This window comes from Alteromonas macleodii ATCC 27126 (assembly GCF_000172635.2).
GTDB classification, from domain to species: domain Bacteria; phylum Pseudomonadota; class Gammaproteobacteria; order Enterobacterales; family Alteromonadaceae; genus Alteromonas; species Alteromonas macleodii.
Genome location: NC_018632.1, coordinates 3,402,619 through 3,460,289, shown reverse-complemented (window position 1 = coordinate 3,460,289; position 57,671 = coordinate 3,402,619). Strand labels below are relative to the sequence as shown.

The 57,671-nt window shown below is 44.9% G+C and carries 52 protein-coding genes (2 of these 52 only partly in view); 17 read left to right on the top strand and 35 right to left on the bottom strand.

What is annotated here, in order from left to right:
* The 12 genes from MASE_RS14825 to gltB all read right to left on the bottom strand — a co-directional run.
* Positions 1–88, bottom strand: partial view of an FAD-dependent oxidoreductase gene (locus MASE_RS14825; protein ID WP_014950554.1) — the 5' portion only. It extends 1,271 nt beyond the left edge of the window; the window shows 88 of its 1,359 coding nt (coding positions 1–88); its start codon is at positions 86–88; its stop codon lies beyond the left edge, outside the window.
* A 30-nt stretch (positions 89–118) separates the two neighbouring features.
* Entirely contained in the window at positions 119–724 is a 606-nt protein-coding gene (locus MASE_RS14820; protein WP_014950553.1) for a GNAT family N-acetyltransferase, read from the bottom strand.
* On the bottom strand, positions 721–1,122 hold the full coding sequence (locus MASE_RS14815; RefSeq protein ID WP_014950552.1) for a DUF2721 domain-containing protein: 402 nt from the start codon (positions 1,120–1,122) through the stop codon (positions 721–723). Before MASE_RS14815 ends, MASE_RS14820 begins: the two co-directional genes overlap by 4 nt.
* 136 nt (positions 1,123–1,258) lie before the next feature.
* Positions 1,259–1,663, bottom strand: coding sequence for a rhodanese-like domain-containing protein (locus tag MASE_RS14810; protein ID WP_014950551.1), 405 nt, complete (start codon positions 1,661–1,663; stop codon positions 1,259–1,261).
* 133 nt (positions 1,664–1,796) lie between these two features.
* Positions 1,797–2,702: a cobalamin-binding protein gene (locus MASE_RS14805; RefSeq protein WP_014950550.1), complete on the bottom strand. Its 906-nt coding sequence runs from the start codon at positions 2,700–2,702 to the stop codon at positions 1,797–1,799.
* Between the two features lie 14 nt (positions 2,703–2,716).
* Entirely contained in the window at positions 2,717–3,664 is a 948-nt protein-coding gene (locus MASE_RS14800; RefSeq protein WP_014950549.1) for a cobalamin biosynthesis protein CobD/CbiB, read from the bottom strand.
* Position 3,665: 1 nt separating this feature from the next.
* Entirely contained in the window at positions 3,666–4,367 is a 702-nt protein-coding gene (locus MASE_RS14795; protein WP_014950548.1) for a 5'-methylthioadenosine/adenosylhomocysteine nucleosidase, read from the bottom strand.
* Between the two features lie 164 nt (positions 4,368–4,531).
* Positions 4,532–5,119: a DUF2726 domain-containing protein gene (locus MASE_RS14790; RefSeq protein ID WP_014950547.1), complete on the bottom strand. Its 588-nt coding sequence runs from the start codon at positions 5,117–5,119 to the stop codon at positions 4,532–4,534.
* 209 nt (positions 5,120–5,328) lie between these two features.
* A complete protein-coding gene (locus tag MASE_RS14785; protein ID WP_014950546.1) occupies positions 5,329–5,778 on the bottom strand; it encodes a hypothetical protein in 450 nt (149 codons plus the stop codon).
* Positions 5,779–5,937: 159 nt separating this feature from the next.
* Entirely contained in the window at positions 5,938–7,455 is a 1,518-nt protein-coding gene (locus MASE_RS14780) for a M20/M25/M40 family metallo-hydrolase (RefSeq protein ID WP_014950545.1), read from the bottom strand.
* Between the two features lie 128 nt (positions 7,456–7,583).
* A complete protein-coding gene (locus MASE_RS14775) occupies positions 7,584–8,999 on the bottom strand; it encodes an FAD-dependent oxidoreductase (protein ID WP_014950544.1) in 1,416 nt (471 codons plus the stop codon).
* Between the two features lie 13 nt (positions 9,000–9,012).
* The gene (gene gltB / locus MASE_RS14770; RefSeq protein WP_014950543.1) at positions 9,013–13,479 is read right to left on the bottom strand and encodes a glutamate synthase large subunit; all 4,467 of its coding nucleotides are present in this window, start codon (positions 13,477–13,479) and stop codon (positions 9,013–9,015) included.
* A 662-nt stretch (positions 13,480–14,141) separates the two neighbouring features.
* On the opposite strand from gltB, the gene MASE_RS14765 reads away from it, so the two are divergent.
* The 5 genes from MASE_RS14765 (at position 14,142) to MASE_RS14745 (ending at position 21,701) form a co-directional block, all read left to right on the top strand.
* Complete coding sequence (locus MASE_RS14765; RefSeq protein WP_014950542.1) at positions 14,142–15,077, top strand: N-acetylmuramoyl-L-alanine amidase; 936 nt, start codon at positions 14,142–14,144, stop codon at positions 15,075–15,077.
* A 99-nt stretch (positions 15,078–15,176) separates the two neighbouring features.
* Positions 15,177–17,531, top strand: a complete 2,355-nt coding sequence (gene arcB, locus MASE_RS14760) for an aerobic respiration two-component sensor histidine kinase ArcB (RefSeq protein ID WP_014950541.1) — start codon at positions 15,177–15,179, stop codon at positions 17,529–17,531.
* 230 nt (positions 17,532–17,761) lie between these two features.
* The gene (locus MASE_RS14755; RefSeq protein ID WP_014950540.1) at positions 17,762–18,316 is read left to right on the top strand and encodes a PH domain-containing protein; all 555 of its coding nucleotides are present in this window, start codon (positions 17,762–17,764) and stop codon (positions 18,314–18,316) included.
* On the top strand, positions 18,316–20,022 hold the full coding sequence (locus tag MASE_RS14750; RefSeq protein WP_014950539.1) for a PH domain-containing protein: 1,707 nt from the start codon (positions 18,316–18,318) through the stop codon (positions 20,020–20,022). The genes MASE_RS14755 and MASE_RS14750 overlap by 1 nt, the downstream gene beginning before the upstream one ends.
* Before the next feature lie 101 nt (positions 20,023–20,123).
* On the top strand, positions 20,124–21,701 hold the full coding sequence (locus MASE_RS14745; RefSeq protein WP_014950538.1) for a sodium:solute symporter family transporter: 1,578 nt from the start codon (positions 20,124–20,126) through the stop codon (positions 21,699–21,701).
* Positions 21,702–21,711: 10 nt separating this feature from the next.
* On the opposite strand, the gene MASE_RS14740 is transcribed toward MASE_RS14745, so the two are convergent.
* The 6 genes from MASE_RS14740 to MASE_RS14715 form a co-directional block, all read right to left on the bottom strand.
* On the bottom strand, positions 21,712–22,968 hold the full coding sequence (locus MASE_RS14740; RefSeq protein ID WP_014950537.1) for a response regulator: 1,257 nt from the start codon (positions 22,966–22,968) through the stop codon (positions 21,712–21,714).
* 121 nt (positions 22,969–23,089) lie between these two features.
* Positions 23,090–24,271: a 2-methylaconitate cis-trans isomerase PrpF gene (gene prpF, locus MASE_RS14735; protein WP_014950536.1), complete on the bottom strand. Its 1,182-nt coding sequence runs from the start codon at positions 24,269–24,271 to the stop codon at positions 23,090–23,092.
* Positions 24,272–24,678: 407 nt separating this feature from the next.
* Positions 24,679–27,270, bottom strand: a complete 2,592-nt coding sequence (acnD, locus tag MASE_RS14730) for a Fe/S-dependent 2-methylisocitrate dehydratase AcnD (RefSeq protein ID WP_014950535.1) — start codon at positions 27,268–27,270, stop codon at positions 24,679–24,681.
* A gap of 18 nt (positions 27,271–27,288) precedes the next feature.
* On the bottom strand, positions 27,289–28,413 hold the full coding sequence (prpC, locus tag MASE_RS14725; RefSeq protein WP_014950534.1) for a bifunctional 2-methylcitrate synthase/citrate synthase: 1,125 nt from the start codon (positions 28,411–28,413) through the stop codon (positions 27,289–27,291).
* Between the two features lie 259 nt (positions 28,414–28,672).
* Positions 28,673–29,548 carry a methylisocitrate lyase gene (gene prpB, locus MASE_RS14720; RefSeq protein WP_014950533.1) on the bottom strand — a complete coding sequence of 292 codons (876 nt, stop codon included), beginning with the start codon at positions 29,546–29,548 and terminating at the stop codon, positions 28,673–28,675.
* 65 nt (positions 29,549–29,613) lie between these two features.
* Positions 29,614–30,276: a GntR family transcriptional regulator gene (locus MASE_RS14715; protein WP_014950532.1), complete on the bottom strand. Its 663-nt coding sequence runs from the start codon at positions 30,274–30,276 to the stop codon at positions 29,614–29,616.
* 797 nt (positions 30,277–31,073) lie between these two features.
* Here MASE_RS14715 and MASE_RS14710 point away from each other — a divergent pair.
* The 3 genes from MASE_RS14710 to MASE_RS14700 all read left to right on the top strand — a co-directional run bounded on the left by MASE_RS14710 (position 31,074) and on the right by MASE_RS14700 (position 34,121).
* Positions 31,074–33,338, top strand: coding sequence for a TonB-dependent receptor (locus tag MASE_RS14710; protein WP_014950531.1), 2,265 nt, complete (start codon positions 31,074–31,076; stop codon positions 33,336–33,338).
* Between the two features lie 126 nt (positions 33,339–33,464).
* A complete protein-coding gene (locus tag MASE_RS14705; protein WP_014950530.1) occupies positions 33,465–33,737 on the top strand; it encodes a hypothetical protein in 273 nt (90 codons plus the stop codon).
* 51 nt (positions 33,738–33,788) lie between these two features.
* Entirely contained in the window at positions 33,789–34,121 is a 333-nt protein-coding gene (locus MASE_RS14700) for a hypothetical protein (RefSeq protein WP_014950529.1), read from the top strand.
* Positions 34,122–34,128: 7 nt separating this feature from the next.
* On the opposite strand, the gene MASE_RS14695 is transcribed toward MASE_RS14700, so the two are convergent.
* The 10 genes from MASE_RS14695 to MASE_RS14650 all read right to left on the bottom strand — a co-directional run bounded on the left by MASE_RS14695 (position 34,129) and on the right by MASE_RS14650 (position 43,415).
* On the bottom strand, positions 34,129–34,749 hold the full coding sequence (locus MASE_RS14695) for a response regulator transcription factor (protein ID WP_014950528.1): 621 nt from the start codon (positions 34,747–34,749) through the stop codon (positions 34,129–34,131).
* Positions 34,746–35,936: a sensor histidine kinase gene (locus MASE_RS14690; protein WP_014950527.1), complete on the bottom strand. Its 1,191-nt coding sequence runs from the start codon at positions 35,934–35,936 to the stop codon at positions 34,746–34,748. Before MASE_RS14690 ends, MASE_RS14695 begins: the two co-directional genes overlap by 4 nt.
* Before the next feature lie 16 nt (positions 35,937–35,952).
* Positions 35,953–36,282 carry a DMT family transporter gene (locus MASE_RS14685; RefSeq protein WP_014950526.1) on the bottom strand — a complete coding sequence of 110 codons (330 nt, stop codon included), beginning with the start codon at positions 36,280–36,282 and terminating at the stop codon, positions 35,953–35,955.
* Between the two features lie 28 nt (positions 36,283–36,310).
* The gene (locus MASE_RS14680; protein ID WP_014950525.1) at positions 36,311–36,907 is read right to left on the bottom strand and encodes a DUF7010 family protein; all 597 of its coding nucleotides are present in this window, start codon (positions 36,905–36,907) and stop codon (positions 36,311–36,313) included.
* A 125-nt stretch (positions 36,908–37,032) separates the two neighbouring features.
* Complete coding sequence (locus MASE_RS14675; protein WP_331284381.1) at positions 37,033–38,415, bottom strand: MFS transporter; 1,383 nt, start codon at positions 38,413–38,415, stop codon at positions 37,033–37,035.
* A gap of 19 nt (positions 38,416–38,434) precedes the next feature.
* A complete protein-coding gene (locus MASE_RS14670) occupies positions 38,435–39,010 on the bottom strand; it encodes a BON domain-containing protein (RefSeq protein ID WP_014950523.1) in 576 nt (191 codons plus the stop codon).
* A gap of 14 nt (positions 39,011–39,024) precedes the next feature.
* On the bottom strand, positions 39,025–39,621 hold the full coding sequence (locus MASE_RS14665) for a phosphoheptose isomerase (RefSeq protein ID WP_014950522.1): 597 nt from the start codon (positions 39,619–39,621) through the stop codon (positions 39,025–39,027).
* Positions 39,622–39,798: 177 nt separating this feature from the next.
* Complete coding sequence (locus MASE_RS14660; RefSeq protein WP_014950521.1) at positions 39,799–40,887, bottom strand: glycosyltransferase family 4 protein; 1,089 nt, start codon at positions 40,885–40,887, stop codon at positions 39,799–39,801.
* A 181-nt stretch (positions 40,888–41,068) separates the two neighbouring features.
* Positions 41,069–41,410, bottom strand: a complete 342-nt coding sequence (locus MASE_RS14655; protein WP_014950520.1) for a YraN family protein — start codon at positions 41,408–41,410, stop codon at positions 41,069–41,071.
* A 4-nt stretch (positions 41,411–41,414) separates the two neighbouring features.
* Positions 41,415–43,415 (bottom strand): penicillin-binding protein activator, encoded by a 2,001-nt coding sequence (locus tag MASE_RS14650; RefSeq protein WP_014950519.1) that lies wholly within the window; start codon positions 43,413–43,415, stop codon positions 41,415–41,417.
* Between the two features lie 141 nt (positions 43,416–43,556).
* Between MASE_RS14650 and rsmI the strand changes: the two genes are divergently transcribed.
* The 3 genes from rsmI to MASE_RS14635 all read left to right on the top strand — a co-directional run bounded on the left by rsmI (position 43,557) and on the right by MASE_RS14635 (position 45,862).
* Complete coding sequence (gene rsmI / locus MASE_RS14645) at positions 43,557–44,393, top strand: 16S rRNA (cytidine(1402)-2'-O)-methyltransferase (protein WP_014950518.1); 837 nt, start codon at positions 43,557–43,559, stop codon at positions 44,391–44,393.
* A 98-nt stretch (positions 44,394–44,491) separates the two neighbouring features.
* Positions 44,492–44,755 carry a hypothetical protein gene (locus tag MASE_RS14640; RefSeq protein WP_014950517.1) on the top strand — a complete coding sequence of 88 codons (264 nt, stop codon included), beginning with the start codon at positions 44,492–44,494 and terminating at the stop codon, positions 44,753–44,755.
* Between the two features lie 270 nt (positions 44,756–45,025).
* Positions 45,026–45,862, top strand: a complete 837-nt coding sequence (locus tag MASE_RS14635) for a glycosyltransferase (protein ID WP_014950516.1) — start codon at positions 45,026–45,028, stop codon at positions 45,860–45,862.
* A 228-nt stretch (positions 45,863–46,090) separates the two neighbouring features.
* On the opposite strand, the gene nspC is transcribed toward MASE_RS14635, so the two are convergent.
* The 4 genes from nspC to MASE_RS14615 form a co-directional block, all read right to left on the bottom strand.
* The gene (gene nspC, locus MASE_RS14630; protein ID WP_041693832.1) at positions 46,091–47,221 is read right to left on the bottom strand and encodes a carboxynorspermidine decarboxylase; all 1,131 of its coding nucleotides are present in this window, start codon (positions 47,219–47,221) and stop codon (positions 46,091–46,093) included.
* A 176-nt stretch (positions 47,222–47,397) separates the two neighbouring features.
* On the bottom strand, positions 47,398–48,600 hold the full coding sequence (locus tag MASE_RS14625; RefSeq protein ID WP_014950514.1) for a saccharopine dehydrogenase family protein: 1,203 nt from the start codon (positions 48,598–48,600) through the stop codon (positions 47,398–47,400).
* A 300-nt stretch (positions 48,601–48,900) separates the two neighbouring features.
* Positions 48,901–49,311 carry a hypothetical protein gene (locus tag MASE_RS14620; RefSeq protein WP_014950513.1) on the bottom strand — a complete coding sequence of 137 codons (411 nt, stop codon included), beginning with the start codon at positions 49,309–49,311 and terminating at the stop codon, positions 48,901–48,903.
* A gap of 293 nt (positions 49,312–49,604) precedes the next feature.
* Positions 49,605–50,639, bottom strand: coding sequence for an AraC family transcriptional regulator (locus MASE_RS14615; RefSeq protein WP_207198691.1), 1,035 nt, complete (start codon positions 50,637–50,639; stop codon positions 49,605–49,607).
* A gap of 99 nt (positions 50,640–50,738) precedes the next feature.
* Between MASE_RS14615 and MASE_RS14610 the strand changes: the two genes are divergently transcribed.
* The 3 genes from MASE_RS14610 to add all read left to right on the top strand — a co-directional run bounded on the left by MASE_RS14610 (position 50,739) and on the right by add (position 53,288).
* Complete coding sequence (locus tag MASE_RS14610; RefSeq protein ID WP_014950511.1) at positions 50,739–51,167, top strand: SRPBCC family protein; 429 nt, start codon at positions 50,739–50,741, stop codon at positions 51,165–51,167.
* Complete coding sequence (locus MASE_RS14605; protein WP_014950510.1) at positions 51,154–51,966, top strand: sterol desaturase family protein; 813 nt, start codon at positions 51,154–51,156, stop codon at positions 51,964–51,966. The genes MASE_RS14610 and MASE_RS14605 overlap by 14 nt, the downstream gene beginning before the upstream one ends.
* A 308-nt stretch (positions 51,967–52,274) precedes the next feature.
* The gene (gene add / locus MASE_RS14600) at positions 52,275–53,288 is read left to right on the top strand and encodes an adenosine deaminase (protein WP_014950509.1); all 1,014 of its coding nucleotides are present in this window, start codon (positions 52,275–52,277) and stop codon (positions 53,286–53,288) included.
* Between the two features lie 68 nt (positions 53,289–53,356).
* Here the strand turns inward: add and MASE_RS14595 are convergent, their stop codons facing one another.
* Together MASE_RS14595 and MASE_RS14590 are read right to left on the bottom strand one after the other, a co-directional pair.
* Positions 53,357–53,602, bottom strand: coding sequence for a DUF4282 domain-containing protein (locus MASE_RS14595; RefSeq protein WP_014950508.1), 246 nt, complete (start codon positions 53,600–53,602; stop codon positions 53,357–53,359).
* 172 nt (positions 53,603–53,774) lie between these two features.
* A complete protein-coding gene (locus MASE_RS14590) occupies positions 53,775–54,704 on the bottom strand; it encodes a 1-aminocyclopropane-1-carboxylate deaminase/D-cysteine desulfhydrase (protein ID WP_014950507.1) in 930 nt (309 codons plus the stop codon).
* 107 nt (positions 54,705–54,811) lie between these two features.
* On the opposite strand from MASE_RS14590, the gene MASE_RS14585 reads away from it, so the two are divergent.
* The 3 genes from MASE_RS14585 to MASE_RS14575 all read left to right on the top strand — a co-directional run bounded on the left by MASE_RS14585 (position 54,812) and on the right by MASE_RS14575 (position 56,941).
* Positions 54,812–55,468 (top strand): chalcone isomerase family protein, encoded by a 657-nt coding sequence (locus tag MASE_RS14585; protein WP_014950506.1) that lies wholly within the window; start codon positions 54,812–54,814, stop codon positions 55,466–55,468.
* A 60-nt stretch (positions 55,469–55,528) separates the two neighbouring features.
* On the top strand, positions 55,529–56,089 hold the full coding sequence (locus MASE_RS14580) for a DUF3833 domain-containing protein (RefSeq protein WP_014950505.1): 561 nt from the start codon (positions 55,529–55,531) through the stop codon (positions 56,087–56,089).
* Positions 56,090–56,302: 213 nt separating this feature from the next.
* The gene (locus tag MASE_RS14575) at positions 56,303–56,941 is read left to right on the top strand and encodes an RpiB/LacA/LacB family sugar-phosphate isomerase (protein ID WP_014950504.1); all 639 of its coding nucleotides are present in this window, start codon (positions 56,303–56,305) and stop codon (positions 56,939–56,941) included.
* A gap of 109 nt (positions 56,942–57,050) precedes the next feature.
* Here MASE_RS14575 and MASE_RS14570 read toward each other — a convergent pair whose 3' ends face one another.
* A protein-coding gene (locus tag MASE_RS14570) for a HAMP domain-containing sensor histidine kinase (RefSeq protein WP_014950503.1) crosses the window boundary here: on the bottom strand, positions 57,051–57,671 show its 3' portion. The gene runs 780 nt beyond the window's last position; 621 of the gene's 1,401 nt are visible here — the last part of the coding sequence; its start codon lies off the right edge, out of view; the stop codon is at positions 57,051–57,053.

Here is a 57,671-nt window from a genome sequence, read left to right as displayed (position 1 = left end):
TTGGTGGTTTGTGTGTGGCATGCCAGTAGCTGTTTGCCGCGGGTAACATTGATGAAACGCCGCGTGAAATAAGAGGATCGTAGGTCATAGAATGAAAACGTTATTAACTGTGTCGTACTTATGGGGCTTGAAATTGAAGTAGCATTTCCGCACCTTCACACTCGCAATAACCCTCGCATACAGGGCAATCGTAGCCTTCATGAATAGATGCGTAGCGCCACTTATTAGGGTGCTTCTTTATAAGCTGCCCCCCATTTTTAGTGAAGTACTTAAATGCGCTGTTGCCCGGACTTGCCAACCAAATATGTGCTAAACCCGCTTCTGCGCCTTGAGTTTGCGCACATTCAATCGATTTACTTAATAGTCTGCTGCCAATTCCACAGCCCTGCATTGCGGGGTCTACCGTATTACATTTGAAATAGCATACGGTATTTGGATCTACTGGCCAAAGGGAAGGGCTGCACCACTCATCTGCTTCCCATTGCGTATGCGCAAAGGTGAGCCTGAAACCAACAACTTTTTGTTTGTATAGGGCTACCCAGCTAGCATTAGTATTGCCAACAAAGCTCTTTGCATAGTAATCAGCAAGTAGCTCGTTGGTTAGGTAGTTATCTCCGTGCACGTGATTACCAAGAGCAATCACCCCTGCAAAAAACTCAGGCGCTAGAGACTCGTAGCTGATATCACTTTGAATTATGTGGCTCAAATGATTTGTGGGCTTCATACTTTTTCTTTACGCGGGGCGTTTTTCATCCCGTCAAGGTGCACATCCAAGGCTTCAACTGATATCAATATTTCTCTTACCGACATCCATAGTGAATACAGAAGTGATACTAAACTTGCAGCAAACACCCAGTTTCCTACCTGTTGATAGGTGAGGTATATCGCTAGCATGGATACTACACAAAGAAAAAAACTACCCACACCTGCTATTTGCATTCGCTTAATAAGTTGAATACGTAATCGAAGGTTTTTTATTTGTGCTTGAGTATTCTCATCTCTCTCTTCTTTTGAAAAGTTTCGGATAATAGTTGCAAGCGTTAAAAAGCGATTGGTATAGGCTAGAAGCAATAAAGAAATCGCCGGAAATAACATGGCCGGAGTAGCAATATCTATTTTCATGGGTGTTTCATACAATCGTCGAGTAAAAAGAGTGTATCACAGGGGCTCAGTTACACACAGTAATCAGCCAAGAGGTTGAACTTACAACATCTTTAGTGCCAAAGACTAATACGAAGGAGAAGGCGGAATATTGAGTCTACATTCGGTCAACTGTCATGCCAGCGGCACTCCAGCCTAACATATCGCCTTCTAAATGCATGACTTCAGAAAAATCGAGTTCTTCCAATACTTTCATTGCCAGTTTGGCTCTTCTGCCTGAACGACAATAAATGATAATAGGCTTGTTTTTGTGGCCTTCTAATTCGCTAAGGTAGTCATTGATATTTTCATGGGGCATATTTACTGCGCCAGGAATGTGACCATCGGCGAATTCTTGCGGAGAGCGAACATCAATAAGGAGCCAGTCGTTGTTCGCAACTCGCTCGATAAGATATGGTGATGCGGCAACAGAGGCTTGCGCGGTCGCTTTCGCTGTGCACTGAAGCGACACAAACAATGCAACACTGATAACAACTAGAAAACCCGCAACAACAATCCGCATGAATAAAAACTCTTACCTTTTTATAGAAGATTAGAACCTGCTCTTATTCTGTTACACAAAGGCGCTTAAATTGAGCCAAGTCGGTGTGTATCAATTGAAAACAGCCCAGCAGGTCTAGACTTAAGTATAACGCTTATGCGCTTTCTTTAATACCTTTACAGAGTACTTTTAGTTCATTTATTAATCGCAATGAAAACCGACTGGTGACGTCTGGATCCACAACAATTAAGGGGGCTTTGAGGAAAGAGCGATGATCACGCCAGAATACCTCAAGTTCTGAATGCGTACTTTTAGATGCCGCAATGAGTGCATGAGGTTGGCGAGTAAGTACATCTTTTAATGCGACTTGAGGATAGTCTACAGGGCTGTCTGCAAATAATGTTTGAGCACCACACACATTCAGCAGTTGGTTACCCCACGCGTTGGGACCGATGGTCATAAGTGGAGCAGTCCACGAATAATAAAATACTGGTATAAGCGAGGATTTGTCGTATTTACTTCGAAGTTCGGCTAGTTCGTTGAGAAAATCATTGGAGAGCTGGGTCGCCTGCTTTTGCGTATTTGTAAGTGCCCCAAGCCTTTTAATTTCGCTGGCTATATCAGTGATATTTTCGACCTTACTGCTAAATACGTTTAGACCCATCGAGGAAAGCTTATGGATATCTTGCGGCTTATTGCCTCCATCCCATGCAAGAATTAAATTAGGTTCTAACGCCACAATGGTAGCGATATCGGCACCTTGAAAATCCGCCACCCGCTTAATATTTTTCGCGGCGTCAGGATAGTCGCTATAGTCGCTTACACCTACAAGGTTAGGGCCTAAGCCCAAACTAAATGCCCATTCGGTAAGGTGGGGCGCAAGGCTGACTATCTTTAGCTCGACGGAATTTGATAAGGCGCTTGATTCCGAGCTTGGTGCAACATCGGCAGAAGCAAATTGATCTGAATGAGCTAGGTGTATTGTCTCGGCATCTGATTCTGAGTTAGCAAATGTGAGAAGAGGTAAATAGCTTAAAATTACAAAAAAAATGGTTTTCATCATATCTGCTGTTTTTATTGTGCCACGGCCATTGCCAGCATAGCTAACGATGCGAAGGCGCTAACCGCAATCATGGCATGAGTAACGGTATTTTTGGCTGTCAACATGTGAGAGTACTTTACCTCGTTAGCGCCTCCCACGCGGGTGTATCGAATCTTCTTGTTGGCATAAATTGCTGGGCCGCCGAGTTTAATATCAAGCACACCGCCCATAAGCGCAAGCAGTAGCGACGTTTTATCTTTCACTGGGGAGCGCTTTATGGCGCGAAACCCTTTAATAGGATGGCTGACCAGTAGTGTTGCTAGACCACCAATGACCGCGGGCGGCACATTAAGTAAGTAAACGAGTTTGCGTACGGGTTTGGCAAAGAAAGTCATTGCAGGGGTTCGGTAATGCCACTGCCAAGATGTGAGCAAAAGCAATCGATAAATGAGTGCGCCTATGGGGCCTGCCACTACAAAGTAGAAAATGACGCCGCAATAAAGATAAAGAAACTTCAGCCATAGCGATTCTATCGCGGCTTTGGCAATTCCTATATCGGAAAGTGAATCGCATTGACGTGCAGTAATGGTTTGCGCCATTTCACGTGCGAGGGATTTTTTATTTCTTCCCACACTCGCCAGCACTTTTTTGTACTGTTGACGCTGGTAACCGTAATCGAGCAGTGCGACAAGAATAATCGCCTCAAAGAATACGGGGTATTGGGCCATGTACACCAAGATGGCAACACATACTACCAATGGCGCAAGAAGAACTAGGGCGGCTAATGAGCCTGAAATATAGTGCTGAGACCTACCGTATTCGCGAGAGGGCACCACTTTGCGCCCCATTTGCTGAACGAGGTAGCGCATGAGCGTTAATGGATGAGTACTTTGGGGCCAGCGCCATAATGCGTCAACGGCGATAGCCAGCCAAAGTACGAATAGCGACTGGTATTGCGGGTCGCTAATTACCTCTGTCATCTTATTTTGCGAGAGCCTTAATCATTGCCATAACTAATTGTGCTGAGTGTTTAGCGGCAGTGTCTAGATACTCTTTAAAGCTCACTGACGACGTTTTTCCTGCAATATCCGACAATGAACGAATGACAAGGAAAGGCGTGTCGAGCATATGGCAAGTTTGACCTATAGCTGCACCTTCCATCTCAACCGCTTTCATGTCTGGGAAGTTTTCACGCAGTTCTGCTACAGCTTCGTCGCTACCGATAAACGCATCGCCCGTACAGATTAAACCTGTTGTCGACTGAAGCGACGTAATGCCTGTGGCAGCACTACGAGCGGCTTCCATTAACCTTGTATCGCAACGGAAATCTTCAGGCATACCTGCGCATTGACCGAGCTTGTAGCCAAAATGGGTTAAATCGGCATCATGGTGAATAACGTGACTGGCGATCACTAAATCACCGATGTTTAGATTCTTGTCGAAACCTCCGGCAGAACCGGTATTGACAACAGCATCAGGGGCGTACTGTTCGATAAGTACAGTAGTAGCAATTGCTGCAGCCACTTTACCAATACCGCATTTTACTAGCACCACTTCTATGTCGTTAAGTGTACCTTCGTAAAACGTCAGGTGCTTCCACTGGGTTTCTTTTACATTCCAAAGTGACGCTTTAAGTAGCGCAACTTCTTCGTCCATTGCACCTAAAATACCAATTTTTTTCATAACTTTACCGACGGTGTTGAGGGAATTTAACGCGTGAATACGCTGCTGAAAGCGTTAATTGTATAAGGAAAACGGGTAAACTGACAGAAAAATGCCTCTGTTACCGCTATTTGAGAGTAAGAAAATAGCAAAGCAACAAAGGCCAGGGGAAGTGGGGTTATGTCTTAAGCTGCAGCTGGTCTGCTTGAACGCACTGGGCGAGTCGGGCGCTTTGGTGGCTCTGGATTATGCGTTGGCAGCTGTGCCATTTTTTGCTGTAAACGGCGATAAGGAATGAGTTTGTTTTCCAAACACTCGCGAATATCGTCAACGGTATAACCAGACTTCACTTTAATTCTTGCGTGAGGAAGGCCGGCAGCATCAAGTGCTCCGGTTACAAACCAGTCTTTTTGTGATTTATAACCATCTTTGCCTTGGCTATGAACTAAGTCGATAGCAAGAACAGGACTCATGTCGTGTTTATCTACTAATACAAAGTCGAGCTGTCTGCTAGAAGCTCTGCTGATGGCTTGGCTTGCCGTCTTTTTATTTGCAGACTGGCGAACCGCCACTAAATCGTTAAGACGCACACGGCACACTATGCGAAACTCTCTTCCCATAGCCTGTTCGATAAGGTTCAAAAAAGAGTGTTCAACGGGGGTGAACAATTGCGGCTTTCGCCTAAATGGAAATGCGACACCGCCGTCTGACAACTTTATGGCACCCAGTGCAACGACAATAAGTAACATCATTAGAATAATTGCCAATTCCATCGTAACCCTCGCAAATTTCAATAGTTAAAGCCCACGGAATGCATAATAAAGAAGCCCGCTAAAGTGTTTATATCGAAAAAAGCTTGGGCTCCGTTTGCAGTTTGAGCGTCATAAAAATGACACTCACTGTTGCCGTGGAGTAGTTATTGATGATTTTGCAAAGCAGATGCCAACATGAGTAGATTTTTTAGTTGTCTTGCTAAAAGGGCTCATTTCGTTGTGGATGTAACAAGAATATCCACTTGAGAGCCAGTATTATCTGGGCTGATTATTACTCTGACCCCTTTATCTTCTGAGGATAACAACGTGCGGCCGCTAACTGGTGTGTGAGTTTTTAAAGCGGGGTGCGCCGTTTGGTAAACATCCAGTAATTCACTCGGGGAGCGAGGAGAGTGGTAAACCATTACTGCTGTCTTGCTTTCGTCAAATGCTTGGCATTGTCTTGCATCATCAGAAATCTTAATTTGCTGAAAATCAGAAGGGCAAGAGATGATGCTTGGCTTACTAGGTGAAGAGTTGACGCTTTGTTTCTTAGTTTGATCGTTAACTTGCGCATTTAATGAAGCGTCGACAGCAATGGTATCAGCTAAGCTGGCATTGCTCGCTGCTATCGCTAATGTTAGACACAATGTAAGTTTCTTAATGTTTAAATGCTGCATAGATAGATTCTTCACCCGATGTGCGATGTCTTTAATTGCTTAAACGATAGTAGAGTCGTAACACTCGCGCTTCAACTAAACCTTGGTCTATTAACGTATATTAGTGAGGTTTTCCGTATAGGTTTTGGTTTAAAGCATCACTTCATCACTACAACTCTATTACTGGTCATAAGGCGTGGTCAGTAATTGATACAGCGCATTTGTTCCACTGTAAAAGTTCCCTATACGTAAGTTTTCATTAGGGGCGTGTTGATTGTTATCAGCATTGACTAATGGAATAAGAATTACCGGCTTCTCTATACTGTTTACTAGCGGTGCGGTTGGAACAGTACCCCCCATCATTGGAATAACTACAACCTTCTCATCGCTTACAGATTCTAGTGCCTTTTGCGCCCATAGACCAACTGGCTCATCGAGGGACGTTTGTAGTGCTGCAGTGCCGGGGCTAACTTCTATAAGAATGAGTTTTTCATGTTTTAGACGGGTTTCTTTTGATGGCAATTCGTCCACAATGTGATATCCCTTAGCTGTTATATAGTCTTTTAACAGCTTAACTTGTCTGGACGAGTGAGCCTCTTTTGTAGTTCTAATATCGATGGACGCTGTAGCGCTAGCCGGAATGATTGTCCTTACTGCTGTTGTGCTTGCAGCGCTCAATCCATTGATATTTAGAGACGGAAGACTAATGGATTCATAGTAGTTGCCACCTACAGACTCTGACTTTGCTACCCCAAGGCGTGCCAATAGTGCAGTTTCATCAATAGGAATGTCTCGAAGCACCTGTTTTGTTTCTTCTGACAGAGGAGCGTCTCCGTAATAATTAGGAATAGTCACCTTGCCATTTTCATTTTTCATCCCTGCTAAGAGTGTTGAGAGCATAAAAGCGGGGTTTTGAATGTAGTTGCCAAAGTGCGTACTATGGCTATCAGAGTTTGGTCCGAAAACAGTGAGCTTAACCAGTGTCGCACCGCGATGACCGAAAACTACGGTAGAAGCGTTGGATGGATGCATGGGACCGTCTAACATTACTACGGCATCTGCAGAAAGCTGCGCTTTGTTTTTTTCTATCACTTTTGCGAGGGTAGGAGAGCCACCTTCCTCGTTTGAATCAAGGAGCACTTTGATATTAACTGATGGCGTCACCTTATTCGTCGAAAGTGAGTTTATGGCTGCTAGTAACATCATAATTGGGGCTTTGTCGTGAGATGCCGAGCGCGCAAAAATACGCCAATTAGGGTCATAGTCTTTATCGAGTAAAGAGAGTGGTTTTTCAACCCAGCTGTCATTTTCTTCGATTTTTAGAACGGGCTGCCAAGGGCTGTCTTGTTCCCACAACTCAGCGTTAACCGGTTGACCATCCATATGTACATAAAAAAGCAGGGTAGGGGCATTTTTCCCAGCTAGCATGTAATCAGCATACAGCATCGGCATGCCGTTGTTTTCCAGCAGCTGAGTATTAAAACCATACTCGCTGTATTTCGTTGCCGTCCAACGCGCAACCTTTTCTATATCAGTTGCTGATTGCGTTGCAACGTTGGGTAGCGTGAGATATTCCAAGTAGTCTGCGAACACTGCTTTAGCCGAGCGAGTGGTAAGTGCGTTACTTTCCTCTGCCTGGGCGCAATATGAAACGGAAACTAAAAATAACCCGTAAAGTAGCCCTGTCCGCAATCTCATGATGTCATCTCTTTATTCAATTATTCTATCTAATGTAAATCGTATCTCTTTAGTTTTAAATAAAAAAAGCTCGATAGCAGAACTATCGAGCTTTTCGTGAATGGACAATAGGCCTTAGTTAGCGAAGGTTAAACGCCAATATAGTCCATAATCCCTTCTGCGGCTTTACGGCCTTCGTCGATAGCAGTAACAACCAAGTCACTACCACGTACCATATCGCCACCGGCAAAGACTTGCGGGTGAGAGGTCTGGTAAGCAAATTTGCCAGCAGATGGCGCGCGTACGCGACCTTTTTCATCAAGCATAATGCCGAAGTCAGCAAACCATGGCGCAGGGCTGGGCTGGAAGCCGAAGGCGATAATTACCGCGTCTGCTTCTAGTACGTGCTCTGAACCTTCCACTTCAACAGGGCGGCGGCGACCATTGGCATCCGGTGGCCCCATTTCGGTTTTAACCAGCTTAACACCACATGCCTTACCGTTTTCATCTACTGCAATGTCTAGCGGCTGAAGATTGAATTTAAACTCAACCCCTTCTTCTTTCGCATTAACAACTTCGCGGCGAGAGCCTGGCATGCTTTCTTCGTCACGGCGGTATGCACAGGTAACTTGGGCAGCGCCTTGGCGAATTGACGTACGAACACAGTCCATGGTGGTATCACCACCACCTAATACAACGACGCGCTTGCCTTTCATATCAATGTAATCAGCAGGATCTTTTTCAAGGCCCATTACGCGATTGGTGTTGGCGATAAGGAAAGGTAAGGCTTCGTGAACGCCTTCAACTTCTTCGTTATCGAAACCACCTTGCATCGACTTGTACGTACCCATGCCTAAGAAAACAGCATCGTATTTATCAAGCAAATCCTGGAACTGTATGTCTTTACCAATTTCAGTGTTAAGTACGAACTCAACACCCATCTCGGTAAAGATTTGGCGGCGTAGCTTGATCACGTCTTTCTCTAATTTAAAAGACGGGATACCAAATGTAAGTAGGCCACCAATTTCTTCGTATTTGTCGTAAACAACAGGTTTAACGCCGTTACGAACCAGAATATCAGCACATGCAAGACCAGCTGGGCCTGCACCTACAATCGCCACTTTCTTGTCGGTCCATACCACGTCAGACATATCTGGGCGCCAGCCCATTTTGAATGCTGTATCGGTAATGTATTTTTCAATACTACCAATGGTAACAGCGCCAAAATCATCATTCAGCGTACATGCACCTTCGCACAGTCTGTCCTGTGGACATACGCGACCGCATACTTCCGGCAAACTGTTGGTTTTATGAGAGAGTTCCGCAGCTTCCAAAATACGGCCTTCGTTCGCCAGGCTTAACCATTGTGGAATATAGTTGTGTACAGGACACTTCCATTCACAGTATGGGTTACCGCAGTCCAAGCAGCGATCTGCTTGGCCTTCGGTTTGAGATTGGCTCAGCGGTTGATAAATTTCCGCGAACTCTTGTTTACGTACCATGATCGGCTTTTTCGGCGGATCGATACGTTCAACATCGACAAATTGATATACGTTCTTTGCCATAAACTAAATCCTCCTACTGAGCCTGAATGCGTAATTCAGCACTTGAACGACTGATGTGACCAAGCAAGTTTTTCACATCACTGGTTTTTGGCTTAATAAGCTTGAAGCGTTTCAGCGTTGCGGCGAAATCAGTAAGCAACGACAACGAGTGCTCGCTTCCTGTTTCTTCGTAATGCTGATTAATTAAGCCACGTAAGTGCTCAGCAAGAATCGCTTTATCTTCAATTGGCATTACATCGACCAGTTCGGCATTTACACGGTTATCAAGGTCGTCGCCATCATCCATAAGATAAGCAAAACCACCAGTCATACCTGCACCGAAGTTAACACCAACCGGACCAAGTACAGCCACGATACCGCCTGTCATATATTCACAGCCGTTATCGCCAATGCCTTCAACTACCGCAATAGCACCAGAGTTACGTACGCCAAAGCGCTCGCCAGCACGGCCAGCAGCAAACAGCTTACCGCCTGTTGCACCGTAAAGGCAGGTGTTACCCATAATGGCGCTGTCGTGGGCGTCGTAAGAGATATTGCGTGGTGGGTGAATAACAAGCTTACCGCCGGTCATCCCTTTACCTACATAATCGTTGGCATCACCTTCAAGGTGCATATGCAGGCCGCCAGCGTTCCACACACCGAAGCTCTGACCCGCTGTACCGGTAAGTTCAACTTTGATAGGTGTATCTTCAAAGTCGTGGTTACCGTGGTGTTTAGCGATTTCACCTGATAGCAATGCGCCGACAGAGCGATCCGTATTGCGGATTGGGTATTTAAGGGTAATAGATTTACCGTCAACAACCGCTTGCTGGCCGTCTTTAAGCATCTGCGCGTTCAATTCACCTTTATCGATAGGTGCGTTGGTCGTTTGTGAGCAGAATAAGCGCGTATGGTCGCCTGCTTTAGGCTGCGCTAGCAACGGAGACAAATCTAAACGGTTTTGCTTAGCGGTAATGCCATCTAAAACTTTAAGTAGCTCTGTGCGACCAACAAGGTCGTCGAACTTAGCAATACCCATAGACGCCATGATTTCACGCACTTCTTGAGCAATAAACTTGAAGTAGTTCATTACCATATCAGGTAAGCCAATGAAGTGGTCGTCACGCAGTTTTTGATCCTGCGTCGCAACACCGGTCGCACAGTTGTTCAAGTGGCAAATACGCAAATATTTACAGCCTAACGCAACCATTGGACCTGTACCAAAACCAAAGCTCTCAGCACCTAAAATACCGGCTTTTACTACGTCTAAGCCTGTTTTCAACCCGCCGTCGGTTTGAACGCGTACTTTATGACGTAAGCCGTTTTCAATAAGTGCTTGCTGAGTTTCAGATAAGCCAAGCTCGAACGGACTACCCGCATATTTAACTGATGTTAGCGGGCTTGCACCTGTACCGCCGTCGTAACCTGAAACGGTGATAAGGTCGGCATAGGCTTTCGCTACACCTGTTGCAATGGTGCCAACACCCGGCTCAGATACTAGCTTAACGGATATAAGTGCCGTTGGATTAACCTGTTTCAAATCGAAAATTAGCTGTGCCAAATCTTCAATTGAGTAAATATCGTGGTGTGGTGGTGGTGAAATAAGGGTTACACCCGGCACAGAGAAACGTAGCTGTGCGATGTATTTATTTACCTTATCGCCAGGAAGCTGACCGCCTTCACCCGGTTTTGCACCCTGCGCCACTTTAATTTGAATAACGTTTGCGTTAACCAAATAGTGAGGCGTTACACCAAAGCGACCTGAAGCCACCTGCTTAATTTTAGAGTTCTTTTCAGTTCCAAAGCGAGAAGGGTGTTCGCCACCTTCCCCAGAGTTAGACTGACCGCCCAGGCGGTTCATGGCAATCGCTAGCGCTTCATGCGCTTCAGGGCTTAGTGCACCAATTGACATTGCCGCAGTATCAAAGCGTGGGAATAAGTTTTCCGGTGCTTCTACTTCACTAATATCAATAGGGTCGCAATCAGGGTTTATAGCTAGCAAGTCGCGAATGTGCGCAGGCGCACGCTCGTTAACAAGCTTTGCATATTGCTGGTAGTCGTCGTAGTTACCAGACACCACAGCCTTTTGAAGCGTACTGACTACGTCTGGGTTATAGGCGTGATATTCGCCACCGTGCACGTATTTAAGCAAGCCGCCGTGATCGACAGATTTACGCTTAAGCCAAGCAATACGGTTTAGGTTGATAAGATCTTGCTGGAAATCATCGAAGCCCGCACCTTGAATGCGTGAGGTCACACCTTTAAAGCATAACTTCATCACTTCGTTGTTAATACCCACTGCTTCAAACAGTTTAGAGCTACGGTAGCTAGCAACAGTGCTAATACCCATTTTCGACATGATTTTGTACAAGCCTTTGTTGATACCCTTACGGTAGTTCAACGTGGCCTGCATAGGAGAAATATCTAGCTCGCCTTTTTCACAAAGCTGCTCAATAGTTTCATATGCTAGGAATGGGTAAACCGCAGTGGCACCTAAGCCAATCAACACCGCGAAATGGTGTGGATCGCGGGCACTTGCTGTCTCAACAACAACGTTAGCATCGCAGCGTAATGACTTTTCAACTAAGCGACGTTGTACCGCACCAACTGCCATTGCTGCAGGGATAACCAAGCGATTTTGTTTAATGTTTCTGTCAGACAGAATAACGAACGCAGCACGCTTGTTTTTAACCAGCATCTCGACTTCGTTACACACGCGCTCGATGGCTTTCTTCAAACCTTCTTGCGGCGCATACTGAAGCTCCACGACTTCTGAGTAGTAGTTGTCTGGGTTAAATTCGCGCAGTTGCTTAAGGTCGGTATACATTAGCACTGGCGAGTCAAACAATACGCGGTCAGCGTAACCTGAGGTTTCGCTAAATACGTTTTGCTCGCGGCCAATACAGGTTGCCAACGACATAACGTGGTTTTCACGTAGCGGGTCGATAGGCGGGTTAGTAACCTGTGCGAATTGCTGACGGAAATAGTCGTAAACCGTACGTTGACGCGAGGACATAACCGCCATTGGCGTGTCATCACCCATTGAACCAACGGCTTCTTGACCGTCTTTCGCGAGTACTTTTACAACTTGTTGAATTTCTTCATAGCTGTAGGCGTGTAGCTTGTGGTACACCGCCATGGCATCGTCGTCAAACACGCGTTTACCAATTAATGACGCATCAAGCTTTTCAATTGGTGTAAGTCGACGAATATGCTTATCTAGCCACTCTTTATAAGGGTGACGTGCTTTTAAGTCTTCATCAATTTCAGTAGAGCGCCAGATTTTGCCTGTGTAAGTGTCTACAGCAAGCATTTCACCTGGGCCTACACGGCCTTTTTCAATTACGTCAGCTTGCTCGTAATCCCAGATACCTACTTCTGAGGCTAGGGTAATGAAACCGTTCTTAGTAATAACGTAACGTGCAGGACGTAGACCATTTCTATCAAGGTTACAGGCAACGTGGCGACCGTTAGTTAAAACGATACCCGCTGGGCCATCCCATGGTTCCATGTGCATAGAGTTGAACTCGTAAAATGCACGAAGATCATCGTCCATGGTCTTGTTGTTTTGATAGGCGGGTGGAACAAGTAACCGCATAGCACGGAATAAATCCATACCGCCGGCTAAGAATAGCTCCAGCATGTTATCCAGCGAGGATGAGTCCGATCCTTCAGTATTAACGAAAGGGGCTGCATCTTTAAGATCTGGAATAAGTGGCGTTGCGAATTTAGCAGCACGTGCCATGGCCCAGTCGCGGTTTCCTTTAATGGTGTTAATTTCACCGTTGTGCGCAAGGAAGCGGAAAGGCTGAGCAAGCGGCCAGCGTGGTAGTGTATTTGTTGAAAAGCGTTGGTGGAAAACGCAAATTGCGCTTTGCATACGCTCATCGGCAAGATCGTGATAAAAGGCGGGTAAATCTTTTGGCATTACCAAGCCTTTGTAGATCGTTACCAAGCCCGACAAACAAGCTACGTAAAAATCGGGATCTTTCTCAAGACGTTTTTCAGCGCGGCGGCGGATCATATACAAACGACGCTCAAGGTCGCGTTTTCTCCAACCTGCTGGCGCGTTCACAAATACCTGTTCAATTTGTGGAACACCCGTTAGCGCTAATTCACCCAGTACTGAGTGGTCGACAGGCACTTCGCGCCAACCCACTACTGAAAGTGTTTCTTTTTCTAGTTCTTCATTAAGTACTTCACGCGCGGCTTGCGCAAGTACCGGGTCCTGACTTAAGAAAATCATGCCCACGCCGTATTTTTTGCTGAGTTTCCAGCCATTTTCTTCGGCGATTGCATGGAAGAACGCATCCGGTTTCTGTAGTAATAAACCACAGCCGTCACCGGTTTTCCCGTCGGCGGCGATACCGCCACGATGCTGCATACGGTCAAGACCGTGTATTGCAGTAGTTACCAATTCATGACTGGCTTCCCCATGAGTGTGAGCGATTAAGCCAAACCCACAGTTGTCCCGGGAATCATTGGGATTATATAAACTCATCTCTTAACTCCTTCAACCTTTTGACTGGGCAAGGTATGCGTTGCGTGTAGATGCGCCTAGGTTTGCGTATCACAACATTATTAGACGTCTTTTATGCCTGCGAGCGGTATTGCTCGCGGCGTGCGCCTTTCTTGTCGTTATTTTATTATTAGAGGATTCCAGTCGTTTCCGCATTTTTATGCATTATTGCGATGCGGGCCGTACAAAATACCCACATTAAAAACTAAAATCAAACGCTAAAAGTATAAGCTTTATAGTGAATTAGTATAAATATAATTAAATATATATTAATCAGTTACTTACGTGTCGTCATTTATGTTTGTAACAAAAATGTTATCAGTATTGCAAAGTGAATAACTCACCCCTTATAAATGATATTACTTCTCATTTGTGTTTTGTTAATGAATAAATATGCTTTGAAATTGATGTTTTATGTTGTCAATAGCGGTTTGCGGTGTATTTTTATTAATTTGTAAAGCTATGGTTCCACTAATATAAGTAGTTTGCTATATTGGTTGAAAATTAACCACAGGTAAGGCTCGTGGTGCGCTGAAGGATGTTGATAGAGAGCCCTGTGTGTGAATTGAGTGTACGCTTATGTGGAAGGCGAAGAATAAAAATTCACTGTGGTGGCGTGCTGTTAAGACAATAAGGATTATTGTATGAATACACTACATGCTTCACCACTGCCTTTATTTAGTATAGATGATCATATTCTAACTGGCGACAATATCACCTTCAGGCTTTCTCCTAACACATCTGGGCGTTTTCAATCTGGCTCTCCCGATACTATTGTTATTCATTTTACCGCCGGTAGTAGCCTTTCATCTTCGGTGAATGTCTTGACCAATGCCGATAGCGGTGTGTCAGCTCACTTTGCCGTTGGACGCAATGGTGACATTGTTCAAATGCTTCCGACTAATAAAATAGCGTGGCACGCAGGAGAAAGTTATTACGAGGGGCGTAGTGGCTTGAATCAGTACTCTATCGGCATTGAATTAGACAATGCCGGCCAGCTTAAGGCTAGAGGAGACGGCACCTTTGAAAGTTGGTTTGGCGAAATTTTTGGCGAGAATGAAGTATTAGCTGCCCAGCACATTAACCAACAGTCTATGGGCTATTGGCACAAGTACACCGACGTACAAATTGTTAGGACGCTATCGCTGTGTAAAGCGTTGTGTAGCCACTACAACATCTCTACTATCGTCGGGCACGAAGAAATAGCGCCGTCACGAAAGGTCGATCCTGGCCCCGCTTTTCCCCTTCAAAGACTCAAAGCCGCTGTTTTGCAAAGTGATAGTGAAACGTGGGCAACTGAGTCAAGTGATTCGAATTCACAGCGAGAGGCGCATGATCAAATTCAGCGGGATCTCGCTAGCCCTGTAAAGCGGGTGGCCAATGTAAGTGCCAATTCGCTGAATGTGAGAAAAGGGCCAGATGTTTCGTACCCAACTGTCGAGAACGGTTTGAATAAGGGCGAAGTGCTAAAAATACTGGAAAAGCGAGGGGAGTGGGCGAAAGTGTCTTACACGAAGGTGGGATGGGTGAATACCAAATACATTAATGAAATTACTGAAAAGTCGCCTTTCAAATCCTAATTCTGAGCAGGGCCACAGAGTTATGCTTTGACAAACCGCATTCCCGAAAAGAGGAAAGCCTGATAGGATAACCGCAAAATAAGCTTAAATTAGACGTACATGCATTCAGATTCACCAAACGATTCTTGGGCAATTCGCTTTGCCCAATTTGTTCAGCGTTTTGGCACTCTAAAGCTCAGCATATTGTTTGTTGTTCTTTCGCTTGTGTTTACGCTAGGGGGCTCATACGTAATTCGCGTGAGCATGGGAAGCCAGGTTCAGCCCGATGACTTCATCAGTGCTGTAGTACTGACCATGTTATCTGCGCCTTGGGTACTTTATTTCTTTAGTGAGTTAATCAAGCAATTAGAAAACTCACGTACCAACTTAAAGGAAGTGGTAAGCCAGTTGGAAAGTTTGCGTGAAGAAGATGTCTTTCTTAACCGCGAACTTCAAAGCAACATCAGACAGCTTAATCACGAGATAGAGCAGCGCAAGCAAGCACAAGAAGAGCGTGAGGCGCTGTTTAAAGACTTAGAAAAAGAAATTCAGGATAAATCAGAACAAGAAGCACAAGCACGCCGCTTATCAACCTTGTTACGTTCAATCATCGATGCTTCACCAGACTTAATATATTACCGAAATGAAGAAGGCAGGTTTGCTGGTTGTAACCGTATAGCGGAGCTTATGACGGGCAAAACCGAGCAAGAGCTGCTTGGCTTAACGCCAAAAGACGTATATGAGGAAGAGCTTGCCCGCCAAATTGTAGCGAGTGATCACGAAGTTCTAGAAACCAACGCCAGTATTACCGAAGAGCTGTGGCTTCGCTTTGCTGATGGACGTCGTCGTTACTTCGAAATGAAGCGTGTACCTTTCTTCGATAAAGACGGTAATCGCCTTGGCTTGTTGTCGTTCGGTCGAGACATGACTGAGCGTAAGCAAGCTGAAAATGCTGCTGCAAAAGCAAGTACCGACAAAACTCGCTTTATCGCAACCATAAGTCATGAGCTACGCACACCGCTAAACGGTATTGTGGGCTTAAGCCGTATGCTGCGTGATACCGAGTTGAGTGAAGAACAATTTAACTGGGTAAGTACGATATACGCCAGCGCTATAACATTAGGTAATATTTTTAACGATATTATCGACCTTGATAAGTTAGACAGAGATAAGCTTGAGCTGAGTCTAAAAACCATATCGTTGAAAGACTTTACCGAAGAACTTAGCAGCATTATTCGTCTACTTGCAGCCGACAAACAGCTAGAGCTTAAAACGACAATTAACGAGCCGCTTCCCCGTCTTGTTGAAATAGATGGTACGCGCCTTCGTCAGATATTATGGAACATCCTGTTTAACGCAGTGAAGTTCACACAAAAAGGTCACGTAAGTTTAACGGTTTCATCGACGAAACCTGATGGTGATAAGGCGTATGTGACATTTGTGATTGAAGACACGGGCGTAGGTATTCCTGAAAGCGAAATTGATAAGATTTTTGCCATGTACTATCAGGTTGATCACCCTGACCACCAATCGGCCACAGGTACCGGTATTGGATTGGCAATTTGTAAGCAAATGGTCGACTTGATGAAAGGTGAAATTCACGTTTCAAGTAAAGTGGGTAAAGGCACCCGTTTTGAAATTGTGTTGCCAGTTCAAATTTCTAATAGCCCAATGAAAGTCGCGCAGCTTCAAGTGACAGGGCTCAATATCTTGTTAGTAGAAGATATTGAATTGAACGTCATGGTCGCTAAAGCCTTGCTCGAGAAGCTTGGCCAGAAAGTCGATGTAGCAATGACCGGTCAAGAAGCCATAGACAAAGTCAGGGAAAACCAATACGACCTTATCTTGCTTGATATTCAATTGCCTGACATGACAGGATTCGATGTGGCAAGTACGATTATTGAAGAAGATCTGGTTATGCAAACGCCTATCGTGGCGCTAACGGCAAACGTCATTAAAAAGCGTGATGAATACTTAGAAAACGGTATGGATGACGTTATTGCGAAGCCGATTAAAAAATCTCGCGTTATCGAGGTGTTTAACGAGCTGTTCCATGCACCACCTGCACCGCTTGAAATTGATGGCGAAGTAGAGCGCCCTGAACCTAACAAAACATTAAGTAACATTTTAGATATGGACTTGTTACAGATGTTAGTTGATACCATAGGGGATGAAATGGTGCGCGCTAGCGTTAAAGTATTCCAAGAAAAAATGCCTGAATACATGGAAATACTGCAGCTAAGCTTAAGTGCGGACGAAAAGTCAGAAGTGTGCTCACAGGCTCACAAAATTAAAGGCGCCGCTGGCTCTGTTGGTTTGGCTCGTGTACAGCGTATTGCTAATCAAATTCAACAGGGCGACCACCCTACATGGTGGGAGAACGTGCATGATTGGGTGGAAGAGCTACAAATGGCGGTTCAGCACGACATGAAGGCACTACACGATTGGCTGAATGAACAGCAGGTTGATGACTAGTTAGCATAACGCGCTCTTTAATAGGAAACGTAAAAAAGAGGGCTTGCCCTCTTTTTTGTTATAAAAACTGCGCTAGAGAAAGCGTTCAGAGCAGCGTTGCTAAGTAGCAAAGTAGCAAAGTAGCAAAGTAGCTAAGTAGTTAAGTAGCTAAGTAGTTAAGTAGCTAAGCCTCTCCTTAAAAAAAGCGGCAGGCTGAACTTATTTATACAGTGGTAAAAGGAATTAATGCGATGACAATTAGCGCACAACAAGAAACCGTGTTTTCAAATAATCAGCTCAGTGTTGAGGAAATTCCCTCACTTCAAACGCTCGCATTACTTCCTATATCCAAAAAGTACCGGACACTAAATATCCTCTCCATTGGATTGATAGCCTTAGTGCTAATCGGTGTTGCTTCTGCGTTACGATTCCAAAGCTTTTGGTCATTGCCAGAAGGACTGCTGCAAGCCTACCCGTATGTTGTTGCTGGTATCGTCGCTGTAGGCTCTCTATGGGCGCTGTACCACTTTTTTGCTGATGTACGCATATTTTATGCGATTCGAGAGCAAGACATCAGTAAGCAGTCAGGGCTAATTTTTAGAAAACTCTCGTGCCAACCTATTTTGCGTGTTCAGCATGTAGAGGTTAATCGCGGTCCATTGGACAGGTGGGCGGGTCTTGCCTCACTTCAGGTGTTTTCGGCTGGTGGTGAAATGCACACGTTTGAAATACCTGGGTTAAGCATTGAAAGGGCAGAGCAGTTGCGTGAGTTCATTCTTGCTCATAAAGACATAGGTGCACGCTAATGACGGTATCAGAAACGCCCTCACACCAAGCGCCTACACTTAATCAGTCAAAAGAGCTGAAAGAAGATGCTGTGCTCAAATCCCATGGGCAAGATGCTAATATGGAAGAACCGAAACTTAAAGTAGAGACGGGTGATGAGTGGCAGCGCCTCTCTCTAATTTCTATTTTGTATTTTACTATTCGCAATTTTACCAACTCGGCTCAAGTGCTTATTTATACCATTCCCGCCTTAGCCATATCGTTCAATATTTGGGATAACCTGCTGTCGCCTGAAGTACTAATCGGTGCTGGAATCCTCTTTCTATCTACCAGTGTCAGCGGCGTAATAAGCTTTTTAATGTACAAGTTTCGCGTGCACAACCAGCACGTTGAGATTCATCATGGCGTGTTTCAACGCCGCTATACCAACTTGCCCTTGTGGCGTATTCAAAACGTTAAGATAGAACGCCCTTTTTATTACCGACCTTTTGGGTACGCGCTAGTGGTGCTTGATACCGCAGGAAGTGGGAAAGAAGAAGCTAAAATTGTAGCGGTTCCTGAAGATTATGCTGAAGCGCTCAAAAAGCAGGTGTTGTATGAAAAAGCGCTGCACGATGAGGGTGACCTGGATTGTTTGCCAAATGAAGATTTATCCGACGAGCAGAGTTCGTCTTTTCCCACGCCACGAACGCGCACTAAAGCGATAGATTCTTCCCATTCAAATGAAGAAGTATTAAATCGACGGTCCGTGAAAGACATCATTATTCACGGTATCACCAACAATCGCGTGTGGATCATACTGGGTGCTGCGGCACCTTTCTATGACGATGTGTTCGGTCTAGTTTCAGAGTGGTTAGCCGATAAAGGCTTGCAGCTTAATCAGCTGGTTGGTGAACAAACGGTTGCGTGGTGGCAATTTGGATTGTATGCCTTTGTCATTCTCACGATGCTTATGGCGTTAGTGGCACTGCTGAGTGTTGGTGGCGCGCTTTTCACTTTTTACGGCTACACACTTTCACGAACAGGTGATCGCTATATCCGTCGCAGCGGCTTGCTTAATAAACTGGAAGTCAGCATGCGAGCTTCACGCATCCAAATGATTACGGCGAAGCAAGACTGGCTGGATAAAATACTAAAGCGGGTGAATTTGTATTTTGAGCAGAACTCAACGGCTGGGCAGCAAATGCAAGAACTGATGTCGCCAAATAAGCTTATTGTGCCATCGGTAACCGAAGATGAAGCCTTCGCGCTTAGTCAAGAAGTGATGCCTGGATGTGACCTGCGAGGTCAAGATTATCAAACCATTAGTAAGCGATTTATTACTTTTTGGTTGCTTGCGGGCTGGACGTTGCCTTTTATTACCTTTTTCACTATTGGCGCTGTGTCATCCCATCTAGATATTATGCTAGGTTCACTCGTTGTCTTTAGTGCGGTATCGCTGTTACTCACGCTTAGGTGGTGGCGATGGGGTATAGCCTACGACAGTAAGTACGTTTATATAAGGCGAGGTAGAATAGGCATCGACTATCAATGCTTTGAGCCCTATAAAGCGCAGCAAGTTATCGTTAAGCAAAGCGTGTTTATGAAGCGAAGAAAACAGGCCACCGTTAAGTTTGTACTGGCTTCGGGGGCAGTGACTGTGCCGTTTCTACCAGAAGACTACGTTAATAAACTAGCTGATAGTGTGCTATTCGAGGTGGAGTCAACCAGAAGGTCTTGGATGTAACGTACACTGTTTCTTTGAGCGCTGCTTTTTTATACGTTTTTTATGCAAATAGACCGAGTTTATGTAATGGTAGGTATTTAGTTGCTTAACCTTGCGTTTATATGGATATTCTTGATTACAGTGTCATCGCGATTTACCTCATCACTTTACTCGTCATCGGCTTTAGCTTGCGTGGACAGCAGTCAAAGAAAGATTATTTTCTCGCTGGAAGAAGCTTAAGTTGGAAACCGCTGTTACTTTCAGTGATGGCGACGCAACTCTCGGCGGTCAGTTTCATTTCCGCTCCTGCATTTGTCGGCTTCCGTGAGGGTGGAGGGCTGATTTGGCTCTCTTATGAACTGGCAGTTCCGTTAGCCATGCTTTTACTCATTACCACCGTGTTGCCTACATTATACCGAAGCGGTGTGGTGAGTATTTATGACTATCTTGAGCGACGTTTCTCTACCTCTACCCGTATTTGTATCAGTGTTGTATTTCAATTTAGCAGAGCCTTCGCTACCGGCATAATGGTTTACGCGCTATCCATTATATTGCAAGGAACCATGCAGGTTTCATCCACGCAGGCAATATTACTCATTGGTGTGATTACCGTTTTGTACTCCTTACAAGGAGGCATGAAAGCAGTTGTATATGGTGACGCGGTACAAATGGTTGTCATCGTTTTGGGCACAGCTATCTGCATTGCTTTTGGTCTTAACGCATTAGGCGGTTGGGAGCATTTTTTACAGTTACTTCCAAGCGAGCGGGTCTCTACCCTTAATTTTTCATCTCTGGGTTTTGATGGTGACGGCTTCGGCTTTTTTCCTATGGTGCTAGGTGGCGTGATCCTTTACGCCTCATACTACGGTTGTGATCAATCAGAAGCACAGAGGGCATTGTCAGCGAAATCGGAAAGCGATCTTAAAAAGATGATGTTAGCCAATGGCATTTTTAGGTTCCCTATAACACTTCTATATTGTTTAGCAGGCTTGGTGGTCGGCACACTAGCGTTTAACGACGCCAACTTGCTATCGCAAATTCCTAAAGATAATCCGGACTGGCTTATGCCGGTCTTTATTCTTAATTATTTACCTCATGGGCTTATCGGCTTGCTTGTGGTCGCTATTCTTGCTGCAGCCATGTCATCACTGAGCTCAGCAATAAACTCTCTTGCCGCTGTTTCGCTTGAAGATTATTTCAAACTCACTCGGAAACGCGCAAAACCTGAAGGCTACCTGAATCATGCTAAGTTTGCGGGCTTGCTTTGGGGAGGGATTATTTTGCTGCTTTCGCTCAATGCTGGCGATATAGCGCCTACCGTAATAGAAGCGGTGAACAAAGTGGGCTCTGTTTTTTTTGGTCCTGTCTTGGCTGTGTTTCTACTTGGCATGCTAACGAAGAAGATAAATGCCACACAGGTCAATACCGGCCTGATGTGTGGCGTGCTGACTAATTTGTCGTTCGCATTTTTTGTCGAGGACGTGTTTTGGTTTTGGTGGAATGTAACGGGGTTCGCGAGCACAGTGATACCCGCTATTATCTTGTCTGTTTTGTCAGCTAATGATGAAAACGATACAGCGACGATCACCACCTCTGGTCAACGACGCTTACTGATTGATAAGCCGATTGCCACCCTATTGCTTGGCTATTTTTGCTTATTGGTCGTTGTTTGCTACTTAATACCGCGTTGGCTGCAGTAGACTCAGTGATTTACGCCTCTACTGTTTTGGCGACTGAGTCTCTCAGAATGATCTGATCTTTGCCCGCGTGCTTAGCTTCGTATAAGCGCGCATCAGCCACTTCTAACTGCGACTCCAAGCACTTGTGTTCCTCGGTACATACGCCGATACTGCACGTGATATTGAACTTGTGATTGGTAAAAATAGTAGAGCGCACTGCATCCATAAACGCTGAAAGCGCAGATAGATACACTTTAGGTGGCCTTACCGATACCACTGTAAATTCTTCACCCCCATAGCGCACAATAAGATCGTCGGGGAAGTAATCTTTTAACAATGCTGCAAATTCCTGCAATAACATGTCACCCGTTTTATGGCCGTAGGTATCGTTTACACTTTTGAAGTTGTCAGCATCGATCATAGACACAATGACATCCTTTCTCGACGCTTTATTGGCAAATAACTCCTCTGCTTTTTCGTAGAGAAAACGGCGATTGTATACCTTGGTTAGCGGGTCTAAGTTTGCTGAATTTCTAATGGTTTGAATCATTTCTTGTGATTCAAGGTTTTGCATAATTCTGCAGTAGAATTCTTCGTGATAAAACGGTTTGGACAGGAAGTCATTGGCGCCGCTTTTAATGAATTTCGAGGTCAACACGCTGTCGCCGTTTGCCGATAAACCGATAAATACCAAGTCTTGCATGCGTTTTTCGTGGCGTATTGCTTTAACCAGTTCATAACCGTCCATATTGGGCATACGGTGATCAGCAATAACCATTTTAATATCGCGGTGATTATCAAGCTCTTCCAACGCTTCTAAGCCATCGTTCGCTTCATGTACCTGAAATTGGAATTTGCGAAGTAATGAGCAAATGTGATTTCGGCTCGTTCTAGAATCTTCCACCACCAACACTTTGGTAGTGAGATTCTTTCTTAAACGGTCTACAAGTTTAGACACTTGAAGGTATGAATAGCGAGACTCTTTTGTAATGTAATCCAGTACGCCCTGATCGAGTAACTGAGCACGGGTAAATTCGTCGAAATTCCCAGTAAGTACGATGGTTGGAACGTTGTAGGAAAGTGCAAGCTCAACGCTCTCGCCGTTGGGCGCGTCGGGAAGGTTTAAGTCGACGATGGCTGCCAAGTATTCGGTGTCACTCTCGAGGGCACTTTTAGCTTCCGCAAGATCTTCGCACAGATCACACGTAAAGTGAGGATTATCCTCAATAAGTTTGTTTACAATCTTTCGGACAGTGAGACTGTCTTCTACTACAAGAACTTTATACATGTGATCTACTCTCGGCACTTAGGCTTCGATAATAACCAATTATAGACAAAAAAGCCCTCAAAGAGAGGGCGTTTTATACTTATGTCTAAATAATTTTATTCTTATATAACATTGCGTTGTACTAACTTTGTTCAGCGGGAACACGCACGGAGCCTTCCATCAAAATACGTGCGCTTCTGCTCATTACAGCTTGCTTAATTTGCCACTTGTCGTCTTCAAACGTAGCTCTTGCTCCTACTCTAAGCGTTCCAGATGGATGCCCAAAAGTAACCGAGTCTCTTTCGTCGCCGCCAGCTGCGATATTTACAAGAGTGCCGGGTATCGCCGCAGCCGCTGCGATCGCGACTGCTGCCGTGCCCATCATAGCATGATGAAGTTTCCCCATAGACAGTGCGCGAACCAATACATCAATGTCTGAACCCAAAATATCTTTGCCACTGGAAGCTTGGTAACCTCTTGGAGGTGCAACGAACGCGACTTTTGGTGTGTGCTGCCTGTTTGCAGCTTCACCCACATCATTGATGAGCCCCATCTGAACCGCGCCGTGTGCACGAATTGCTTCGAACTTGGACAGCGCCTCGGAGTCGCTGTTTATATCATCCTGCAGTTCAGTGCCTGTGTAGCCAATATCTTCTGCGTTGATGAAAATAGTCGGAATACCCGCGTTTATCATGGTCGCCTGAAGTGAGCCTACGCCTGGAACTTCAAGTGTGTCGACTAATCGTCCTGTCGGGAAGATTGCCCCTTCACCGTCAGCTGGGTCAACAAAGGCTACTTCTACTTCTGCGGCAGGGAAGGTGACACCGTCTAGTTCAAAGTCGCCCGTTTCCTGTACTTCCCCGTTAGTCATTGGCACCTTAGCGATAATGGCTTTGTTGATATTGGCTTGCCAAATATTGACGGTGGCAATGCCGTTTTCTGGTAATTTACTTCTATTCACTAGCCCATTGGTTATCGCAAATGCGCCTACGGCTGCCGTTAGGTTTCCGCAGTTTCCACTCCAGTCTACGAATGGCTTGTCTATGGCTACTTGACCAAATAGATAGTCCACATCGTAACCTTCACGTTCACTTTTGCTTAAGATAACGGTTTTGCTGGTACTTGATGTAGCACCGCCCATACCGTCGGTTTGTTTACCGTACGGATCGGGGCTGCCAATTACGCGCAGAAGCAGGGCATCGCGCGCCGGACCTGGCTTTTGCGCGGCTTCTGGCAAATCGGTTAAATTGAAAAACACACCCTTACTGGTACCGCCACGCATGTAGGTAGCCGGTACTCGAAGTTGTGGCGCATACTTTGTCATGTTTTTTCCTTTCGTCGGTATGAGTGCGTTGAGGCACAGTTGAAACACGCCGTAAATACATCCTTGTAGGCTCTCGGGGCGCGTCCATGCGCCCCGAAGGTTTCAACCGTGCCTCAACGCACTCTTAAACTAAAAACTATTTTATCTGGAGAGAAGTAAGGTTGTTCGTGATTTGAAACACGCTGTGAACACATCCATGTGCGCTCCCCAGCCGCATCCTTGCGGCTGGAGGGTTTCAAATCACAAACAGCTTCCAACCAAACTAGCTGATACTAGCTACGGAGGAGGTGGATTAGTTTCAGGGCCCTCAACTCGCAAGGATGCGAGTTGGGAGCCTATAGGGACGTATTTAGGGCGTGCCCTATGACTGATTCACCTCCTCCCACTGAAAGGTCTTCCTATCACAATCAGCTAGCTTCAGCTTCTAAGAAGTCCTTGGCGAAGCGCTGTAATACACCGCCTGCGCTGTAAATAGAGACTTCTTCTGCTGTATCTAAGCGACAGGTTACCGGCACGTCTAGTTGCTCGCCGTTTTGACGGTTCACTACCAGTGTTAGCGTTGCACCTGGTGACGGTTCGCCGCTTACGTCGTAAGTTTCTGTGCCATCTAGCTCTAGTGTTTTACGCGTAGTTCCCGGTTTAAACTCAAGGGGTAATACGCCCATACCGATAAGGTTAGTACGGTGAATACGTTCGAAACCTTCAGCCACAATGACTTCAACACCCGCAAGGCGCACGCCTTTGGCTGCCCAGTCTCGTGACGAGCCCTGACCGTAGTCAGCGCCAGCAACAATAATCAGCGGCTGTCTGCGGTTCATGTAGGTCTCAATAGCTTCCCACATGCGCATAACTTGTCCTTCTGGCTCAACGCGCGCCAGTGAACCTTGCTTCACTTCACCGTTTTCCAGCACCATCTCGTTGAACACTTTCGGGTTCGCAAGGGTAGCGCGCTGTGCGGTTAAGTGGTCACCACGGTGTGTGGCATACGAGTTAAAGTCTTCTTCCGGTAAGCCCATTTTGTGGAGGTATTCACCTGCCGCGCTGCTGGCTAAAATAGCGTTTGAAGGCGACAAGTGATCGGTGGTGATGTTATCTCCCAAAATAGCCAGTGGACGCATACCTTTCATGGTGCGCTCAGCATCCATTGCGCCTTCCCAATAGGGCGGGCGACGAATGTAGGTGCTCATTTCACGCCAGTCATAAAGCGGGTTAATGTCTTTTCCGTAGTCAACGCTAAGGTCGAACATTGGCTCGTACACTTTTCTGAAGTGCTCTGGCTTTACCGATTTCGCTACAATAGCGTCAATTTCTTCGTCGCTTGGCCAAATGTCTTTAAGCGTTACTGGGTTGCCTTCTTTGTCGGTGCCCAATACGTCCTTTTCAATATCAAAGCGAATGGTACCGGCGATGGCGTAAGCTACAACCAGTGGTGGCGATGCTAAGAATGCTTGCTTTGCGTAAGGGTGAATACGGCCGTCGAAGTTACGGTTACCCGACAATACTGCTGTTGAGTAAAGATCGCGGTCGATGATCTCTTGCTGAATTTTGGGGTCAAGCGCGCCGCTCATACCGTTACAGGTAGTACACGCAAAGGCAACGACGCCAAAGCCTAAATCTTCCAGCTCGCTCATCAGGTTAGCTTCTTCAAGATACAGCTTAACGGCCTTAGAGCCTGGTGCTAGTGAGCTCTTAACCCACGGCTTACGGGTTAAACCGCGCGCGTTGGCATTTCGAGCAAGTAAACCTGCAGCAATTACATTGCGTGGGTTAGATGTATTGGTACAGCTGGTGATAGCCGCGATAATAACCGCGCCATCAGGCATTTTGCCTTCCTCCTCGGTCCACTTCGCTGCTATACCGCGACTTTCTAAATCGCTGGTAGGTAAACGTGCGTGTGGGTTAGAAGGGCCAGCCATGTTACGGCCAACAGCAGAAAGGTCGAACGTAAGCACCCGCTCATACTCGGCAGTTTCTAAATCATCAGCCCATAAACCTGTGTGCTTAGCATATTGCTCAACTAGCGCAATTTGCTTTTCCTCACGCCCTGTTAGGCGTAAGTAATCGATGGTTTGCTGGTCAATGTAAAACATGGCTGCAGTGGCGCCGTATTCCGGTGTCATGTTCGATATGGTAGCACGGTCGCCCAGCGTCAGGTGCGATGCACCTTCACCATAGAATTCAAGATAAGCAGAGACTACGCGCTCTTTACGCAAAAATTCAGTTAACGCTAATACAATGTCGGTAGCCGTAATGCTTGGCTGTGGTTTGCCCGTTAGCTCAACACCTACAATATCAGGCAAGCGCATATATGACGCACGGCCCAGCATAACGCTTTCCGCTTCAAGACCACCCACACCCACAGCAAGAACACCAAGTGCATCAACATGCGGCGTGTGGCTGTCGGTACCTACTAGCGTGTCAGGGAAGGCTACGCCGTCGCGAGCTTGAATAACCGGCGACATACGCTCCAAGTTGATTTGGTGCATAATGCCGTTACCTGGAGGGATAACATCCACGTTTTTAAACGCGGTTTTCGTCCAGTTGATAAAGTGGAAACGGTCGTCGTTACGTCTGTCTTCAATTGCACGGTTTTTCTCAAACGCGTCTTTTTCAAAACCAGCGTGTTCAACGGCTAACGAGTGGTCAACAATCAGCTGCGTAGGAACAACGGGATTAACCTTCGCCGGATCGCCGCCTTTTGCTGCAATAGCATCGCGAAGGCCCGCTAAGTCTACCAGTGCCGTTTGCCCTAAGATATCATGACACACCACGCGAGCAGGAAACCACGGAAAGTCCAAGTCGCGCTTGCGATAAATCAGCTGTTTAAGTGAGTCGGTAAGCATTTCAGGGGCGCATTTACGCACCAAGTTCTCAGCCAGTACACGTGAGGTGTAAGGCAGCTTGGCGTAGGCGCCAGGCTCAATAGCATCTACCGCTTCACGGGTATCGAAAAAATCGATACCCGCGTTAGGAAGCGGTTTACGGTAATCAATATTCATAAAACCCCAACCTTAATCTTAAGCGCGTTCGCTGATAGCAGGCACTGGGCGTAGTTCTTCGCCTGTGTATTCTGCTGACGGACGAATAATACGGTTGTCAGCGCGCTGTTCCATAACGTGTGCTGCCCAACCAGTTAGACGAGACATTACGAAGATTGGTGTAAACAATGGCGTAGGGATACCCATAAAGTTATACGCAGAGGCATGGAAGAAATCGGCGTTACAGAAAAGCTTCTTCTCGCGCCACATCACTTCTTCACAGCGAACAGACACAGGGTAAAGTACGTCGTCACCCACATCAGCAGCGAGTTTTTCAGACCATTGCTTGATAATTTCATTACGCGGGTCAGAGTCTGAGTAAATAGCGTGGCCAAAGCCCATGATCTTCTCTTTGCGCTCAAGCATGCCCATCATCTTCTCTTCAGCATCATCAGGAGAAGTGAAGCCCTCGATCATTTCCATGGCGGCTTCGTTAGCACCACCGTGAAGTGGACCACGCAGAGAACCGATAGCACCGGTTACACAAGAATGCATATCAGATAAGGTTGAAGCACAAACACGTGCAGTGAAGGTAGACGCGTTAAATTCATGCTCTGCATAAAGAATGAGTGATACATGCATGACTTGTTCATGAAGTTCACGTGGCTTTTCACCGTGAAGCATGTGAAGGAAGTGACCTCCAATTGAATCGTCATCGGTTTCAACATCTACGCGCACGCCGTCGTGCGAGAAGCGGTACCAGTAGCAGATAATACTTGGGAAGCATGCCAACATACGGTCTGTCACGTCTTGCTGCTGGTCAAAGCTCGTTTCCATTTCAAGGTTACCCAGCATTGAACAACCCGTGCGAAGTACATCCATTGGGTGAGCATTTTTAGGAATGCGTTCTAGCACTTCTTTAAGCGCTGAAGGAAGACCGCGCATACCGCGAAGTTTTGCTTTATAAGCGTCTAGCTCAGACTGGTTAGGTAGCTTGCCCTTAAGAATAAGATACGCCACTTCTTCAAATTGACAGTTTTGCGCTAAGTCTTTTACGTCGTAACCACGATAGGTTAAACCAGAACCTGATTTACCTACGGTTGATAATGCTGTTTTACCTGCAACTTGGCCGCGTAAACCCGCGCCACTTAACTGTTTAGCCATCTTGTTGTCTCCGGTCTTGTAAAATTTGTAAGGTACTTTTTTAAAAATTTAGAAATAAAAACTATATTGAACTCATCAGGCGAGTGGGGTGCGAGGCACCGAGAGAGTGGGGGCGGTGCACGGGGCGTTACCCCTTTGAGGCATGGATGCCGAAACGGAGCCCCCATGGATGGGTTCACGGCGTGGTAACGCCCTGAGTACCGTTTCAACTTCAATGGTGCCTCGCACCTCACTCGCTTCCTGCTGTTTCGTATTCGTGTTAGTTCTTACCTTCTGCGAATAGAGCATCTAGTTTTTGCTCGTACTCGTGGTAGCCAAGATAATCGTACAGTTCCATGCGTGTCTGCATGCTGTCGACAACGGCTTTTTGGTCGCCGTTTTCAAGTATAGATTTGTAAACCATTTCTGCTGCTTTATTCATCGCACGGAATGCACTTAGTGGGTAAAGCACCATGTCGGCACCCCATTCACCAAGCTCTTCTTTATTCCATAGTTCGGTTTTGCCAAACTCAGTGATATTGGCAAGGATCGGAACGTCTAGCGCTTCAGCAAATGCACGGTAATGTTCTTCGGTTTGCACTGCTTCGGCAAAAATACCGTCAGCACCTGCTGCAACATAGGCTTTTGCACGTTCAATGGCTTTGTCTAAACCTTCTTGTGCGAACGCGTCGGTGCGCGCCATAATGAAAAAGTCTGGGTCAGTTCTGGCGTCAACTGCAGCTTTTATGCGGTCTACCATTTCTTCTGTGCTAACAATTTCTTTGTTAGGACGGTGACCACAGCGCTTTTGCGCAACCTGGTCTTCCATATGAACTGCCGCCGCGCCTGCTTTTTCCATGTCGCGAATAGTTTTGGCAATGTTAAATGCGCCGCCCCAACCGGTGTCGATGTCTACCATTAGCGGAAGATCGCACGCGCTGGTAATGCGCTGAACGTCTGCAATCACATCATTAAGTGACGTCATGCCTAAATCCGGTAGGCCGTAAGACGCATTCGCTACGCCTCCACCTGAAAGATAAATCGCTTGGTGCCCAATAGCCTTTGCCATCATGGCAGTATAGGCGTTAATGGTGCCGACAATTTGTAGCGGTTTGTTGTTCTCTAATGCGGTTCTGAATTTCTTTCCTGCACTCATGATAATCACTCGCTTATTTGAAAGTAGGGTAGAGGTGAATTAGGTATGAAGAAGACTGAGTGGTGTTAACCATGATTAAGCTTCTTCTCAATATTATTTTTTGAATAAAGAATATGGCGACGCATTAGCATTTCAGCCAGTTCCTCGTCGCGATTGGCAATAGCGTTAACGATGTGTCTGTGTTCATCAAACGCAGTACTTACGCGAGGGCCAGCCATACCGAGCTGTACGCGATACATACGAACAAGATGGTAAAGCCCGTCTACAAGTACGCTGATGAGATGATCGTTTTTACTGCCGGTTACAATTCTGTAGTGAAAGTCTACATCGCCGGCTTCTTGATAATAGCTTTGACCGTCTTTTACTTTATCGAAGTGGCTATCAAGCAACGCCTGCATGTCGGCAATTTCTTCATCGCTCATGTAGCGTGCAGCCAAGCGGGCGGCCATACCCTCTAATGCTTCGCGCACTTGGTATAGCTGAATAAGGCCTTCGGGGGACAGTGCAACCACACGAGCACCCACGTTAGCTTTACGTTCCACCAAGTGACAGGTAGCGAGACGATTGATGGCTTCTCGAATAACGGCGCGACTGACTTCATACTTTGTCGACAATTCCATTTCACTCAGCTTACTGCCTGCTGGAATGATACCCTCAACTATATCCTTCCTTAACTGAAAGAAAGTACGGTCGGCATTGGTGATGGCTTGTTCGCTTTTTGCTAACACTGTATAGAATCTTTTAATGACTAATGTCGACAATATATGCCCATTTTGGCGTTTTTTCAACCTTAAAAGGTTAGGATTGTCGACAACGAGAGTAAGATATTAGTCTGATAGTCTTGTTTAGAGGCCTGTGTTGACAGTTGTGCAATGGTTTAATGCGATACGCAAACAGAGCCATGTGTCAGCTTACGTCTATTAGGCGAACCTTGCGCAACCATATTGATAGCTACTGCCCGGACGGAGGAGGGAGTTTGGTAACGAAAGTTACATACAGAGGTTCTGAGCTAAAGAATGATTCAAGCCAATGGTGATTTGTTTAAAGTTTGTCCATCTGGTCTAGGTCTTCTTTACTTTATTCGCTTAGGTGTTGTGAAGAGATAGAGTAAATTATCTTTATTATATCTGATTGTTTTTATGGAATTTATACATACTTTTTGTTTGATGCTTAACCTAACCAATTAGTCTAATTTTGAAGTCTTATTTTAGTAAAAGTGTAATATTTTACTTTGCAAGATCGTAATCTAACGGTAACATATCGTTCCAGTCTTCAAGCCTAAATTCTTCGTACTGAATTTTAGAGGGCTGGAAAAGTAAGTTCTACTTTTAAAGCAGAGTTTCATTGAAAGTAAGTTTGTAATGTTTTATTGCGACTTACTTTTTTATTGCCTGTAATCCAGTATAAGCACAAGGTTATGTGCGCCTCTTAAATTAGTGAGTTTAGTCTTTCAAAGTTCCAAAGAAGAACTTGAAGCGGCCTAAAAATATTATTACACCTAACACTCACGCAAAGGGGTTATACCATGAAAACCAATACTGACGTGTCTAAGGCACTCGCCAGTAAGCTTTCACCTGTCGCACTAGCAGTAGCGATGACCGTTCCAGCAATTTCAAATATTGCCGTTGCCCAAGAAGCAGAAGCAACTGAAGAGCAACAATTTGAAGCCATTACCGTTACCGCAACAAAACGCCCTCAAGTTATCTATGAAGTTCCAATTGCTATTAGCGCCTTCGATGGCGACAAGTTAGCTGACCAAGGTATTACTGACCTGACTGACGTTGGTAAATTCGTTCCAAACCTAAATGTTACTGGTTTCTCTGCCGGCCACACATCGTCTGTAAACCCATTTATTCGTGGTATTGGTCTTCAAGATCACCTAATCACAACCGATCCGGGTGTGAGTGTTTATGTAGACGGTGTTTATCTGGGCCGTCAGGTTGGTCAAAACTGGAGCCTAAATAATATTGAGCGTATTGAGGTACTTCGTGGCCCTCAAGGTACGCTATATGGTCGTAACTCGATTGGTGGTGCAATTAACATCATCACAAAAGAGCCAGACCAAGGTGATGTAACCAAAATCAACACTGAATTTGGTACACGTGGTCGCGTTAAAGCTGATCTTTTTGTTAACCACGGTCTTTCAGAAACCGTAGCGTTTAACATGAACCTGTCATTTAACAAGCGCGATGGTCTTGGTGAGTTCATCAACGTGCCTAACGCCGAGTACGATGTTGGTGAGACTGAAGATGTTTCTGGCCGCGTTTCTCTTAAGTGGGAGCCATCAAATGACTTCCGCATGGTATTAACTGCAGATGCTAACAATGGTGACGGCGGTCTGCGTCCTTACACTGTGCTAATTGATGAAGTGGGTTCAGATCGCTACTTCGGTGGTCAGAATGGTGTTGGCGTACCGTTACGAAACACAGATGTGACACCTGAAGGCGCTGATATCTACGACAATGCAACAGGTACTGAAGCAGTAACTGGCGTGTCGAACGAAGCGCGTGGTCTTTCACTCACTACGGAGTGGGACATTAACGAAGACTACACTGCAAAGGTTGTTGCAAGCCAGCGTACATCTAAGTACAAAGCAGGTCTTGATGATGACGGTACAATTTACTCGTTGGATCAGTTCCCTGAGCGTGGCGAAGCCGATCAAACATCAATCGAACTTCAGCTTAACGGCTATATCAACGAATACACTGACTTTGTTGCTGGTGTTTACTACTTCAATGAAGAAGGTAGCAACCGTCAAGGTGATGACTCTAGTTTTGACGGTGGGGCTAACCTGCTAGAGCTCGATCAAGAAACCACTTCAAAAGCGGTTTACGTTAACGTTCGCCGTGACTTAACTGATGAGCTTAGCCTTTCTGGTGGCCTTCGTTACACGAAAGATGAAAAAGAAGCATCAGCGAACGTATTTTCAGCACTTGGTACTATCTATGATTCAAATGATTGGGACGAAGTGACGTGGGAACTCGCCACTAACTACACATTTGAAAATGGCATGACAGGCTATGCGACAATTCAGTCTGGCTACCAGTCGGGTCAATTCCCAGCACGTCCTTACTGCCTAATTGGTGAGTTCTTCGGTGCAGGTGGCTTTGATGATATCGAAGGCGCTCAAGCGGCGGTTCGCGCAAATAACTGTTTTACGGCGTCTGACAATATTACTGCTACTAACTATGAAGTAGGTATTAAAGGTCGTGTGAATGATTACTTCGACATTAGCGTTGCAGTATTTAACACTGAGTTTGAAGATCTTCCTTACCAAGTAAGTCGCGTGAGCGAAGGTGGCTTCGACACCGCAAACCTTGTGGTAGAGCAAACATCTCGTGGTGTTGAAGCTGATGCTACGTTTACCTATGGCAACTTCAGCATGATGACCAGCGTTGGTTATATGGATGTTGATGTTGAAGAGCAAGATGGATTCAATCCTGTAGCGCCACTTACTCCAGACCTAACCCTTGCAATTGGTCCGCAGTATACCTTTGAGCTTGATGGTGGTGATTCAATTCGCGTACGTGCAGATTACTCATATCGTGCAGAAATGTATGGTGAGCCTACTTCAGCACCTGAGCGTATGACTAAACTTGATAGCCGTGAGCTTGTTAACTTCGACATCGCTTATACGCCAGCGAATGATGCGTATACTGTTGCACTTTACGGTCGCAATATTTTTGATGAGCGTTACGACAATGCACGCTTGAATACAGGTGACTACATCCTGCAAATTCTAAGCAACGACGCAAGCGAGTTTGGTGTTAGATTCTCAACTGAATTCTAATAGCTACAACGAGTTACAATTATAAAGCCAGTCTAAAGACTGGCTTTTTTTTGCTTATTTTTTCTTGTTTTATCTTCATTATTAGCATAGTTTTAAAACTGTTCTAAAAATGCCCAGCAACTATTTATGAAAGTGAAAGCACTTTACGGTATTGGTTTTCTTGTTGTTAATATGCTTTTGTCAGGGTGTACCTACACGGTGTATTTACCCGACGATGAAGATATAAACGCGAAGAAAAACGGCAAGGTTGTAGTTGCTAAACCTGAATTTGGTAACCAATGTCGTTATAGCGGAAACGGTGAGTATGGCGCGTGCCCAACGTCAAATAGTGAAATGGTTGGAACATCGTGTTCTTGTCCAACACCTTCAGGGCAGATTATGGGAACGGTGTCGAAATAGAAGACGTGCTTTTGTAGTAAGTAGGGCCTTTCAATCATACGGAGATGGAGCGTGGGATTGTTTACCAGTTTTAAAAAATCGCGGTTAGAAAAAAAGTTTAAGAAAAACGAATGGGTAATCATTCAACCTATTCCGTTCGCTCAATTTGAACAACTTATCGTAGACCATGTAGACGGAGGTTGGGAAATAGAAGATGACTACGAACGGCTCGCTGAAACGACCGCTAAGTGGCAGTGTGAATTACGCAAAGGTACGAGTATTTTAACCTGCGTATGGACCGCTAAACAGCAAGGTATCGTATACGGTCCCGAACGCGTGCTTACCGGTTTGTCTGAAAAGCTAAATATACCGACGTCTACAGCAATTGCTACGACGTGGTTTTAAGCCTTTATTATAGCCAACCTTTTTGTTTAGCTATGCGAGCAGCATCTACGCGGTTGGTCGCATCGAGCTTTGAAATAGCCTCAGAGAGGTAGTTTCTTACCGTACCTTCAGATAAAAACAGTGATTGAGCAATGCCTTGGGTTTTAAGCCCTTCTGAAGCAAGTTTTAGTGCGGACATTTCTTTTTGCGACAGTGGATTGTTGTCGTCAAGAGCCATGATGGCGAGCTCAGTCGAAATTACCTTTTCTCCCGCAGAGACTTTGTGAATGGCATCTATCAGGTAGTCGCTGTCAGACTCTTTCAATATAAAACCCTTAACCCCTAAACTTAATGCACGCTTGATGTAGCCTGGTTTAGAAAAGGTAGTCATTAATACCACCTTGGTATTGAGATTTTGCTTTGCAATGTGGGCGGCTAGATCTAGCCCTGAAACCAGCGGCATTTCAATATCGCTCAAAATAATGTGTGGTGCAGGGTTATCATTTAAATAATCAATGGCTTCCTTTCCATTACTGCACTTTTCAACAATGGTTAAGTCGTCTTCTAATGACAGAAGCATGGCAATGGCATCGCGAACCAGCGACTGATCTTCAACAATCAAAATGGTAGTTGGCGCTTTTGAGTTCATAGGGAAGCCTTATGTGACAAAGATTGCTCGGCAGTAAGCTGAACCCTGACAATAGGGTGGGGAAGGAAAGAAATGTCCACATCCGCATGAATAGACGCCGCGCGTTCTCTAATTCCCATTAATCCGTTTCCTTCTTTAATTGATGCGGTGTTCTCAACTACGCCATGATCTTTATAGGTCATTTTCACGGTTTGCTCATTAACTTCAAGATCAAGGGATACCGCGTTACCGTTTGAATAGCGTAAGGTATTGGTTGTCAGCTCTTTGATAATAAGCGCAAGCTGGCTTTCTTGTTTAGCGCTTAAACGTGCTTCAGCGCCGCCTTCAATATCGGTTGTAACATTAAAGCCGTTTTCTTCTAACAGTGATTTGTCTTTTGCTATTTCATCGCTAAGAGAAAGCTGCTTGATATCTGACACTGCTTGACGAATATCACTCAGTAGCGCTTGAGAAAGCTGTGCCAGCGCTTTCACCTCGCGATGCGCGTCTTCAATCTTATCTTTGCTTATGAGTTTATCGGCCAGTTGTGCCTTTAACGAAATAGAGCTGAGTGCGTGACCCGCAACATCATGTAAGTCTCTGCCTATTCGCTCACGTTCAGCGATCGCAGACAATACTCGTAGTGCTTCGGCTTGCTGGCTCTCTTTCAGACTATGGAGCGTTTCTTTGCGCTCCATAACACCAAACCCGAATAGCACTAAGCTGTTGAGCAACGAAGCACTTAAAAGAAAATGTGCGTTATTAAATACGGTAATGTGCAGTGACACGAGTACCAGCATCATCACGCCTATGCTCATTATGCCTGTCTTGAGCGAATTGTAATAACCTACGATAAAAGCAATAAAGCCGATAATGGTTGCGCCACCAGGGTTTTGAAAGCTGCATGCTACCGAAAGTAGAAACATGAGTAGCAAATAAGTGGGCAGTGTTTTAACAGGCTGGTTTATGGCTTTAATGTAAAGAATGACAAAGCTAAGGTATCCCAGGGTTTGAAGTACCCATGTTTCGATGGGAAGAGGACGGGAAATAATGAGTGGAACAAAGAAGAACAGTGAAAAAAACAAGCTTCCGTGAGACCAGCGCTTTTTCCGTCCACTTGCCAAAAGGGGCATGTCAGGCGCGGTGCTCTCGTTTTTGACGGCAGGCACCGCGCTGTAACTATCTTGTATGCTTTTATTGCTGAGCATTGTGAGTACTTCGTCCCTACTGAAATACAACGGCAGACTTGCTAGTAATTAGCAGCGTACCAGAGATAATCAACATAATACCCAGCACGGCATAAATGTCGAAAGTTTGTTTCCAAAATACCACCGAAGCAGCAGTGATAAGTGCGATTCCCATACCCGACCAAATGGCGTAGGCGACCCCAATTCCCATATTCTTTAAGACCATGGCAAACAGCATCCCAGATATCGCGTAGAAAAAGATAGCGCCGTACCCAAAAGCCCACTTCTCCCATCCGTTCGACATTTTAAGCAGCATGGTAGCGGTAACTTCGGTGATAACTGCAACTGCTAAAAGTAAATAAGTCATAATGCATTCCTTCTTAGTTAAAGTGAAATTAGTTAGATTTGATTGATTGAAAACGGCGTTCAAGGGTGATTAATGACACAATGTAGACAGCGACAATCACAGCCGATATTGCCTCTACCCGTGCATCGGGAAACAAGTACCAGGCGGCGACAATGCCGAAGGTTCTGGTTAGCGTGTGAAAGTAGCCTATCCAGTGTTCGATAGCCCATGATAAAGGCATCCACATCAGGCCTGCGAGAATGCCAATACTCAATGGAACGGTGGTGTGGTCGATGGCTGCAACGGGAAGCGCAATGGCAAATACCATTAGGCTCATGATCATGCCAACGAAGAAAAGACGATCAAAACTGTTCTTTGCTGCCTTCTTGGCAAAAAATCGCTCGCCGGTGAGGTAGGAGAGACCTGCACCGAGGTAGAAGATGGCACCTGTGCCGATATACAGCAACCAGGTTATGGTTAATTCAGATACAAAAGGAGCGCTGATACCAAGCAGAGCCCAAACAACAGTGCCTGCCAGCGGCATGGCAATGAATCGGTTCTTTTTAAAATCTTCGCGCTGCTGTTCCAACGGGATGGAAGCATTCTGAGCGGGAGTTATTGACGAAGCGTGAGATACTTGTTCCATGAGCTTTACCTGATGTTGTAATGTCTATAGGTAAAGTATGCCGAGGTACCTCAGATTGCGTTAGTCACAAACGTCACCAATCGCGTATGACAATTGTCATCAGTTCACTTAATGAAGCCTATGAACTAAGTCTGTCGTGCTTTTTTCGCTTTTCGTTTGTTTAACACTGAATCACCATCTTCCTTAGACAGCATTAAGCTATCGTAAATGCTGACAAGTGCTACTGCGGCCATAAACATCATAGATAGCGTAAACGTTTGTAGGTTTGGCATATTGGCGCTTTGTCCAAGAATGAATGCTGCAGCAGCGATAGCAAGCGCAGAAAGGGTAATGCCAAGACCGCGGTTCATTTGCATTAAAATGGCGCCTAGCGTGTTTGCGTCTCGCATTTTATTGGGTGGTACGTCGGCAAAAGCAATGGTGTTTATTAACGTTAAGTGCATTGAGCGAGTAATACCGTTAACAAATAAAATAACGGCAATAGTAAATGACGATGTGGAGTGATTTATCATCGCGAGCGCCACAAAACCAAGGGCGATGAGCACGCCGTTTACTACAAGCACGCGTTTGAAGCCGAAGGTATTCATGATCCACGTTGTCGCTGGCTTTATCGCTAAGTTTCCAGCAAACAGCCACAGCAACAGTGAGCCGGCTTCTACAGGTGAGTAACCTAATCCAAGCTGGAGCATGAGTGGCACAAGAAACGGTGCACTGCCAAGTGCGACACGCATAACAGAGCCGCCAAACACAGTAAGCCGGAAGGTTTTGTGTTGCATCGCATCGAAAGAAAATAGTGGGTTCTTGGCCGTTTTTACGTGTTTGACTGCCAATACCATGAGTACTAAGCCAATAGCGATGATGCCAAGTGGTCGAATAAGCTTGTCGCTGGTACTCGCTAAAAACTCGATCCCCGCCATAAATAGCGCAAAGCCGATACCGGTGAGCAAAAAGCCTTTAATATCGAATTTACCTACATTGCCTTTAATGTTTTTAAGGAGATACAGTGACGCGATGATAGCGATTATGCCCAGTGGAATATTCATATAAAAAATCCACTGCCAGCTGAAATGAGTGGCGATGTAACCGCCTAGCACAGGGCCTAGTAGCGGTGCGCTTAACGCAGGCCAGGTTATAATGGCCACGGTTTTTACCAGCTTTTCCTTTGGCAAGTCCCGCAGAACTACTAATCTTCCCACGGGAACCATCATTGCCCCGCCTAAACCTTGAAGAATTCGAGATAAGGTAAATTCGAATAAGCTGGTACTCAGACCACAAAGCACCGAGGCAAAAGTAAATACGGCAATCGCTGCTACAAATATAGTGCGAGCGCCAAATTTATCGGCGGCGTAACCACTTAATGGAATAAAAAGTGTTACGGCTACTAAGTATGCCGATACTCCAATAGATAGGTGGGCTGCCGGCACATTGAAGTCGGCAGCAATGACAGGTAACGCCGTGGTGATAACCGTGGCGTCTAAAATTTCCATAAAGAGTGCCCCTGCAACCAAAAGGGCAGTGGCGAACTCTCTATTGAACAATTTCAAAGGCTCTAACTACGCGCGCGACACCCGTAATATTGCGAGCAATATCTACAGCGGCTGTGGCTTCTAAATTGGTTAACCGACCCATCAGGAATACTTCTGAATCTTGAACCACTACCTTAACTTGTAGAGCAGGCACTCGTTCGTCTGCCACAATTTTAGTACGCACTTTTGACGCTAACCACAGGTCGTTGGCTTGTGTGCCTGCACCTATCGCCTCGCCAATTCTAATTTGGTTGTGAATTTTTTTGATATAGCTTACTTCTTGGGCGCGGCGCACAGCTTCGTCAACTAAGCCTTGGTTTGGCGCTTGCCCGGTTAGCAACGCTACACCGTTATAAACATCCACTTGCAGGTTAGCCTGCTCTTTAAGCGCATCGCTTTTCGACCATTGATACGACACCGCAGCATCGGCATTTTGGTCATCAAGCTGCGTGCCCACAGTACGTCTGTCATTAGCCACTTTCGCAGCCATAGCGCCTGCAGCTCCAACGGCCACTACACACCCTTGTAATGTAAGAATTAGGGCTAATAAAGAACCCAGTAGTCCCAAATTTTTCACTTGTGTCCTCTTTACTACTCGTCGCCGTGATCGGCAGGGAATAAGCTGTCGTCAATGCATTCACATAAATTGTGAATTACCAGTAAATGAACTTCTTGAATACGCGAAGTGCGGTTTGACGGTACGCGAATTTCAACATCATGTTCACTTAAAAAGCCCGCCATTTCACCGCCGTCTTTGCCAGTAAGCGCGACAATGGTCATATCGCGAGATAATGCCGCTTCCATCGCTGCTATGACGTTACGAGAGTTACCACTGGTTGAAATAGCCAACAGTATATCTCCGGGTTGGCCGAGCGCTCGTACTTGCTTCGCAAATATTTCTTCGAAGTTATAGTCATTCGCAATAGACGTCAGGGTTGAGGTGTCTGTGCTTAATGCGATTGCCGGTAAGCTGGGACGGTCGCGCTCGTAGCGATTGAGCATGTTGGAAGCAAAATGTTGCGCATCACCTGCAGACCCGCCATTACCACAGCTCAGTACTTTATTACCTCTAATTAAGGCTTCAACGATCATGTACGCCGCTTTCTCAATATGCTCTGGCAATATTTCCGATGCCGCTATTTTGGTTTGTATGCTCTCGGTAAAATTCGCTTTTATCTGTTCAATCATGTGTCATCTCTTTGTTTTCACCAAATGGCAGACCATTTAGTGAAATTTTTTGCGCTGCATTACAGCGCCTTGATTTTTGTAATGGCCAGTATCTGAAAGTCAGAGGTTTAAACTGTGGCCTCAGCGCGAGAGAAAAAGGCCTAACGTTTATCGCTCGCGATAATCAACCCGCATTTTCTATTGAAGCGTGCGAAAAAACTCAACCAAGTTTCTTGCTTCATCTTCAACTTTAAAATTTTTCACAACGTGTTCGCGCCCGGCTTTGCCCATTTCTGCAAGTTTGTCCATATCCGAAAGCAGCAAATCCATCTTTTCTGTAACAGCTTGCTGATCTTTGGTAGGTACAATATACCCATCAACGCCTGGCCTAATGATGTCTTCCCATGCGCCCGCCTGAGTAGCTAATACCGCAGCTCCAGCACTCATGGCTTCAGGTACAGTTAATCCAAACCCTTCGTTATAGCTAAGTGCACTTACTAATGACAGTGCACTGAAGATTCTAGGAATTTGCTCAAACGGCAATTCACCGGTGAAAACAATTCGGTCAGTTAACCCGGCTCTAGAAACTTTTTCTTTAAGCTCGTTTACAAATTCTTGGTTACTCGAGGATATGGCACCTACAACTACTGCGTTCACGTCAGGGTATTTGGGCAATACTTTGATGCACGCTTCAACAAATAGATGAACGCCTTTTTGCTCTCTAACTCTGCCCAGAATACCAATGCCGTACTTGCCGCCGTAGCCTAATGCTTGCCATGCTTCTTGCTTGTTTTCTGCTGGCGTGTAGTTGTCTATTTGCACACCGTGTAGATTTATCTTGGCGGGGGGCTTATTTAGATATTTTGCAGAGCGATTACCCATTGCAATAACCGCATCCATTTTATTGCTTAACCACACCGTAGAAGCCGAACGCTTTCGCTGAGCGGCAGAGCTAAATACAAGCTTTATCTTGGCGCGAAACACGTATTTGAGGATCACACCCTGAATCATCTCGTCAACGCGACGCGCATGAAAAATTCGCCACTTACCATTACTAAGCGGGCGTCGACACATTTTTGCGACCTCCCAAAAAGTAATAGTCATTGATGGGTCTGGAACAAAATGCTTGCCCATTATCCGCAAATTAATCATATGCTTCTGTAGCGATGTTACTTGCAGCATCGTAGACGTTACGCCAGAAAAATTAGAGCTGGAGTTGCCGACTATTAGCTCTATTTCTTGGTTATCAACGCTGCTGGACGAAACCTTGTTGTTGGGATGACTCATTATTTGTGGGAACCTAAGAAACTTTCATCAAACCGATGAAGGGTTGCAAATCATAAGATAAAACAAACGGAATACTTCTGACATAAAGACATTTTCATCAATATCGGCCACGCCCATCGTTGGCGTACGCTTCTAGCCCTCTTTGGGGGACATCAGTTTAAAAGCTGGATATTGTCAGTCTTTAGCCCACGTTCTTCAACCACTGAAGGTTGTCTCCGTCTATGGCAACAACGTCTATTCGCAGAGAAGTAGACGCTGGATTTAAGCCATTATCTAACAAATAGAAATCAAACGCAGCCTGAATTCGCTGGAGCTTTTTGGCAGTCACAAACTCTAGAGCACTGCCAAACTGATTTCGTCTTCGGTATTTAACTTCAACGCACACTATGGTGCTGCCGTCTTGCATTACAATGTCGAGCTCGCCACGCCGAGTGCGGTAATTTCGACATCGAAGGGTAAGGCCTTGTTCCATAAGATATTTACAGGCCTTGTCTTCTGCTGCACTCCCTTGCAGTGTTGACATAATTTTACTCCGAAAGCATTTGAACTTTTTCGTTACGAATAATTGCCTGAGGCTGTTTGCGTATTACTTCACCTTGTTGATTAAGGGAAAGTGTACCCGTTAACCCTTCGTGTGAAAGATACTTCAGCGTGTTAAGCATGCCTAGCTGAGGCAACAACTGATAGGCATCAAAACCGAACGCAAATAAACGTTTTTGCATAGTATTTTGATTTTGCCAAGCCTGTTCAACCTCCTGCTGAAGAGGTTGCCAACTATGTGAAGGCATTAACCAAGGCATGTCGATAAAGTGCACATTCTGCAGGTCACGCCATTGGTTTTTCCCGCTGTCGTAATCCATTGAACGAGAGGTGGCATACACGGGGACTTGTTTGCCATCGTAAGGGTTTAAGCTCGCTTCGATAATGGGGTTAAGCAGTTCTGTGTCTTGAGGTGAGGCAAATGCAACAATGGCATCAATATCACGCCTACTGCGAGGCATGTTGTACACTTCATCATTTGTCATGTACTCAATTTGATTGATACGCTCGTTGCTTTGCGCCACATCTAGCGCCTGTGTAATTCCCTCTCGAAGTGAATTACTGTCGTTAAACGATACCGACGTTATGTTGGCGCGCTGCTTGTTTTCCTGATTGTTGAGTATTCGCCAGTGCTTTTTAAAGGTGTCGTCCATTCGCTGGTACAGACTGCTTTGTGCGGCAATAACGATAGGCGCACGATATCCTTTATTAAAGATAAATTCAGCAAGCTGCTTTGCTTCATCTTCTGGTGCTAGCCCGTAATAATTCAGCGAGGTAGGCAAGCCTAATGAGTGGAGTTCATTTTGTGTGTCATCACCTGCGAGACCTGTACCAGAGGCAAGAGCATCATCGGCTATCGCCGGATTTGACGATCCTGTTGCCAACCCTTTAGCAGACGCATTGTCTGGCAATTCGTCAGGCCTATTTAATGCAAGTACGTTCACACCAAGCGGCAAACTGGGAATTAAACGTTCAACAGTGTCTTTTAAAAGAGGGCCAATGATGAACTTGGTATCGCCAATTTCGCTGAGTAAATGCTGTGTATCTACTTCGTTGGTGTCGATAAAACGAAGACGAGGTAGAAGGTGTTCATCTTGGCGCTTTTCAACATCGGTGTAATAAGCCGCCATGATGCCATTTTTAACTACTTGTCCTGTGCGAGCTAACCTGCCAGAAAGTGGTAGTAAAACCGCAATATCGTTGGCGCCAGCATCGGTAAGCTGGGTTGCTTCAATTACGTTTTCAGGCAAAGCGTTTTCTAATACATGACCGCGATAAACCTGCTTAAATTGCTGCAGGCTTTTGGCTAATTTTTCCGGTGACGACGCGTTTTCTTCGGTTAGTTCGCGAAGAGTAATGAAAGGAGAAAGGTCGGGATAAGCACTGCCTACTGAATCTAGTGACGATGCAGGAATGGAGGTAATCCACTGCCAAACTTGTTGCACTTTTTCATCGTCAGTAAGATTGGTCTTTAATACGCTATTCGCTGCCGCAGCCAGGTTGCCTTGCTGCGTGAAGAGCTGGGTTTGAAGCTCCGCTTTTTGGAATGCGGTTTCGCCTGTACCGGTTACGCCATCCAACATAGCCAGCAATTCTTCTGCCGAGGCATCAGGCATTCCCGCATAGGCTTTGGTTACCAGAAGGGCGTAATAAGATTGATTTACACCTGAAATACCGTCTTCTTTTACCTCATATAGCACTTGCTGAGCCAAAACGGGCTGTTGATTTTGAAGGTACAGGTCAGCCGCTTGCAGCAACAGCGTATCGCGCTGTTCTTTGTTGCGGGTGCGCTCCCATACTTTTTTTGCTTCAAGGAGTTTGTGCTCAGGCGTGACGTTATCTTCAACCTGTGTGGTTTCAATTGGGGTAGGTTCCACTACCACAGGCTTTGACTGGGTTTTAGGTGTACTTCCACAGCCCGTTAGCACCAATACAGAAGCGACGGCTGATAGCGTAAAGATTTTTCCAGCTTGTCCAATATGACGCACAGTTTCATTCCTTTTACATCGTTATAGGCCAAGTTTATCTTAACCAGTGTGAAAATCTACGCTTGCCAGCATAATCTGGACTAATGGCGTGATACACTTATCGCATATTCTTCAAAATTAACGTAAGACTTAATCACTGTTATGACAGACACCGCCACCTTATATATTGTTCCAACACCTATCGGTAATTTAGACGACATAAGTGCCAGAGCAATACGCGTATTAAGTGAAGTAAGCTGGATCGCTGCCGAGGACACCCGTCACAGCGCTCGACTCTTACAGCACTTTAGCATTGGAACGAAAACTCTTTCTCTGCACGAGCATAACGAAGATAAGCGCACAGCAATGCTTTGTGAGCGTTTAAAGGGCGGCGAGTCGGTAGCATTAATAAGTGATGCTGGAACGCCGTTAATCAGCGACCCGGGCTTTGTTTTGGTACGCAAGTGCCGTGAGCAAGGTATTCCGGTTAGCGCTCTGCCGGGCCCATGTGCTGCAATAACAGCATTAAGCGCGTCGGGACTGCCGACAGACAAGTTTATTTTTGAAGGATTCCTACCGGTTAAAGTGCAGGCACGTGAAAGCGTGTTGTCAGCGCTAATAGATCGAACGTTCACCACAGTTTACTATGAAGCCCCACGACGAATTTTAGACACCGTTACTGATATACAGCGCGTTTTAGGCGAACGCCAGATTGTTGTAGCGAAAGAGCTATCCAAAACCTTCGAAACCTACGTGAGTGGCAGCGCGCAAGATGTAATTGATTATCTCAATGCGGATGTTGCGCACCAGAAAGGCGAATTCGTCGTCATGATTGGTCCCGCGAAGGTAAGTGACCAGGCGATACCCAGTGAGGCAATGTCGTTGCTAAGTGTTTTGTGTGAGCACATGCCGCTTAAAAAGGCCGCGGCGGTGGTCGCCACTCACTATGACTTGAAAAAGAATGCGCTTTATCAAGCTGGGCTAGACGCAAAAGCGTAAACACGTTGTTGATCTTAAGGGCCTTGGAATAAATACAAAAGAGTGTAATCCACGTCAACTGCTCAGTTCAAAAAGGACTGAGGTTTATGGAGGCTCATATGACAAAAACACTCAAAATCACCATGTCAGAAGGAAAATGGTTAGTTGATATATTTTCTCAAGCTAACGACTCAGGTGTTTACGACTTAATCCACCCTAATACCTTTGCGGAAGTTTCTCTTAATGAAGGCGAAATGTACGGCTTTCGTTATAGCCTGCATGGAAAAGCAGGAACGTCATTTAAAATTGAGTTAGATGACGAAGTGTTGGCTGAAGGTGAGATAGACAAATCTGAGGCGGCGTCGGGAAGTGGAGTTGTATAGCCACTAACCCCATCGCGCCGCCATAAAAATCAATGCGCGATGAATTCCTACGTTGTTTACTTGAATGCTAAGGCCTCGCTCTGACCTGAAATCAATTCAGTTTTTCCTTTTTCAGGAAATAATGTGAGCGAATCAACGTTTTGTGGGTCTTAGTTAACAAAGAAAAAGAAAAAATTTCGTAAAAGAATAGTTTTTATTGGTATTATTTCAATATTCCTTTTGCATTCTTTTTCTTTGTAAATTCATTTTCTTATATTCAACGGCATTATCATGTTTCAGCATTTCATATTAACGCGCTTTAATCTTCGAAAAAAAGGTTGGGATGAGACCAAATCTCAATCCAAAGTTTTAACTGATAGCTGGATGGAAAACAGATTGAAGCTGTTTGAGCAGTACTGTTATTCGTCTATAAAATCTCAAACGGTAAAAAACTTTGAATGGCTAGTATTTTTCGATACGAATACACCAGAAATTTATCGCGAAAAAATAAACGAGCTAGCTTCAAAATTCTCCAATTTTATCCCTATTTACGCAGACGGAATGGAAAACTTTTACCCGTCTATAAAAAAAGAAATAGCGTCCAGATTAACAGCCCCCTTTCTTATTACGACGAGGCTTGATAACGATGATAGCCTTCACCAAGACTTCGTTAAAGAAGTACAGAATCAATTTTCAGAGCAATCTTTTATGGCAATTGACTTTGTTGACGGATATACGCTGCAGGTAGCGCCTCGTGTAAGGCTAGGCCTGCACTCACATGTGCATAATCCGTTTATGAGTTTAATTGAAAAAAGTGAAGATTTTAAAACCATCTGGTGTCAAGAAAGGCACGGATATTGGAGTGGTGTAAAAGAACTGACGCCTGTCAGAGGAAAGCGAATGTGGATGTCGATTATTCATTTTGAAAACAAGGTGAATGAATATAAAGGCTATGGAAATGTTCCAAAAGAAAGGGTTGAAGATTTTAATTTACACCCTGCAGCCCTTGAAGACGTTATTGCAAACGTTGAAGATCCCAAAGTCAGTAGAAAAAGCGCGCTAAAGCATAAAATTAAGACAAATTGGAAGGTGAATTTTAAGCTGATGAAGAGGGCGTTATTTTCTTAAGTAGTTATCTAAAACTACTTAGTGTTCGCATCAGTCTTCTCTGGTGACTATTAACTCATATTTGGGTTTAATATTAACCTGAGAAAAATGAGGGGTTCATTGATTAAGGTGAATCAGATAGTAGGGAATTTACTGTGTGAGCCGTGTAAATTAGCAAGCTGTTTGTTTAATCAAACAGCTTGCCCGTAAAAAGGCTTATGAACAATTAGCCAATTACAAAAAAGCTAATTAAGACAAACGACCTTTAAAGTCTTCGTAGCTAAATTCGCGAACTAGTTCGAAATCGCCGTTAGAACGCAGGATGCCGATAGCAGGATGCTCTACACCGTTGAAGAAGGTGGTTTTTACCATGGTGTAATGCATCATATCCTCAAACTGTAATCGATCGCCGGCCTTAAGCGGCGCATCGAATGAGTAGGTATCAATGACATCGCCAGCAAGGCACGAATTGCCACCTAGCTTCACATTATATGCTTTTTCATCAGGCATACCCGCGCTCAAAATTGTAGGTCGATAAGGCATTTCCAGTACATCTGGCATATGTGCAGTAGCTGAAATGTCTAGAATAGCGATATCTCCGTCATTTTCTACCATATCAACCACTTCGCAAATTAATGGCCCTGTCTGCCATGCTACCGCAGACCCTGGCTCAAGAATTACGTCTAGGTGTGGGTAACGGGCTTTAAAGTCTTTTAATGTGTTGATGAGGTGCTCAACATCATACCCTTCACGGGTCATCAGGTGTCCGCCACCTAGGTTTAACCACTTTAATTGACCAAGCCATTTGCCAAAACGCTTTTCAATGGCTTCAAGCGTGCGTGCAGTAGCAAAAGAATCACACTCACAAAGGTTGTGGCAGTGAAATCCTTCAATACCCGATAAGTCTGCGCCTTCTAGCTCACTAGCACGTATGCCTAAGCGCGAACCTGGTGCAGCTGGGTCGTACAGTGGCGTATCTGCTTCTTGATGCTCAGGGTTTATGCGAAGGCCTAACGACACGCCTGCTAGCACGTCTTTATGCGCGTTCCACTGGGTCAAACTATTAAAAGACAGGTGATTAACAAGACCCGCCAATTCCTTTGCGTCATTAACCTTGTACGCAGGAGAATATGCGTGAACTTCTTTACCCATCTCTGCAGCAAGTTTCGCTTCCCAAACCGAACTGGCCGTTGCTCCGTGTAAGTACTGTTTGATGATGTCGAAGCAAGACCACATAGAAAAGCCTTTAAGCGCCAAGATAATACGCGCGCCAGATTCGTCTTGAACCCGTTTCATCAGCTCAAGGTTTTTAATTAATTTTGCTTCTTCAAGCACGTAGCAAGGAGAGGGAATATCAGTACGTTGAGTTAAATCGGTCAATGGGATAAAGCTCCAAAAAATAAAACGGCTTTCAACATTTATCAAACGCCTAATGTATTACATTACAGGTCGTAGCTCAAAACTACTCTGTATCCTACATTCCAGTAATCTGATCTAGATTTAAATAGTGGCGTTAATAAAAAAGGGCGCTTGAATTAAGCGCCCTGATGTTTCAATTATTTAGTGAAAGGGCTACCTTCACATTCGAGTACGTGCCATGGCAGACCATGCTCGTTAAGCATATCCATGAATGGGTCTGGATCGAATTGTTCCATGTTCCATACACCTGCTTCTTTCCATGTGCCGTTAAGCATAAGCGCTGCGCCAATCATCGCAGGAACACCTGTGGTGTAAGATACTGCTTGCGCGCCTACCTCTTCGTTACATTTCGCGTGGTCACAGTTGTTATAGATAAAGATAGTTTTTTCTTTGCCGTCTTTAATGCCTGTGATGTAAGTGCCAATGCACGTCATACCGCTATAACCTTCAGCAAGTGAGCCTGGGTTAGGAAGTACTGCTTTCAAGAACTCTAGTGGTACAATCTTCTGGCCTTGGAATTCAACTGGCTCAATGCTAGTCATACCAATACCTTCAAGTACACGCAGGTGGTTAAGGTAAGCATCGCCAAAGGTCATCCAGAAGCGTGCACGCTTAAGGGTAGGGAAGTGCTTAACAATAGACTCTAGCTCTTCGTGGAACATCAGGTAAGATGCGCGAACACCAATGTTTTGATAGTCCAGATCTTCACGTACGCTTAACGGATCGGTTTCTTTCCACTCGCCGTTTTCCCAATAGCGACCGCGTTGGGTAATCTCACGAATGTTGATTTCAGGGTTGAAGTTAGTCGCGAAAGCCTGGCCGTGATCGCCGCCATTACAGTCTACGATATCAAGATAGTGGATTTCGTCGAAGTAATGCTTAGCTGCATATGCTGTGTAAACGTTAGTTACACCTGGATCAAAGCCACTGCCAAGAAGGGCCATAATGCCCGCGTCTTTAAACTTGTCTTGGTAAGCCCACTGCCACGAGTATTCAAACTTCGCTTCGTCTTTAGGCTCGTAATTGGCGGTGTCTAGGTAATCAGTATTAGTTGCAAGACATGCATCCATGATTGGAAGGTCTTGATATGGCAACGCAAGGTTGATTACTAGGTCTGGCTTTACTTCGTTGATAAGTGCTTCCACTTCTTTTGCGTTGTCAGCATCAACAGCGAAAACACCCTTAACGCGATCTGCACCTACTTCTTGCTGTAGCGCTTCACACTTAGATACCGTGCGGCTTGCTAAGTAAATTTCGTCGAAATGTTGCGGTAAACGTGCACATTTTTTCACAGTTACCGACGCAACACCGCCAGCACCAATAATTAAAACGCGAGACATAATAACTAATCCCTAATTTTGCTAATGAATTTTGGGCTGAATGCTAGCAGACCAATGGGATTTGGCAAGCAAAGACAGCCCATGACAGTACAAAAAATTTTAATCGTAACAACGAATGTAAAAGGTATTGCACACCTACTAGCGGCCTACCTTTCCAAGGCCTCATTATTGACCGTTTATGGTCTACGCCGAGATACGTCGTTCAATAGAAGTTTGAGCTGATACGAAAGCAGACACGTTTTTAAAATTACTAACGTGTCTGCAATTCTGCTCGGTTTAAAATATAAAGTCGCTCGAATTTCACCGGGTAACCGTATCAATTGGTGGCGATATGACTACCTTATCATCAACTTTGTAATAAGGGTAAAGAATCAAACGCTCTTCATGATTTGGTGTAGCAGTGGCTATGGCAATGGCGTCGAGGGTTTTACTGTCTTGGGTATTAACCGCCGCAGCATAAACCAATACGCTGTAGCTGTTTGTGTCGGTGGTGGTATCGATAATTCGCCACTGAAGCTGCTCGATAAGCTGTGACTCTCGCTTTTGACCTTGTGTTTCGTCGTTGAAAATACAACCTACTCGGCCGTTTTCATAGATGGCAGCAAAGGGGTAAAACACATCGCATACGGGTAATATAAGCTCACATAAGCTTAGTGACTTCGACACGAGTACGTTTAATGGCGTTGGCAATGTAACTGGACGGTCGATCATAGCGCATCTCCTGTGAGTTAGCGTTGCTGGACACTTGCTAATACCTACGCTTACTACGTCACATTAGTTTAATATTCACCATTGCGATAGCTAAACATTACCATTTCATACTAAAAGATTAAGAGACTAACCTAGGGCCTGTTGACCTTTGTTGTACATTTGGCAGCGGTCTGTGTGCCATCTAGACAAGGCGAATGTACACCAAAGGTCAACAGGCCCTAGGGCGATTGCTTTTTATCGGTTGTTTTTCAACGCGACTTAATAGTTCGGCGATAAGGAAGTGGACATTAGCTTTAAGGCGCTAAAAGTTGTTTTTGGTATTTCAGTGGTGTTGTTGAGTACCACTTTTTAAAGGCGTGGGTAAATGATGATTGTTCCTGAAACCCCAATAAATCTGCGGTATCAGCGATGGAGTGATGTTTCAGCAAATCATCTAAGCGGGCTTTGCGTTCGCTATTGAGAATTTGTTGAAAACTAGTGCCACTTTGCTTCAATTTTCGCTGTAAGGTGCGCGGACTGATAAAAAGTGCATTGGCTATGCGTTGCTGATCGCAGCCTTTTAAGGTTGGATTGGCTTTTAAAAGCGCAACGACTCTATGACTTATGTCTTCATGCTGATTGGCGGTGAACTGGCTATTGGCAAATTGAACACGGTCGCCGCCTCTGCTCGCCATTAGTTCTTCTTCGGATACTTTTACGAGCGCACTAAACATCGCTTTGTTCTCGCTGGTAAATGGAATATGTAAAAGGTGCTGAGGAAAAATAATGGCGTTGGTGTTGGCGTTATCAACCACCTCACAATTGAACCACATCGCTAGCATGGCTTTTTCCGAATCGCTCAAAGGAAACGTAAAGGTAACGGCATTCAGTTTACAGGCAGAACCTAATATCTTGTAGACGGTTGCTACCCAGGCTGTGGTGTTGCGCAATACCATCTGCTTGCAATCGGCGCTTTTGGGTACCCACTCAACGCGGGTATTGTCAGGTTCGAAAAACACGCTAGTGGTGCCGATGTCAGCGACTAAAGCGTCAAAGCGAGTAAGCGCATTTATGGCTTGAGCCAAGTTTTCGCAACTTTCAACAAGGTAACCCAGTACTCCGTAATCTTTCGCCTGAATATGTTTACCCAACTCAAAACCAAATAGCGAATTGTTGGTTAGTGCTACCCCTTGGTTTAACAGCTCAACGTATACATTCATATCAACACGTGAAGAGCCAGACAGTGAGTCATGCTTTTGGGTAGTTAACGAAACATTGTCGGCATTAACGCCTAAGCTAACTAAATAGCTCACCGTACTTTGGATATAGGCTGAGGAAACTGATGGCATATGCTTGTCGCAAAATAACAAAAACACTGTCGCATTAACGCAAGATAAAATAAAAATGTCAATTTATGCTAGGAGCCATCAGAAAAGGAAATAACGTAGATGGTTAACGTTTACTACCAAAAAAATATTGCTGCAACGCCCAAAGAACTGCGCGATACGCTGCTTGATCACCAGAATTTAAGCGATTTTTTCAACGCGTCGTTTAAGGTATTGAAAGCAGAAAATGATAATGAGATTAGCGGTGGAAAGGGCTGCGTAAGAGAAGTCTCTATTCTTAGTGTACGTTTTAAAGAAGAGATTATTCACGCAGATACCAACGGCATTGAATATAGAGTGGTTGATGACTTTCCAGTCAAAGCTCACAGGGGCGTTATTGCGTTCACGCAGCAGGAAAATTTAACAAACGTTTCTTATCGCATTACCTGTCGGGCGCCCTGGTATATACCAAACTGGTTACTGACGCGCTTGTTGCAAAACGATATTGAGCAATGTCTAGATAAGTTAGGAGCACGCTTTGATCCCCGTTGAACTTATTTTGCTAGGGTTAAGCCCCGTATTTCTACTGTGTGTTTTTGTTGAATTTAAGAAAGCGCGACAGTTTTACAATGTAAAAGACAGTGTGAACAATGCCTTACTTGCACTATTGCATCAGGGCTCTGATGCATTGGTCTTGCTTCTACTAATGCCTTTTTTTATTTGGTTACACCAGTTTTCACTATTTAAAATAGAGCTTAGTGCACTATCACTTTTTGCAGGTTTTATCCTTCAAGACTTTTTGTACTACTGGTTTCATCGTGCTTCACACAACATACACTGGTTTTGGCTAGCGCATGTGGTACATCACAGCTCGACAAAAATGAATTTCACAACGGCTTTCAGGCAAAGCGTTTTGTACCCTTTTGTTGGCATGTGGCTGTTCTGGGTACCAATGATTTTTATTGGTTTTTCACCAAGTCTGGTTTTTGCCATTGTCGCTATCAATCTGGCTTATCAGTTTTTTGTACACACTCAGACAATTGGAAACCTAGGCTGGGTAGAGCGTATCTTCAACACGCCTACGCATCACCGTATTCATCACGCAACGAATAAACCATACATCGATAAGAATTACGGTGGCGTACTTATTATATGGGATAAATTATTCGGCACTTTCGCTAAAGAAGACAAAACGATAACGATAAAGTACGGCATTGTAGGAAAAATGCCTGAGGACAATCCTCTTAGCGCTAACTTCAGTCAAATAGGTGTGCTTCGTGAACAGCTTCAGCACGCAAAAGGGATAAAAGCAAAGTTAAAGAGGTTGTTTGGCTATCCTGTCGCAGATTGATAGTAATGGTGCTCGCGCGCCTGAACTATGTTTTTACAACTCATTCAATTTGCACACATTCATTGGCAGAAACGCACCAAAGTAAAGCATATTGTTGACCGAGATGAAGCAAAGTGGGAATGCCATTTAAATAGACTTTCCACACTCAAGGATCCGCAACCTCTAGAGTTGCATTACAACCAACAGCGTCTGACTGAATTCGCTTTCCTTAGGCGCACTTTTTGCAGATTAACACCTTATCAGTTGGTAACAACATACTAGCCAAGCTTTTACAGTAGCTAAAAGCGCCAAGGAAATAGGGAAGTTAAATGAAAGAGTTTATTGAAAATATGCCAAAAGCCGAACTTCACGTTCATATTGAAGGCACATTAGAGCCTGAGCTAAGTTTTGCCTTAGCGCAGAAAAATAACGTTTCACTGAAAGCCAAAACACCTGAAGAAATGATAAAGGCGTATGATTTTTATGATTTACCTTCTTTCCTCGATATTTACTACGCGGGTATGAGCGTGCTCATAGAAGAGGATGACTTCTACCAGCTTACTATGGCATACCTTAAGAGAGCCGCAGCACAGAACATCGTTTATGTTGAGCTTTTCTTTGACCCCCAAGCTCATACAATTCGAGGTGTGAGTTTCGATAGCGTTATTAACGGAATACATGCAGCGCAAAAAGATGCGCGCACTGAATTGGGTGTAGAAAGTCAGCTTATCCTGTGCTTCTTGCGAGATATGTCGGCTGAATCAGCAATGGAACATCTGAAGCTAGCTAAGCCCCACCTCAACAAGTTAGTCGGCGTCGGGCTCGATTCCGACGAGAAAAATAACCCGCCATCAAAGTTTGCAGAAGTATTCTCAAAAGCGCGTTCATGGGGACTTAAACTTACAATGCACTGTGATGTTAACCAAGACAATACGCAAGAGCACATACGTCAAGTAATTGAGGATATTAAGGTCGACAGGATTGATCATGGTGTAAATATTCTCGAATCTGATGCTTTATGCGAGCTTGCAAAATCAAAAAATTTGGGATTAACGGTCTGTCCTGTTTCAAACAAATTTGTTGTTCAATCACTCACTTCTTGTGAATTGAAACAAATGTTGGAAAAAGGGTTGCTGCCGAGTATCAATTCAGACGATCCGTCTTATTTCAGAGCCTACTTGAATGAGAATTTAATTGCCCTACAAGAAGAAGGGCAATTCAGCAAAGAGGATTTAATCACGCTTGTTGAAAATAGCTTTAAAACCAGTTGGCTTTCTGAAAAGCGTAAAATGGATTATTTAGATACGTTGAAACGTTACACGGACACTGTTGCAGTAGCGTAATTTTGCTTTAACTATTTCGTTTTAATTAAAGGTGCTGCGCAGAGCGGCACCTTTAACAAGGAGTAACGTTATTCTTTACTAGCAATTTTCTGAAGGTTGCTGTGAATTTTGAAAAGTACGATAAGCAGTTCGCACCAGATTCTTGCGCCAATACAGCCAGACACGATAATAAATAGGCCGTATACAAAACTCGCGTCGTACCCTACAAACATCGTTGTTACGCCACTTACCACAGATCCTAAAAGCAATAGCCAGTACACGAAAGTGATAATCTTAGGGGTTAACATTGAGTCGAAGAAGAAAATATCTTTCATAATCATTCCTTGATGAAGTTTGCAGGTAGCAAGCGCTAATGTTTATGCCGCATCCTGCGACAAACTTCTTGTTGTTATCGTTGTTTAGTGTTTAAAAGAATTGTGAGCAAGCTCACAAGGATAGTTGTAACACCGAAAGGTAGTGAGCGCAACACTCTGTTATAAAAGGGTTTTATCTTGCGCCTTGCAAGCCGCCTGTGTGCAGTACAACAATGCGTGACCCGTCTTCAAACATACCTTTGGCCAGCATATCTTTAACTGCCCAGAAGGCTTTGCCGGAATAAACAGGCTCGATATCAAAATCGAAAGTATTATTAAAATTGTTGCAGAAGGTTTGAAGCTCATTTGGCGCTTTGGCGTAACCACCGAAGTGGTAGTTGTGTTCAATATGCCAATTTGATCGCCCAAGCGAGGCTGGAAGAAATTGTTCGACTAATCCTTCTAAGTAGTCTTCACCCTTCAGCACGCCAACACCGACAGCGTTGCAACCAGTGTGATGGAGAGTGTCTTTCGCATTATTTTCATTACGTTTATTTAATGCACTGACTATTCCCGCCAAAGTGGCTCCACTAGCGACAGGAGCGACAATAAAATCAAAGTCTATGTCGATTTCATCAACCATGTCCTTTATCCCTTGAAGCGCTTGTGCTTGGCTTCCGCCCTCAGGAATGATCATCGCGTCAGGTTGGTGCTGCTTAAGATGAAGTAGATATGCGCTATCGTTTCGCTTTTTGTAAGTGACTCGGTCTACATAGTCGATACGGGTGCCCCAACTTTTCAAATCCTCAATCATGGGTGTAGGTGCAGCGCTGTAGTCACCGCGAATAACGGCGTTAAAAGGAATGCCCAATTTATAACAAACAAAGCCTAGTGCATGCAGGTGGTTAGAAAAACCGCCGCCGAAACTCACTATCGTTTTTGGCAACGGGCTGGTGAGCGCATGACTTAGCTTTCGCCATTTATTACCTGACATTACAGGGTGAATAGCATCATCACGCTTAACAAATAGCGATACCTTGCTGGCACCTTCCCAATTTGGCTTAAATGGGATTAGCGGTGAGGGCAGGGTTAATGACGATTTAAATGCATCAAGGGGAAGCACAACGAGAGCCTAGTATCAGTTGATCAAATGTGTGAAGGCAAGAGTATAACCAGATAGAAATTCAATAAAAGACCTGTAAAGTTTATTACGCTAATAAGAGCATAGTTATGGTTATCAAAATGTATGGCCTATGGCGCCAGTTGAGAGCTAAATCCTTATCAATGCCCCCAGAAAGTGCCAGTGGTGTGTGGGGATATTCGATGTATAGCGCTAGCATGGCTGCGAAGATGTTTTCCATCATTCTTTTTGTTTCGTTATCAACAAGCGGGCTAACCATGTCAAAGAATGCGGTTGCGCAAGAGCCAGATGCTAAGCACATCAGCAATTATGTTCCCAATGCAAAGCTCGTTGGAAAAGGAATGTTCTCTTACTACTTCTGGGACGTGTATACCGGAGAGCTTTATGCGCCTGAAGGTGAATACGCCAACCAGCCCCCCTTTGCACTAAAGTTAACGTACCAGCGAGACTTGGAAGGCAAGAAAATTGCCCAGCGTTCTATTGATGAAATGAAAAAGCAAGGAGACCTATCGGCTGATGATTCAGACAAGTGGCTTTCCCTGATGAATAGTATCTTTCCTGACGTCAGCGAGGGCGACGTCATTACCGGTATCGCTACGAAAGATGGCACGAGTGTGTTTTACGTGAACGGTGAAAAGGCTGATGAAATTGGAGACAAAGTATTTACACAGCGTTTTTTTGATATCTGGCTAAGCGATAAAACGTCTGAGCCAAAATTTAGAAAGAAGTTATTGGGAAACGGATAAGGGCAACGCTTTATTAGCATTACGCCAAGTCTATCTCGTCAATTGATTAAGGTTGCGAAAGTGATAAAGAATACGGTGAAGTTTGTTTTAGGAATCGGAATTGCCGCTTTAACGGTGGCAGGGCTATCCGGATGCTCTGTTTCAGTCGATGGTGAAGACTACAGATCTGTATCGCCTGTTTTCGATATTGAGCAATTTTTTGATGGGAACGTTAAAGCCTGGGGCATTGTTCAGAACCGCTCGGGCGAGGTGGTGCAAAGGTTCGTAGTAGACATCGATGGTTCAGTAGATGGCGATACGTTAACCCTTGATGAATCCTTTAATTACGGTGTGGGCGACGGTCCAACGTCCCGTACTTGGACCATCGTAAAGCAGAGTGATAATAGCTATGTGGGTCGCGCGAGTGACATTGATGGTCCAGCCAAAGGCACAAGCTTTGGCAACGCATTTAACTTTCATTACGAGATGGATTTGCCGGTGGATGACACTACCTATTCAGTGACGTTTGACGATTGGTTTTGGGCATTTGACGACAGTACTATGATGAACCGTTCGTATATTCGTAAGTTTGGCATTGTGATGGCAGAAGTCACCATATTTATGCAAAAACAAACAGACTAATACGCCATTAACCTCGTTTTTTGAAAAATGCTGGCCAGTAGATTTACTGGTCAGTGAGTTGTTACTCGTCGGCCCTCCATCTTCATATATTTCCGTTTTCGTTTCACATTTGAAACTAATCGACATTTACTTTGGCATTACCCGTGAGGTGGCATTTCGTTCCATGCTAATGTAAGCGTTTAATTCGTTATTTTTCTTTGCTTAGGAGCGTTCATGAAAGTTGCATTGATGATGGAAAACAGTCAGGCGGCTAAGAATCCGGTAATATTAAATGAGCTCACAAGCGTGGCGGACTCACTGGGACACGCTGTATTCAATGTGGGTATGAACAGCGAAACTGATCACCATCTTACCTATGTGCACTTAGGCATAATGGGAGCTATTCTACTCAACTCAAAAGCTGTCGATTTTGTGATTTCAGGCTGTGGTACGGGTCAAGGGGCTATGATGTCGTTGAATGCTCATCCAGGCGTATTTTGCGGTTATTGTATCGATCCTTCAGATGCATTTTTGTTTAACCAAGTTAACAATGGAAATGCGTTAGCGTTACCTTTTGCAAAAGGCTTTGGATGGGGCGCTGAACTTAATGCGCGTTATATCTTTGAGAAAGTGTTAACAGGCGAGCGTGGCGCTGGCTATCCCGTTGAGCGTAAAGAACCTCAAGTAAGAAACGCAGGTATTCTTGCAGATTTGAAGCGTGCGTTGGCGCCTGAGAGCTATGTTGATTCACTAAAGAAAATGGACGTTGAGCTGGTTAAAACAGCTGTGTCTGGCGAGCGTTTCCAACAATGTCTGTTTGAGCATGGTCAAGATGAAGATATTAAAGCGTATGTGAAGTCGCTGTTAGCGTAAGCGGCCGCCACATACTACAACGTTAAAAATATCGTTTTAAAAAACGCTGATGCTCTGAAAAAGACCTCAGCGTTTTTTTGTTCACAAACTAAAAGCGAGAATCTAGAACTTAACGCTTAAACGTAAACACCACGCCCAACCCGTGCCCCTTTACAAGCGGGTCGTGAACAAACCAAATGTGGCCGTCATGTAACTTCACAATGGCAGACACGAGCGATAAGCCCAACCCATTTCCCTTACTGGTTCTACTGCCGTCTGCCCGATAAAAGCGGCGTTCTAGATTAACAATTTCATGTTCACCCACGCCAATTCCCGCATCGTTCACAGCAATCACGATATGACTTGCCGTGGTAGAGAGCTGTACGGTGACCACACTGTTTTCGTTAGAGTACTTTATGGCGTTGTCTAACACGTTAGCTACAGCTTGAAATAGCAGGTTAGGATCGGCAAGCATAGTAACTGCATCGAGCTCGCTCGATAGGGTAATGTCGCGTTCTTCTGCAAGGGGGTGATATAGGTCAACTACGTCTTCTACAATAGCGCGTACATCAGTGGTACAAAAGCCTTCTTTTTTATTGGTGGTTTCAAGCCCACTTATGCGTAACAAGCTGTTAAACATATTAAGCAGGTTATCGGCTTCTTGGGTTGTATCTTCCCTTAGTTGGTCGTCTTCTATTTTTTCTAACGTGTTGCGAAGTCTAGATAGGGGCGTTCGTAAGTCGTGAGCAAT

Coding starts and splice junctions, on each gene's coding strand:
- add (WP_014950509.1), top strand. CDS start 52,275: ATGAAAGAGTTTATTGAAAATATGCCAAAAGCCGAACTTCACGTTCAT.
- MASE_RS14780 (WP_014950545.1), bottom strand. CDS start 7,455: ATGAGATTGCGGACAGGGCTACTTTACGGGTTATTTTTAGTTTCCGTT.
- MASE_RS14695 (WP_014950528.1), bottom strand. CDS start 34,749: ATGAACTCAAAAGCGCCAACTACCATTTTGATTGTTGAAGATCAGTCG.
- MASE_RS14790 (WP_014950547.1), bottom strand. CDS start 5,119: ATGGAATTGGCAATTATTCTAATGATGTTACTTATTGTCGTTGCACTG.
- arcB (WP_014950541.1), top strand. CDS start 15,177: ATGCATTCAGATTCACCAAACGATTCTTGGGCAATTCGCTTTGCCCAA.
- prpF (WP_014950536.1), bottom strand. CDS start 24,271: ATGACAAAGTATGCGCCACAACTTCGAGTACCGGCTACCTACATGCGT.
- acnD (WP_014950535.1), bottom strand. CDS start 27,270: ATGAATATTGATTACCGTAAACCGCTTCCTAACGCGGGTATCGATTTT.
- MASE_RS14755 (WP_014950540.1), top strand. CDS start 17,762: ATGACAATTAGCGCACAACAAGAAACCGTGTTTTCAAATAATCAGCTC.
- MASE_RS14805 (WP_014950550.1), bottom strand. CDS start 2,702: ATGAAAACCATTTTTTTTGTAATTTTAAGCTATTTACCTCTTCTCACA.
- MASE_RS14765 (WP_014950542.1), top strand. CDS start 14,142: ATGAATACACTACATGCTTCACCACTGCCTTTATTTAGTATAGATGAT.
- MASE_RS14680 (WP_014950525.1), bottom strand. CDS start 36,907: ATGGAACAAGTATCTCACGCTTCGTCAATAACTCCCGCTCAGAATGCT.
- MASE_RS14685 (WP_014950526.1), bottom strand. CDS start 36,282: ATGACTTATTTACTTTTAGCAGTTGCAGTTATCACCGAAGTTACCGCT.
- MASE_RS14690 (WP_014950527.1), bottom strand. CDS start 35,936: ATGCTCAGCAATAAAAGCATACAAGATAGTTACAGCGCGGTGCCTGCC.
- MASE_RS14820 (WP_014950553.1), bottom strand. CDS start 724: ATGAAGCCCACAAATCATTTGAGCCACATAATTCAAAGTGATATCAGC.
- MASE_RS14710 (WP_014950531.1), top strand. CDS start 31,074: ATGAAAACCAATACTGACGTGTCTAAGGCACTCGCCAGTAAGCTTTCA.
- MASE_RS14795 (WP_014950548.1), bottom strand. CDS start 4,367: ATGAAAAAAATTGGTATTTTAGGTGCAATGGACGAAGAAGTTGCGCTA.
- MASE_RS14815 (WP_014950552.1), bottom strand. CDS start 1,122: ATGAAAATAGATATTGCTACTCCGGCCATGTTATTTCCGGCGATTTCT.
- prpC (WP_014950534.1), bottom strand. CDS start 28,413: ATGGCTAAACAGTTAAGTGGCGCGGGTTTACGCGGCCAAGTTGCAGGT.
- MASE_RS14810 (WP_014950551.1), bottom strand. CDS start 1,663: ATGCGGATTGTTGTTGCGGGTTTTCTAGTTGTTATCAGTGTTGCATTG.
- MASE_RS14635 (WP_014950516.1), top strand. CDS start 45,026: ATGTTTCAGCATTTCATATTAACGCGCTTTAATCTTCGAAAAAAAGGT.
- MASE_RS14620 (WP_014950513.1), bottom strand. CDS start 49,311: ATGATCGACCGTCCAGTTACATTGCCAACGCCATTAAACGTACTCGTG.
- MASE_RS14655 (WP_014950520.1), bottom strand. CDS start 41,410: ATGTCAACACTGCAAGGGAGTGCAGCAGAAGACAAGGCCTGTAAATAT.
- prpB (WP_014950533.1), bottom strand. CDS start 29,548: ATGAGTGCAGGAAAGAAATTCAGAACCGCATTAGAGAACAACAAACCG.
- MASE_RS14610 (WP_014950511.1), top strand. CDS start 50,739: ATGGTTAACGTTTACTACCAAAAAAATATTGCTGCAACGCCCAAAGAA.
- MASE_RS14595 (WP_014950508.1), bottom strand. CDS start 53,602: ATGAAAGATATTTTCTTCTTCGACTCAATGTTAACCCCTAAGATTATC.
- MASE_RS14640 (WP_014950517.1), top strand. CDS start 44,492: ATGACAAAAACACTCAAAATCACCATGTCAGAAGGAAAATGGTTAGTT.
- MASE_RS14740 (WP_014950537.1), bottom strand. CDS start 22,968: ATGTATAAAGTTCTTGTAGTAGAAGACAGTCTCACTGTCCGAAAGATT.
- gltB (WP_014950543.1), bottom strand. CDS start 13,479: ATGAGTTTATATAATCCCAATGATTCCCGGGACAACTGTGGGTTTGGC.
- MASE_RS14800 (WP_014950549.1), bottom strand. CDS start 3,664: ATGACAGAGGTAATTAGCGACCCGCAATACCAGTCGCTATTCGTACTT.
- MASE_RS14750 (WP_014950539.1), top strand. CDS start 18,316: ATGACGGTATCAGAAACGCCCTCACACCAAGCGCCTACACTTAATCAG.
- MASE_RS14615 (WP_207198691.1), bottom strand. CDS start 50,639: ATGCCATCAGTTTCCTCAGCCTATATCCAAAGTACGGTGAGCTATTTA.
- MASE_RS14785 (WP_014950546.1), bottom strand. CDS start 5,778: ATGCAGCATTTAAACATTAAGAAACTTACATTGTGTCTAACATTAGCG.
- MASE_RS14745 (WP_014950538.1), top strand. CDS start 20,124: ATGGATATTCTTGATTACAGTGTCATCGCGATTTACCTCATCACTTTA.
- MASE_RS14665 (WP_014950522.1), bottom strand. CDS start 39,621: ATGATTGAACAGATAAAAGCGAATTTTACCGAGAGCATACAAACCAAA.
- MASE_RS14625 (WP_014950514.1), bottom strand. CDS start 48,600: ATGTCTCGCGTTTTAATTATTGGTGCTGGCGGTGTTGCGTCGGTAACT.
- MASE_RS14575 (WP_014950504.1), top strand. CDS start 56,303: ATGAAAGTTGCATTGATGATGGAAAACAGTCAGGCGGCTAAGAATCCG.
- MASE_RS14775 (WP_014950544.1), bottom strand. CDS start 8,999: ATGGCAAAGAACGTATATCAATTTGTCGATGTTGAACGTATCGATCCG.
- MASE_RS14705 (WP_014950530.1), top strand. CDS start 33,465: ATGAAAGTGAAAGCACTTTACGGTATTGGTTTTCTTGTTGTTAATATG.
- MASE_RS14660 (WP_014950521.1), bottom strand. CDS start 40,887: ATGAGTCATCCCAACAACAAGGTTTCGTCCAGCAGCGTTGATAACCAA.
- rsmI (WP_014950518.1), top strand. CDS start 43,557: ATGACAGACACCGCCACCTTATATATTGTTCCAACACCTATCGGTAAT.
- MASE_RS14585 (WP_014950506.1), top strand. CDS start 54,812: ATGGTTATCAAAATGTATGGCCTATGGCGCCAGTTGAGAGCTAAATCC.